Origin of the sequence: Croceitalea marina (assembly GCF_042684265.1) — a bacterium.
Classification (GTDB): domain Bacteria; phylum Bacteroidota; class Bacteroidia; order Flavobacteriales; family Flavobacteriaceae; genus Croceitalea; species Croceitalea marina.
Map to the genome: position 1 here is coordinate 1 of NZ_JBHULB010000078.1, position 57,205 is coordinate 57,205.

Below are 57,205 nucleotides of genomic sequence, written 5' to 3' on the forward strand. Positions count from 1 at the left end.
AACCTGGTGGGCGTACCCGACACCGGAAGAGCATCGCAGGCCTCCGACTCCCAACACGAAGTGGTACACTTCATCTATGATATGAATACAGACTGCTATACCTGTCCCCAAGAACATAAGCTGAAAAAAAACATTTTTTCTTAATCTTACAATATTTGCAACCATTTCAATTCTCTTTTTTTTATCCTTGTTGTATCTAGTTGCAGCCTTACCCTTGACGCATATATTTAATCAGTTCGTTGAGACCTTTTCGATTGCTTCTTACACCACTGGCAACGTCAGTGTAAATCTTTTCGCATCCACTTTTTTTCAATAAATCTATTTGGGCTTCCAGATTTTGCTCTTGTGTGGACACCCTTGCATATCCAAACATCATGTTCGATAATATTAGGTCCTATTAAGGGCTATTTATTACTGAAGATAGGTTGTTGGAAAAAAATGAGTAGTCGGTGGATGAACCTTAACCGCCTATGTTGTAGAGTATAAGTGTTAGACTTCTAAAAATTCCTTTTGTTACGATGAAAAAGAAATAAAACCACAATTTGATAGAATCAAGCCAGAAAAATGCGGAATTCAAGTTTTATCTCCAATCACTTGATCGATTTCTAGCATTCCTTATGAATTTTATTTCAGGAAAGATAACCGCTATAATCCTCTGGGAGCTCAGCATCGATATCCCTGAGATAGGCGTTGAGGGCCTTGAGCGTGGAGTGACCGGTAATCAACATTAATCTGTCCCTGGTCTCTGTCTGGGAATGTTCTTTCCGTATCTGTCGGTAGAGTTTGGTGATAAAAGTATGCCTGAAAGAATACAAGGTATAGTCGGTGCCCAACTGGAATGATTTTCCCTGAGCCTTCAAAAAATTATTGTATTTGACCTTCAGGTCCTTGTACCTTTTGGTAAAATAATCCCTTCTGCTTTCCTCCGAGGATTCCCATGGCCCTATACCGTTGGGCGTGAACAAAAAATGGTCGGAATTGGAAAAATCCAGTTCCTGTATTTCGTTGATGACGATATCCGGAACAATCTTGGTCTTGACCAATTTGTTCTTTGCCCTTACATGGAGGAGTTTTTGCTTGATGTTGATGTCGCCCAGCCTCAAACGGCAGGCTTCTATCGGGCGTAAGAAATTATAGGATATGAACTTGATAAAGAGCAAAAGGATTGGGTCGTGCTCTTCCATGAAGCTGAACATGCCGTCGACGACTTCCAGGGAATAGGTCTTGTTGCGCTTGGGGTTCGATTTCAGCACCTTGATGCTGGCCACAAAGTTCCTCGGGATAATGTCGTTGGCTTCGAGTTCCCCGAACAGGGCACTGAGGACCACGCGTGTATTGTTGCGGTTCCTTGCGCTGCTGTTCTTGAGTATCCCGTTCAGGTAAGTGTTTACAAGTTTCTTGTCCAATTCTAATATATTCCGCTGTAGATAGGCCTTTTTCCCCAAGTACCTTTTAAACTGGCCCAACCGACTTCGGTAGTCCCTTTCGGAGGAGCCACTAAGGGACTTTTTCTTGAGCCCATAGGCAAAATCCAGCGCTGCCTCCACAGTATATTTATTCTCGGCCTTAAAATTGGAGTTATATGGGGAATAGCCGTTCTTAAGGGCCTCATGGAGTGCCTCCCTGACCAGTTCGAAGTGCATCAAACGTTCCTTCTTGCTCTTGTACTTACGGTTGAACTTCATGGTGATATTGGGCTGTCGCACCATAAGGGGATTTCCGTGTTGGTCCTTTTGCTCCGGGTGCTGGTAAGAGTAATAGATGTACCACCGCTTGGAGGTGTCGAAAGACTTTCCTCCGTGGTAGAGTTTAGGCTCGGTATACTTCTTGCTGATGCCCATTTTTTGTGCGGTCGCGTGTGCGCTTTGCAATATACCAAAAAAATAATCCATTGAAATAAGATTTAAAAATCTGGTTTTCAATGGATTAAGGAAGTAGCGGGAACTGGACTCGAACCAGTGACCTTCGGGTTATGAGCCCGACGAGCTACCTACTGCTCTACCCCGCGATGTATGTTTAAAAGTGCATCGCTACACTAAATCCCATTTTAAGTTCTCAGGTTGAGTAGGTACCCTGTCCTGAGCGAAGTCGAAGAGTACTGCTCTACCCTCGATGAGATTTCTTTTCACTTGTTTTTAAAACTTCAGCTCATAACACCGACGAAAAGAACGCTACTATTTGTAACGGGCGTCAAATATACAACGCTTTTTTACTTAAATCAAAAAAGTAATGACTTTCCTTTTAAAATAGCTTCAATCTTTAACAATAGTTAAGAGTTTTCATTGAAATAAGTACCTTCGAAACCATGGAGCAACTCAATGACTTTTTAATCAAAGCGATTTCGGGAACGGAATGGCCCATGTTTATTTTGTTAATAGGCGGCGGGCTATTTCTCGTGGTTTATTCAAAATTCAAGCCTTACCGGTTTTTTAGGCATGCTATTGCCATTACTAGAGGAAAGTACGATGATGTAACTGCTAAGGGCGAAGTAAGTTCGTTACAGGCTTTGTCAGCTGCTGTTGCTGCCACTGTTGGTTTAGGAAATATTTCTGGTGTGGCAATCGCAATACATGACGGTGGACCTGGTGTAGTTTTCTGGATTTGGATGACGGCCATTATAGGTATGTGTATCAAATTTTATTCCTGCAGTTTATCCATTATGTATCGGGGAGAAGATTCTGAAGGAAAGTTACAAGGCGGCCCCATGTTCTATATTACCAAAGGGCTCGGCGAAAAATATAGACCTTTGGCCATATTCTTTTGTGTAGCCGGTATCTTCGGTTTTTTAGGAGTGTTTACCGCGAACCAGTTTACAGAGACCTTTATGAGCGTTATTCAACCAGCCGAAACACTGTTTGAAATGAGTGACTACAATTGGAAACTGGCAGTAGGTTTTGTTTTGGCAATCGCTACCTCATTTGTCATTTTTGGTGGACTTACAAAGATTGCGAAGGTTGCTACTACCATCGTGCCATTTATGGTAATGGTATACCTTATTGCCGTTATCGGAGTGATGATAATGAATGCTTCTCAGGTGTTACCATCATTAAGATTGATCATTGTTGAAGCTTGGAATTTTAAAACCGTTGTCGCCGGGGGCTTTTGGGGTCTGGTCATTATAGGTGTTCGCAGGGCCATGTTTTCCAACGAAGCTGGTTTAGGTTCGGCGCCAATGTACCATGGGCAGTCTAAAAATGATGAGCCCATACGTGAGGGTTTAGTGGCTATGTTAGGCCCATTTATAGATACGATTCTCGTTTGTACGTTTACTGCAGTAGTTATCATATTGAGTGGGGCTTATCTTGAAGAGGGTAGTGGTATTGTAATGACCCTAAATGCATTTAATACCTCATTGGGCAGCTGGGGAGGTATTCTTTTAATGATAATAGTTGCCGCGTTTGCCATGTCTACTCTGTTCACCTATTCGTATTATGGGGTCAAATGCCTTTCTTTTTTAACAAATGCAAAAATTGGAAGATTCTACAATTGGTATTTTGTGATTATGATTGTTTTTGCGGCTGTCGCTTCTTTAGAGGTAGTTAAAAATTTAATCGATTTATCGTATGCCTTAATGGTAATTCCTAATATGATAGCAGTACTTTTATTGGCGCCTAAAGTCAATAAGGCAGCTAAAGTGTATTTTGAAAAAATGAAGAATGAAAGAGCAAAAGCATAAAGCAGGTTTTGTAAATATTATTGGTAACCCCAATGTGGGCAAATCCACTTTGATGAATGCTTTTATAGGGGAGAAACTTTCTATTATAACTTCTAAGGCCCAGACCACACGTCATCGTATTTTAGGGATTGTAAATGGTGATGATTTTCAGGTAATCCTTTCCGATACGCCTGGAATTATAAAACCCGCCTATGAAATGCAAAATGCGATGATGGATTTTGTGAAATCAGCTTTTGAAGATGCCGATGTGCTTTTGTATATGGTAGAGATTGGCGAAAAGGCTTTAAAAGATGAGGCTTTCTTTAAGAAAATTGAAAATAGCCAAATTCCTGTTCTTTTATTATTGAATAAAATTGATACTACAGAACAAGAGGTTTTAGAAGAACAGATACAACATTGGCAGCAAGTATTGCCAAAAGCAGAAATACATCCCATTTCGGCCTTGGAAAATTTTAACGTCAAAGAAGTTTTTAATAGAATTTTGGAATTATTGCCAGATGCACCGCCGTATTACCCAAAAGACCAACTGACGGATAAACCAGAGCGTTTTTTTGTAAACGAAACCATTCGCGAGAAAATCTTGATGCATTATAAAAAAGAAATTCCGTATTCGGTTGAGGTAGAAACCGAAGAATTTATAGAGGATGATGATATCATAAGAATCCGTTCAGTAATTATGGTTGAACGTGATACGCAAAAAGGCATCATCATAGGGCATAAGGGGAGTGCCCTAAAAAGGGTAGGGGTAGAATCACGAAGAGATTTAGAAAAATTCTTTGATAAGCAAGTGCATATAGAACTCTATGTAAAAGTGAACAAGAATTGGCGCAGTAATTCGAATCAACTGAAACGTTTCGGGTATCAATAAAAAAGGGCCGGCAATACCGACCCTAAATAACTAACTAACTCAAAACTAACTTAAACTTATTGTGGAATAGGGTTGAACTTAAATTTTTGCCCCCCTACAGATGCGTCTGCCATTAAGCCTGCTTTTGGCAGTGCGAATACGGCGACCCCATCTTTATATTTTGCATTGAAAGCGATTCCTGATTTTACGGCTACTGCCGAGGCTTCGGCCCCGAATTGAAAATCACTTTGCTTAAAAGCATCCAAATCTGATGCTGTTTCAAAAAAGATAACCTCTATAATTGCTTGTCCACCAGCTTGCAGTCCAATATTTAATTTTTTTAAATCTGCCATTCCGATAAGATTTCCATCTTCATAAACAACACCATTACCCGAAGCCCCACCAATAATAAAGCCACCTTTGCCCACATTGGGGAAAATTACATAACCCGCAGAGTTTTCAAAGAAATTCTCTAGCCCGTTATCTTGTTTTAAAAGTGTTTTTTTGGCTTTCTTAGCGTCTGAAATAATCTTTTTTTGTTTGGCATTTTGTCCGTAAGCAATTGACCCTAAAAGAAGGCTTAGCACTAACGGAATAATTTTTATGGTTTTCATTTAGTTTATTTTTTATGAATTTACGTCTTAGAATGCTTGCTTAGTCGTTAAGGCCTTGTTATAAAAACTTAAAGTTTTGTTATAACTCAAATTTGGCAATTATAGGGTCTCTTTATTTTTAATGTTCCAGAAGTACCTTGAGCTTTTTAGATTGTACTACCTTTGCCTATTAATTTATTGATATGGGCGCAATTGTAGCCATCGTAGGAAGACCAAATGTTGGAAAATCAACCTTTTTTAATCGACTGATTCAAAGAAGGGAAGCCATCGTAGATGCGGTAAGTGGTGTTACCCGTGACCGCCACTATGGGAAAAGTGATTGGAACGGAAGAGAGTTTTCGCTTATCGATACAGGCGGTTATGTTGTTGGTAGCGATGATATTTTTGAGAAAGAAATTGATAAACAAGTAGAGCTTGCCATTGATGAGGCCGATGCCATCATATTTATGGTAGATGTAGAATCTGGCGTTACAGGAATGGACGAAGATGTGGCCAAATTACTCCGCAGAGTGGACAAGCCTGTTTTTTTGGCCATAAACAAGGTAGATAATGCCCAACGTGAGGCAGATGCTGTTGAGTTCTATTCTTTAGGATTAGGCGAATATTATACTTTGTCAAGCATTAATGGAAGCGGAACAGGGGAGCTTTTGGACGCATTGGTAAAAGTGTTGCCCGAAACCGTTGAAGACGATAGTGAATTACCTCGGTTCGCTGTTGTGGGCAGACCAAACGCAGGTAAATCTTCATTTATCAATGCCTTGATTGGCGAAGAGAGATATATCGTAACTGATATTGCAGGTACTACACGAGATAGTATAGATACGAAATACAACCGTTTCGGTTTTGAATTTAATTTGGTAGACACGGCAGGTATTCGTCGTAAAGCCAAAGTAAAGGAAGATTTAGAGTTTTATTCCGTTATGCGCTCCGTTAGGGCTATTGAACACGCCGATGTTTGTATTTTATTGTTGGATGCTACTAGAGGTTTTGATGGGCAAGTACAAAATATCTTTTGGTTGGCACAACGGAACAATAAAGGCATTGTTATTCTTGTGAATAAATGGGATTTGGTTGAGAAAGAAACCAATACGGTTCGCGATTTTGAGAAAAAAATAAGGGAAGCTATGGAACCTTTTGTTGATGTTCCTATTCTCTTTATTTCGGTGTTGAACAAGCAACGCATTTTTAAAGCCATAGAAACCGCTGTTGAGGTTTATAAAAATCGTTCTAAAAAAATAGTGACGCGTAAGTTAAACGATGTTATGCTGCCCATTATTGAAAATAGACCACCACCAGCTTATAAAGGAAAGTTTGTCAAAATTAAGTTTTGCACGCAATTGCCAACACCATATCCGCAGTTTGCATTTTTCTGTAATCTACCTCAATATGTGCGAGAACCTTACAAGCGATTTTTAGAAAATAAACTCCGTGAAAACTATGATTTCTCTGGGGTGCCGATAACAGTTTTTCTAAGGAAGAAGTAATTATTTCGAAGTTAATTGCAATTTTAAGCCCTGCTGAACCCTATTCCCATTTTCGTCAACCGCAGTTAAAAGATACTGGCCAGGTTTGGCTGTATAGATTAATTCATGAATATCAGTTGTAGAACCAATATAGGTTTCATCTAAATACCAATGAACAGCAGTTTCTGGCCTTTGATGGGCCAATTTAAAAATAACTTCTGAAGATGAATTTCCTAAATCTCGAGGTAAGATGACCACTTCGTTTTTTTTGGGATATACAAACTCCATTAAGCTATGTTCTAGAGCAGAACAACCCTTTAAATAAGGAGGTAAACTTTTGTAAGTCGTGTTAGAAGAAGTATAATAATACTCGATACCGGTTGGTAAACCGAACCAATTTTTATACACCATATTTTCTAAGGGATAGCATGACGAATTTACCCTAAAGCGCTCAGATTTATCCAATACTATTTGCTGGTGATATGGACATTGCTGCGTTTTGGTGCCATTAATTGGCTGTAGTTTTTGTTCCGTTTCATCACAAAATGAAGAAGCCAAGTAGCCACTTTTTTTACAGGTTTTTAAAGTTACCAAGTCATCAAAGGGTTTTTGAAAAGAACCACTTTTGGGCAAAGCGTCCAGCATGTCGAATAATATGGGGGCGGCAGCGGTAATTCCCGTTAGGCCGGGTCGGCCTTCGCCATCGGCATTACCGGCCCAAATACCGATAGCATATTTAGGAGTTATGCCAACTGCCCAGGCATCTTTAAATCCAAAACTTGTTCCCGTTTTCCAAGCTATTGGCTGCGATTCGTTAAAAAACTGCCAGTTTTCACCACCTTCTGGGCGATTAACTTCTTGCAAAGCTTTCGTCATGTGATAAATAGCGCCGGCATTAAAAACAGGGGCTTCAAATTGTTCTTTTCCAAAGGCTGGTTTATATCCCTTGATATAACTAGGTGCTACAAATTCATTTGAACGGTACGTACTGGAATTTTCCACAAAATGATTTAAAACCGAGGCACTTGAAGCGTAAGTTTTAGTGACGTCCCAAAGTGAACTCTCCGCGCCCCCTAATATTAAAGCAAGGCCATAATGATTGGCAGATTTGTCGATGGATGTTAAATTGGCTTTTTGTAGTTTGTTGTAGAATTTTTGAAGTCCGTAAGACCTTAGCAAACGAACTGCAGGAATATTTAGAGAGCGTGATAAAGCCCTACTTGCAGGAACAACACCCGAATATTTTTTGTTGAAATTTTTCGGGTTGTAGCCGTTAATTATTGTTGGAATGTCCTTTACCAATGCATCTGGCAATAGCTGCCCTTCATGTAATAAGGAAGCAAAAAGAAAAGGTTTCAATGTGCTTCCGGTACTCCGATTTTTGGTAATAATGTCTACGTAGTTGCCATGTGACTTCTCCGTTGGGGCGTTGCCCACATAAGTCAACACCTGCCGTGTTTCTACATCTAGAACTAAAATGGCAAGATTATGTATTTCATTGCTTTTTAGTCGATTATGATGAATAGTAGCGATGCTATTTGCTCGCAGTTGCAATGTTCTATTTATAGATGTTATAATGCGTTCTCCGGGATGTTCTTTTTTTATACGTTCTGTAAGATGCGGAGTATAATTGGGGAGTTTTAGTGGTTTAATTGGCAATGGTTCGGCAAGTGCAAGTTCATGAGTTATCGTATCAATTATCTTTTTGGCCAATAGTTTATCGAGTAGGCGATTACGCTTTTTTAATAACAGACTTTCATTACGTCCGGGAAATATAAGTGAAGGGGCATTTGGCAATACTGACAGGGTTGCGGCTTGTCCCCAGCTAAGTTCATGTGCTGGAATGCCAAAGTACCGCCAAGAAGCGGTTTCCAGACCGACTACATTACCACCATAGGGTGTATGGGTTGCATATAGCTTTAAGATTTCATCTTTAGAATATTTGAATTCAAGTCGTGTAGCCATAAAAATTTCAATGGCCTTTTCTAAATAAGTCCGATTTTTATTCTTTCTGCTTAAACGAATTACCTGTTGGGTAATGGTGCTTCCACCTCGCCTGGATTCTTGTGTTAGATTATGTTTTATGGCATTAAAGATTGAAATTGGGTTAAAACCGGGATGCTTGTAAAAGTATTCATCTTCAAATAGTAAAACACTTTGCTTAAATCGTTCTGGGACTGAATCCATTTTAGGGAAGCGGCAATGGCCGTCATTGGCAATACGAGCTCCAAGCAAAACATTATCAGAACTAGTGACTACCGTTGAGGTAGGTGCTGTAAATAGCTTTTTAGGTAGGCAAAAAAGCCAAACCAGAAATACAACAGCAAAAACCGAAAATTTTATGCGATGTTTTTTATAGATTTTAATCAATAGCATCATACAAATTAACTGTCTGGTCGAGCGGAGCCGAGACCTAATTCCTAATGTAACATAAGCTCATATTTCGTGTGTGTACATTCAAACGAACGACTTTGTTTTATCGAACCACCTTAATCCATTGTCCTTTATTTCTTGCGTAACTCGTATTATCATACATAGCCTCTACTTGGGTTCCAGGTAAATAGTAATTGCCTAAGAAGGCAGCGTTCAATTTTACAACAAATGTTTTGCTCTTTTTTGCTCCTAATCCGAAATAGAAATTGGTGCGGTCATCTCGAGTATCAATATAATCTGCCATTCCAGAGTTGTTACCCGACCCATCAACATAAGAGGTGTTTATAATTTCCCAACCGCTAGGTACAATTTGAGTCAATGCCAGATTTTCATAACTATCATTGGTAGTATTAAAAACGCTTACTTGCGCCTGAAGTTCCGTGCCTTGATGTAACTCGGTGACGTCAATCGGCTTACCGGTTGCATCTAAATAACTTACCTTGATATTAAGTTTAGCTTGTTGCGCTAATTCTTGACCAACAGGAAGTTTTCCACTTTGGGTCAAGGTGGCATAAATCACATTATTTTGATTGTTTTTTACTGATAGCTGCCCTTCTTTAGAAGAAATGACGATTGAACGTTGGGCGATTGCCCTATCGGTCTTGACCGTGTTTTCTTTTCCGTTGTTGGTAAACGTGATATCAATAGCTTTTCCACCGTTCTTGCCTACCATTTTAGCCATTGCCAGCAATGCATAAGAAGTTTCTTGGGTGCTGTACCATTTTTGAGATGAAAGGTTTTTGGCCAAAGAGATTGCTAAATCGCGCTGTTGGCTATCTCCAAGAATAACCATGGTCTCCAATGCCATGGCACGATTTCTAAATACCGACCCATAAGTTCTATAATCATAGTTGTTGGGTTTAAAATTAATGTTGGCAACCGTGGTCAATTGTTGGGCAACTTCTTTTTTGCCTACGAGAGCATAAGCGGCTGCCAAACGCCATTTAGCCTCGTTACTTAGATTTTTGGTTTCACGTAATCTATTCATAGCGGCGAGTTCGGGCTGTTTGGCCAAGGCTAAGGTATAAAGGCGATACGCTTGGGAAATATCGTCATTATAACTTGAGGTTTTGTTGCTCCATTGCTTAGAGGCATTTTTTTGATACCGTAACCAATTGCTCAAGAAAGTCAATGGCAATTGATATCCTTTTTGTTTTGCCTCCAATAAAAAATGCCCGGCATATGAACTTCCCCAATCATCTGCATAGCCATATCCTGGCCAGTAGCTAAGCCCACCGTTCGGGGCTTGAAAATCACTTAATCTTTTAATGGCACTTTTTATATTTTTCTCAATTTCTTTTTTCTTGTCAAAAGTAATATCCATGACATCTGCTAAAAACAACTGCGGGAATGCGGCCGAAGTAGTCTGTTCTACGCAACCATGCGGGTAACGAACCAAATATTCCATTCGTTTCGAAAAATCCATTGGAGGTAGGGTCGAAAATTCGATAAAAGCAGAATTGGTACCCGATGTTCCAAAAGTTGAAAAATCAATAGTTTGAGATTGATTTTCTGTTATCGTATACAACGAACTTTTTGTAGTTATCGGATTAGGGTTTTCCACATCGATTTCCGTTTCACTTGAAGCACTTTCGCCAGCACCCGAAGCGGTCACTTTTATAGTCTGAAAAGATTTTGTCGGATTTACTTTAAATTCAAAATTTACAATTTGCTCACCGACAGTATTAAAAGTGATGCTCTTTGAAGTAGCACCGATAGGCTCTAATGCTTTGCCCGCATCAATATTGACCTTTACATTTTTTACTTTTTTCTCCATAGCAAAAACCGTAACGGGGATAGTGACCGTTTCTCCTGGGGATAGTTTTCTAGGAATTGAAGTCAAGACCATTAACGGTTTACGAACTGGAGTGGTTTTATCTGTTTTACCATAAGCACTCTTTTCATTGCCCGCAATGAGCATGGTACGCACAGAGCCTACGTAATTTGGCATTTGTATTTCATGTGTTGCCTTATCGCCCGCTTTTAAGGTAAAGGGCCCCAAATAAGAAACAACAGGCTTAAAACGTTGTGCTTTTCTATTTTTAGCACCTTCGGCAATACCGCCACCACCAATGGCGTAAATATTGTCTACACTAACGGAATAGGCACCCATGACATCATCAAAAATATCAAAGGTTTTTACCCCCAAAGCTTGTCGCGCATAGAAAGAGGAATGAATATCAGGTGTTTTAAACCTGGTCAAATCCAACAGTCCATCATCAACAACAGCAATGGAATAGGTCATCGGTTTTTTATTGGCTTCAGAGACCGAAATTTTAAAGCTTTTCTCTGGTTCCAGCACATCTGGCATTTGTAGTTGAGGTTCTAAGAACGTAGCCTTGTCTTTTACTAAAATGGGTACTACACCATATAAACGAATAGGTAGGTCGTTGGCTACCTGACCGTGCGGTTGTAGCAGTGATATATTGATATAGGCATTTGGTGCCATTTCAGCGGTAATGGGAATGGTAGCCTTGGTTTCCTTTGCCGAAGTTTCTATCCATTGGGTGGATAGTACTTCCGAGCCGTTTTCAATACTTAATAAGGCTCTCCCTCCTACATCTGAAGGAAACGTTACTACCGCACTTTCTCCAAGTTCATAGTTTTCTTTATCTGAAGCGAATACTAAAATCTTTGAACTTTCGGTGTCGCCAGAAGCAGGTCTTCTCCACCAGTTTCTGTAAAAATAAGCTGTTCTACCAGTGGCATGACCAGAAACTTCATCGATTACCCGAATAAGGTAGCGCCCCCCATCATCATCGGGTACATTAATATTGAATTTCCCTTTTCCATCTGCTCCTGTCGTAACCGTCATTTCTTTAAATGGCCTGTGTACGGTTGCATTCTCATATCGTGAAAGATTATCATAACCCCTGTTCCACCACCAGCGCCATTCAATCTTAAACACTTTTACTTTTAGGTTTCTATTTGCGGCAGGTTTTCCATCAGCGTTAACCGATGCCATGTCAAAGGTGGTATTCTCATCCGTTAGAAAAGAACCGTAGCGTTTTGCTTCTGGTGAACGTAACCCTACAAAATGTGAAAAGGGAGCCAGTTTTTTAGAAAATACGTCTATCGAAAAATCGCCACCACCCTCAAACACTTTAGTAGTAAAAGTGGCCTGCAGCATACCCGGGGCATTTTTATTGGCACTGATCTTTTTATCAATTGTTACCAAGCCATTTTCATCGAGCGTCGTATTCAGAAACTGTAGTTCAGTTTCGTTAAAAGTGCGAACCGGGTCTTGAAAAATATAACCTTTATAGTTTTCGAAGCCGGTGGATGTAGGCTGCAACTTTGCATTGATATCTATTTTTAGGTTTCGAGCCGGGGCACCATGCAACCATTGTACTTCCACTTTGCCCTTATTATTTTCGTTTGCTTTTAAAATATCATCCTCAAAAGCAAAGTTCACTTTTAAACGGTTAGGTTTTACAGTGGCGATTTTTAGGCTTTTATTGAATTGAGCACCACCAACAATTATTTTGGCATTCCAATTTCCGGTAGGGGCGGTTGCTTTTGTTGGGATGGGGAAGTAGTAAAAGGCCCCTTCTTTTTTTGCATAAAGTCCTTCAGAGATTTTCAAACTTTCCTCTTTGAGCACATTACGTTGTACCAATTTTCCTCTGGCATCATTGACCTCTAAAACGACCGGATGATTTTTTGGCAATGGGTTTCCTTTATCGTTTAAAACAAAGGTCAGGTGGGCAGTATCTCCCGGGCGGTGAACCCCTCTTTCCGTATATAGAAACCCTTGAAGTCCGCTTTGCAGTTCTTGCCCTGAAACATCGAACTTGCTTAACGAAAGCGCATGGCCATCGGCTAATTTGGCATAGGCATAATTTTTATCTTTTTCGGCTACGGCGAAGGCCACATTTTTATTGCCGTCATAAATGGCAAAACCGTTCGCATCTGTACTGACTTCGGTCAGCAATTGCTGCTGATAATTATATAGTTTTATTTTAGTGTTGGCCTCTGGTTGTGTGCTCAAAAGATTTGTAGCAGCAAAATGATAAGAGCGATTTTTTCCTTTCTTGACGATCAAACCAAGGTTACTACCTAAAAGATTGGTGGTGACGACTCTATCGGGGTTATAATAGGCCTGACTGCATGGATTATCTTGTTCCTCCCAATTGTAATTATAGTTTCTCCAGTAATAAATTTCATTATCCCAATAACGCTCCTCTAAAAGTTGTTCCGTAGCATTTTGGCCTTCTTCTGTAACGACATAATCTTCATCATCATCGGAAGCCGTTTCACAGGTATAGTTAGCGTGTTCTTTTTTGAAACTAAATTCTATGCGGTATAAAGAACCTGGATTTACCTTGATCAATTTAGATAAATCCAATGCATGTGCTTTCCAATAGCTCTGGTTTTCAGAATCGTTTTCTGTTAGCGGAATAACTTTGTATGCCACTCTTCGGCCCACCGTTCTTACATCTGAATTATACTGCTGCGTGATATTGTTGTTCTGCAGGTATTGAAGCATGTTATCTTCAAAAACCTGAATTACCCGTACTTCGACAGCCTTCAGATTTACGGTTTCAAAATAAATTGGGGTAGCGGCCGCATCGGGTAGAATGGTTCCCTTTGAAATTAAACGAACATTAGGTTTTAACTGTTCAAAAGAAATCCATTCCGAAAATGTGCCTTTTAAGGTATAGCCATAGGCACTTTTAATACCTTCAAAAACGTTCACCCTAACTTGCCCTGTAATCCGATTAGAGGGATAAACTTTTAAAATATTGCCATCTGTTTCAAAACGTAGGTTTTCTGCATTTTCAATGCTTATTAAACCATTTAAATTTTGGTTTTCCTTTAGGGGTTCCGAAAAATTTAAGGTCAATGCCGCGTTGGGTGAAGTTGAGGTTTTGGCATCGACCACAACAAACTTATTTAGACCGGGAATGGTGAAGTTTTCGCTTCCTGTATTATTGGCGCCAAGCTTTTCACCGTTCCAGCTGATTTGCAATTGTGAATCGTCAACTTTTCGCTGTATGCTATCAATTTTAAAGTTAAAATAACGTGCATTTTCTTCGGTGTTTTCCCATTTTACGGCAAGGGATTTGCCTTCTTGACTTACGGATACTGTCGATATTATTTGATTGGCATCTAAAATGTCGGAAGCCTCTAAAGTGCACATTAGGTATTGTAAATCTTTGCTGTACGATTGCAGATTGCCCAGATTGATTTTAAAATTGGGCGCAATGGTCTTAAAGCTAAAGGTGTATTTTTTGAATTCACTATCTAAACCTTCAAACAGTTTGCCTAAAGCAAGGGTAGCAGTATATTCTGTATTCGGATTTAGGTATTCCGTTGGTTGAAAGGTAAGCTCCCTGCCGTTTTCGATAGCAAGCTTACCCTCAACCTCGGGCACTATCTTTAAATATTCATTGGGCAGTTCTTGGGTTAGTTCAAATTGCTCCAACTGTTTTGCCAAAACAATTTTAATTGGTGTGTCGATACTTTGTTGCCCATTGGTATGATAACTCACATAATCTTTGAATTTAAAAAGATTATCGGTACTACTGCTCTCGCTCTTTTTTTTGCAAGAGCTTAGTATAAGTAGAAAGGAGATAAGGATAACTTTTGGAAAACGACCCATGTTTACGGTGATTAAAGATTAAACGGTTTCTTCTGCCACGGCAAGATAGCCCAAAATGAGGGCAGACAGTTCACTGAAAATGGGGTTTTTGAGTTTAAAACTCTAAGTAGTTACGGACATAGCTTTACCGCTGGATGTTCTTTTAAGAATACTTTGTGATGTTTTATATACCCAATGTCTCAAGATGTACGCACATGACGATAAAAGTATTTTACACAGATAATCTACTTTTACTAGTATTGTTTTGCCATAAATATGATACTATTCTTATATTTCATATAAAATGGAAATTAACAAACGAGTTTGTTAATTCTTACGTTGTCTTACATTTGAAAAATGACAAAATCTCAAGTCAACAAATTAGGTAAATTAATGTCAATGCAGGATATGATTTATATACCTATCAAGCTGAAATATAGTAGTTCCTTATGAAGTGGCTGACTTTACCATATCCATTGTTGCAATCCACTAAATACAAGTGGTTATTTGCATTATTATCAGGCATTTTTGTTTATGTATTTTTGATTGTTTTTGAACCTTTTGGAGCAGCTCAGTCAATATCTTACAAATATATATTCTTGGCGGGTTTTGGGGTTTCAGTTTTTCTTGGTGTGGCTACTACTTATTTTATTCTTCCTAAACTATTTCGGGAGTTTTTTCACTCGGAAAAATGGACCATAGTAAAGGAAATTCTATTACAATTTTGTTGTATCTTAATCATAAGTGCTTTTAATTCCCTGCACAATTACAATTGGTGGCGTAATATTGATTTATATCAAAACTTTTTTATTTTTCTTAAAATCACTACTTCGATAGGGATTTTCCCTATCATAGGTTTAATCTTTTTTAAAGAGCGCACACTTTCAAAACGCAATATCGAGACAGCAAGATTACTTTATAATCAGTTACCACCCGCAGCGGTAGAAGAGACCATTACAGTTCAAATACAAGAAGAAAGTGTAAAAGAATCACCTATTGTAATGCAATTATCAGAATTTGTATATGCACAATCAGAAGGGAATTATGTCAAGATATATTATTTAGATGAAAATGCGCTTGTCTATAAACTAGTTAGGCTCTCTCTAAAAAAGCTTGAAATACAATTAGAAGCTATTTCTCAAATAAAACGTTGTCATCGTTCTTATCTTATTAATATGCAACATATAATAACTATTGATGGCAATGCAAGATCTCTTACTCTACAACTAGAAAAAGTTGCTACGAGTATTCCCGTATCTAGGTCCTTTTCAAAAGCTGACTTTAAATAGCTTTCCCGTTCATCACAAAAGTGTCACACCTATCCCAATTTTATGTAACGCACTGATTTCAAAGCTATTTTTGAGCTAACAATTCTAAAATAGACTTATGAAAAATCGCATTCAAATCATCTTAATCTTTACGGCAGGGATTTTATTATTAAGCAGTGCTGCAAGTAAGGAATCAGACAAAAGACATTCTGATCTAGAATTACAACTTAATGAGGTAGCATCCTATATTGCTGTAAAGGATACCATAAACCATAAAGTATCAGAAGTTGCTGTTGCGTGGCATATGGATCACATCTATTTAATGGTAAATCAAATACACAAAGCGCTCAAGTATTCTGATGAACGTGATTATAAAACGGAACCCAACACGGCACGTGACTATGTCTTTACTTCTAATAAGATGCCTAGAGGAAAAGCTACTGCACCAGAGGCGGTAACACCAAAAGAAAATATTACGAAAAATACCTTGCAAATGCATTATAATGAAGCGCTGGCAACAGTTAAAAAGTTACCTAAGCTTGCAGAAAAGAAGCACTTTAATCATCCTATTCTTGGGACTATGAATAGAGACGAAACCATTACGTTTCTTACGATTCATACTGAACATCACCTTAAGATTATACGCGATATATTAAAGAAAAAGTAGTTTTCTAGGCCATTACTCATTGAATTAGGTAATAAACCAAAAACCATCTAAAAATGAAAAAAATAAGTATTCTCTTAGCCGCAGTATCCCTAATATTAGCCTGCAAGAACAAGGAAAACACAAAGAGTGCCCTTGCGTTTGAAGTTGAAGAAAATGATAAAACCCAACAGTTAGACTCTGTTTATTCTGCTCATTACGATAGAAATGAATTTAACGGTAATGTACTGGTCGCAGAAAATGGCAAAATCATATTTCATAAAAGCTATGGAATTGCAAATGAAGAGACCAAAGAGAAATTGGATATTAATACCTCTTTTGAATTAGCATCGGTCTCAAAACAATTTACGGCGATGGGAATCGTACAACTTCAAAAAGAAGGAAAACTCTCTTACAATGATCTCATTAGCAAATACATCCCGGAGTTAACGTATTACTCAGATGTTACCATTAAAAATCTATTGATACACACGGGTGGTTTACCTGATTATATGGGTATGATGGCAGAGCACTGGGACAAATCAAAAATAGCTACTAATGACGACGTGATTGAAATTTTTGCAAAACTTAAACCTGAAAAGGAATTTGAGCCTGGAAAAAAATATAGCTACAGCAACACAGGGTATTTAATACTTGGTACTATCATAGAAAGCGTGAGTGAAAAATCATTTGGAAAATACTTAAACGAGAAAATATTTACACCGCTAAAGATGGAAAACACTTTTGTCTATCGCCGAAGGTTCCAACCAAAGAAAATCGATAATTATGCCGAAGGCTATATCTATTCAGATAGCTTAAAGAAAAATATTCTTCCCGATGATTCACCTGACGAAGATTATGTCGTTTATTTAGACGGTATTGTTGGAGATGGCATGGTAAATTCTAATACAATCGACTTGCTTAAATGGGATAGAGCACTTTACGGCAACGAACTTATAAATGCCGAAGACAAAAAACTCATTTTCTCGTCCTATCCCACAGAAAGCGGTGAAGAAACGGATTATGGATTTGGCTGGTTCGTTAGAAATGATAGTATTTATGGTAAGAGAGTACTACATTCAGGTGGCTGGGCTGGTTATATTACTTGGATAGAGAGACATATAGATGCTGATAAGACCATCATACAACTTATGAACATTGAAAACAAAATCACTACCAGTCCAGCTAAATATGCCCGAAAGATTTTATATAATCAACCCATAGAACAACCCTTCACCTTACCCGAAGAAGTACTCAAAAAATATGTAGGCACTTATAGTAGTGAGGAACAAGACTCTGAGATAACTTATGAATTTGGAAGACTCTGGGATAGCGGTGAATATGAATTAAAACCAATTTCAGAAACTAAATTTATCATTATTGGTTTTAGGCCAGAAGTTAGTTTTACCTTCAACTTAAACGACGATGGTTCTGTAAAAAGTTACAGAGTACAACAAAAAGAAAACGATATAGATAATACTTATTTTCGGAAAAAATGAGATAAATAATTATCCCTATAGTTTTACTTCAACTATCTTACTCTGTTACTTCACCATCAAAAGAGTTTAAATTGTGGTATGGTTTGTCAAAAAGCTACGTAATCCCTGCAATGACAATTGGCGGAAAATGAATACAACCTAATTACTATTTTGATAAAACAATTAAACCTTACAAGTGGATTGATAAGACAATAGAGCTATTGAATTATAAGTAGCCTGTTGCCAGCAATGTGTATAATTCATTGTTTGCTTATTTCCTACGTGAAAATCACATACAAACAGTTACCTTTATGTTTCACGGGAGCATCTAAGAGATTACCGGTTATTAACTTTGATAGGCCAAATAACCTTAGAAAATGGAAATATGAAGAAAATTATAGTAGTAACATACCTATGTCTATTTTTTACGACCCTTAAAGGACTTGCTCAAGATAAAGCACCCAATAATTCAGAACAAAGTGAACAAAATGAGTTTCTATTGGAAAGCATGATTTCTCTTGCGAAATCTAATTCTTATTATGCTTCAAAAGTTAATTGGGGTGAATTGGAAAGTAAGATGCGATCTATTTCAAAAGAGTCTGACTCCATAGAAAAACTGGGTAAACCAGCCGAGCTGATGTTTAAAGCACTCGGCGATTTTCATGGTATGTTAATGTATGATTATAAAGTTGCGTTCAATCATCGTTCAGAGAATGTTGGCCCACCTAATGATAGTATTTATAGGGCAATAGGCGCCACAAAAATAAACGCACCATATCAGGTGAATGCTGAGATACTTGAGTCTGAGAACATCGCCTACATTGAAATTTTGGCGACTGGCGTAATGCAAGGGGAAGATATTGCCATAGCGAGGGACGCCATTAGAAAATCTATTTGTGATTTAAAGAAGAAAAATCCGAAAGGATGGATTATCGATTTGCGTTGTAATATTGGCGGAAATATGAACCCGATGTTAGCCGGTCTCAGCACACTGATGCCAAATGCAGATTTAGGCGGAGATACCAAAGATGGGAAAAACTTTAAGTCGAGATGGGCTTTTAAAGATGGTAACTTTTATGAAAACGGAATGTCTAATTATAAAGCTGATTTTAGCTGTGGGAGTGAAGAGAAGAACGGCAGAATTGCAGTATTGACTAGCAAGTATACTGCAAGTTCAGGTGAAGTAGTCGTTTCGTGCTTAAAAGGGCAGTCTGGTTTAAAAGTTATAGGAGAGAAAACAAGCGGATTATCGAGTACCAATGGGTGGTTTGTGTTATCCGATAAATGGGTCTTTGCGCCGATGACCGCATATTTCATGAGTAAGGACAAAACGGTTCACAATGATGGAGTTATTCCTGACGTATTGGTATCTGAAGAATTGAACTTAGATAGTCTTAAAAGCGGAAAAGTTATAGACAGCGCTATCCAATGGATTGCCCATGGAAGGTAAGACTTGATTTATACCCGTCTTGGCGAAATCAAGTAGAGCAAACAAGTCAAAAAAACTACCTTAAGCTAACGGAATACGAGCCATTATTTAGTTCTGTTACTCTGCCATTACTAGAAAAGCTTCTGAGTTGTTCTATGCCACCACAACAACCGTCATTTTCGGAAAGTGTGATGTCTATGGATAAATCTGCCGAAGCTTGCCCCCCAAAAGTTAGGGTATAATTATTTTCGCCTAATTGCCATGGAAAATTTTCTAGAATTAAAAGTGGTGTCCCGTCTTGGCTCTCAAAAATATTCGAAGAAATTTCACTGCTATTTTCACCAGTGATAACAAGGTCTTCTAAAGTATAAGTTTCATTTGTAAAAACATTACCGCCATTTTCAAGTATTCTTAGTGCAAGTGATGGAGGACCTGCACACAAAACTGTCGAACAGTCATCGATATCTTCATCACATTGAAAACACAACAGCAATAAAAAGAGAACAGGAAAAAATCTTTTAATCATCATAATTAGTGCTTTAATTTAAAGATATAGTTTTTATGAAAAAGTTGCTTTTTACAATGAACAATAAATTTTAAAAACTTAAAACTGCTTAGCTTAAAGCTAAATCACCATCCACCAGAGGCACCTCCACCGCCGAAGCCGCCGCCACCGAAACCACCACCAAATCCGCCGCTACCAAAACCACCACCCGATGAGCCCGAACGATAGCCGCCACGGCCCATATTGCTGAGAATAATAATATCCAATAAATCACCACCAATACCTCCTCTTCCACCACGATTATTTCCTTTTCCGCCACGACCCTTTCTATTCATGAGAATAAAGAAAATGACCAAAAAGATGATAAATGGTAAAAGGGAGTCTAGAGGAAAATCTTGGTTCGTATTAAAAGTGCGGTCTTCTTTAAATGTTCCGGACAGTACTTGAAATATAGCATCGGCCCCTTTGTCTAGGCCTCGATAGTAACTTCCCGCTTTAAATTCGGGAATAATAACGGATTCTATGATGCGTTTGCTCATGGCATCGGTGAGCAGGCCTTCTACGCCATAACCTGTATTTATTGCAATTCTGCGGTCGTTCTTGGCCAATAAAATTAATATGCCATTATCCTTTTGAGCTTGACCGACTCCCCATTTTTGCCCCCATTGTGCTCCTAGAAAGTTAATGTTTTCACCCTCCGTTGAGTTGATTATGGCAACAACTATCTGCGATGAAGTGCTATCGGCATATCGAATTAACTTCTGCTCCAAGCGAGATTTTTCGGGGGTCGAAAGTAGGTTTACATAGTCGTAAACACTGGTCTGTTTTTTAGGTTTTTCAGGTATGGTGAACTGCCCCCATGCTAAGGCGGTAAAAAATAAAGCCAGTAAAATACTAACCTTTCGAAATTGCATCGCTCAGTTCATTGGTGTCATTATGATTCCATGGAAAATGTGCCTCCAGTTCTTTGCCTGCCTTTAAAACACCTTCAACGATACCTTGTTTAAAATTACCTTCTTTAAAATGTTTTGAGATTATATTTTTGGTATCGTCCCAAAAACCCCTTGGTACCGCTTTGTCGATTCCTTTATCACCGTAAATAACAAACTTTTTATCTACAACGGCGACATAAAGCAATACGCCGTTTTCGTCTTTTGTGTTATCCATTTTTAAAAAATGAAAAACTTGCTGTGCGCGGCTAAAATGGTCGATTTTGGCCGAAGCTTCAATGTGTACACGAATCTCGCCCGAAGTGTTTTTTTCGGCTTCAAGAATGGCGTTTACAATCTCTTGCTCTTCATCTAAGCTTAGAAAAGCTTCAACTTTAGACATACTTAATCAAAATTAAAATCTACATCAGGTGCATCTTCTGCCCCTGGTTTTGAACTGAATAAGGCCATGGCGTCAAATCCTGCGATATTCGCTATAATGTTAGTAGGTATTTTTTCGATTTTGATGTTGTATTCTCCGGCTAGGTCATTAAAACGGTTTCGTTCGACATTGATCCTGTTCTCGGTACCTTCTAACTGCGATTGCAATTCTAAAAAGTTTTGGTTAGACTTTAAATCTGGATACCGTTCCACAGTAACCAAGAGTCTAGACAATGCTGAAGACAAGCCTGATTGTGCTTGCTGAAATGCAGCTAATTTCTCTGGAGTCAAGTTATTGGCATCAATAGTAGTTGAAGTGGCTTTAGAGCGTGCTTCGATAACATCTTTAAGTGTGCCACGTTCAAAATCTGCTGCCCCTTGAACCGTTTTTACCAAATTGCCGATTAAATCACTTCTGCGTTGGTAAGAGCTTTCAACATTTGCCCATTGTTTAGTGGCTTGGCCTTTCATCTCTACCAAATTGTTATTGGTATTTACGTACCACATACCGGCTACCATGAGTAGACCAATAATTATGATTACAGGAATTAGTTTTTTCATTTTCGTAAGTGTTTAGTGTTTATTTAGAGTTGTTCTTTGATCTTTAGAAGCTCTGCACGTATTTTTTGAAGTTTTTCAATGACTTCAAAATTAGATAGGGTTTTGTGTTTTTCTTCTTTTAAATGGATTTTAGCACCTTCTAAAGTAAACCCACGCTCTTTTACCAAATGATAAATAAGCTGAAGGTTTTTAATGTCTTGCGGTGTAAACTTTCTGTTTCCCTTTGCGTTCTTTTTAGGCTTGATGGCATCGAACTCTTTTTCCCAAAAACGAATAAGTGAGGTATTTACTCCAAATGCTTTGGCCACTTCGCCAATACCGTAATATCTTTTTTCGGGGAGTTCTACGTGCATTAATCTAGAGATTGGTTTTCTTGATTAGCGTATTTGAGCATATTCTCGAACTCTATTGGTGATAAACTGCCGTAGTAGAAGTTAATAGGGTTTATTTTTTCTTTGTCTTTCCATACTTCGTAATGAAGATGAGGTGCCTCTGAACGGCCTGTACTGCCGACAAAACCAATTAAATCACCACGTTTAACCTTTTGGCCTTTGCTCACGTTATACTTGCTCATATGCGCATAGAGACTTAAATAGCCATGGCCGTGATCAATACGTATGTGTTTTCCGTAGCCGGATGAATTACTATCGGCCCTTGTAACAACGCCATTGCCAGATGCATAGATAGGTGTTCCACGCGGTGCGGTAAAGTCCATTCCTTTGTGCATCTTTCGGGCCTTTGTAAAAGGGTCCGTCCGCCACCCAAAACCTGATGCCATACGTTTTAAATCTTCATTTCTTACGGGTTGTATGGCAGGTATAGCTTCTAAGAATTTTTCTTTTTCCGCTGCTAGTATGGCAATCTCATCTAAAGACTTTGATTGTATCACCATTTGTTTTTGAATGATGTCCAATCTTTTGGTGGCATCTGTAATAATCTTTGAATTGTTGAACCCTTCTAGGGACTTATAACGATTTATACCACCAAAACCCGCCCTTCGTTGTTCTTCAGGTATGGGGTTGGCCTCAAAATACAATCTATAAATATTGTTGTCGCGGTCTTCAATATTAGCCAAGACCTGCTCCATATTCTCCATTTTTTTGTTCAAAATGTCAAACTGGAGTTCATAGTTTTCTACCTCTCTGGCCAGGGAAAGTTCTCTGGGTGTATTTAAAATATCGGTATTTAAAAGGACCAATAATCCTATAAAACCAAAAAGTGCAGAGCCCAAAAGAAAAAAGAATAGATTACGGTACCTTTTAGATTTTTTAGGTTCAATCTTTCTATAAGAAAGCGTATCGGGATCGTAATAGTATTTTACTTTAGACATGAGTGGATTTTATCCTATTTTTGGTCATTCATTTTTTTGATAACAAACAAATATAAAAATTGTTTTGTTGTATCTGTTAAAATTAATTAAAGCTTAGCTCTTAAGATGACATCGCAAAAGGTTAGAGAACAGTTTTTAAACTTTTTTAAATCGAAAGAACACACTATTGTTCCTTCCGCCCCAATGGTCATGAAAAATGACCCGACATTGTTGTTTACGAATGCGGGCATGAACCAGTTTAAAGAATTCTTTTTAGGGAATACGGTTTCTAAATCAAAACGTATTACCGATACCCAAAAGTGTTTACGTGTAAGTGGAAAGCACAATGACCTTGAAGAAGTTGGTAAAGACACCTACCATCATACGATGTTCGAAATGCTGGGGAACTGGAGTTTTGGCGATTATTTTAAAAAAGAAGCTATTCAATGGGCATGGGAACTTTTAACCGAAGTCTATAAAATTGATAAGGATAGTTTATACGTTTCTGTTTTTGAAGGAAGCAATGATGCCGATAATTTAAAAATGGACCAAGAAGCTTTGGACTTGTGGAGTGCAATAGTGCCCAAAGACCGCATTATCATGGGCAATAAGAAGGATAATTTTTGGGAAATGGGCGATCAAGGTCCTTGCGGTCCATGTTCAGAAATTCATGTGGATATTCGTTCGGCCGAAGAAAAAGCTAAAGTACCCGGTGCCTCTTTGGTCAATCAAGACCATCCGTTGGTTGTAGAAATTTGGAACTTGGTTTTTATGCAATACAACCGCAAGGCCAATGGTGAATTGGAAAATTTGCCGGAAAAGCATGTGGACACCGGTATGGGTTTTGAGCGTTTGTGCATGGTGTTACAAGGCGTACAATCGAACTATGATACCGATGTTTTTACCCCACTTATTAGGGAAATAGAAACGATAACCAATCATAAATACGGCAAAGACGAACAAACGGACATCGCTATACGGGTTATAGCCGACCATATTAGGGCCGTGGCTTTTTCTATTGCCGATGGGCAATTGCCAAGTAATACCGGTGCGGGTTATGTAATACGAAGAATTTTAAGAAGGGCCATCCGTTACGGATTTACGTTTTTAGATACCAAAAAGCCTTTTATGTACCGACTGGTAAAGGTGTTGGGAGAATCTATGGGCAAGGCCTTTCCAGAACTAAAAGAGCAATACCAGTTAATTGAGAATGTGGTCAAGGAGGAAGAGAATTCTTTTTTAAGCACCTTAGAACAAGGTCTGGTTTTATTGGATTCTGTGATAAAATCTTCAAAGGATAAAACAATCAATGGTCACAAGGCCTTTGAATTGTACGATACTTTTGGCTTTCCGATAGACTTGACATCTTTGATTTTAGAGGAAAAAGGATATGATTTAGATGTTGAAGGTTTTGAAAAAGCACTTCAGGCACAAAAAGACCGTTCCAGATCGGCATCAGAGACATCTAAAGAAGATTGGACGATTCTTTTAGAAGACGCTGAGCAAGAATTTATAGGCTATGATAGCCTAGAGGCTAAGGTGAAATTGGTCAAATACCGAAAGGTCAGTAGTAAAAAAGATGGAGATCAATATCAATCGGTATTCAATCTTACGCCATTTTATGCTGAAGGTGGCGGTCAAGTTGGAGATAAGGGTTATTTAGAAGCTTCCAATGGAGATGTCACCTATATCATAGATACCAAAAGAGAGAATAACGAGATTATTCATTTTTCTGAGAACCTTCCAAAAGATATTTCAGGAACTTTTAAGGCAGTCGTAGATGAAAAACAACGTCGAAGAACAGAAAGCAACCATACGGCAACGCACCTGCTTCACCAAGCATTGCGTGAGATTTTAGGCGAGCATGTTGAACAAAAAGGTTCTGCGGTGCACTCAAAATACCTAAGATTTGATTTCTCACACTTTTCCAAAGTGACAACAGAAGAGCTTCGTGAAGTGGAAAATTTTGTAAATGCTCGTATTGAGGGGCACTTGCCTTTTGAAGAAAATAGAAACGTTCCTGTGAAAGAAGCCTTGGCCCAGGGCGCCATGGCCCTATTTGGAGAAAAATATGGTGATACGGTGCGTACAGTTCGATTTGGGCAATCTATAGAACTTTGCGGAGGTACCCATGTGAAGAATACTGGAGATATCTGGCACTTTAAAATCACCTCTGAAGGCGCTGTGGCATCAGGTATTAGAAGAATTGAAGCAATTACCTCAGATGCCGTAAAAGACTTTTATTTTAAGAACAACAGAACGCTTTTTGAGGTTAAGGATTTGTTGAACAATTCACAAGACCCGGTAAAAGCGGTTACCGCTTTACAAGAAGAAAATGCCCAATTAAAGAAACAGGTCGAAGGCTTGTTAAAGGATAAGGCCAAAAACTTAAAATCGGAGTTGTTAAATGAACTTGCCGATTTAAATGAGGTAAAGTTCTTGGCAAAAAAGGTGGATTTAGATGCTGCAAGTATTAAGGACCTGTCCTTTGAAATGGGTCAGAATAAAGAAAATCTTTTTTTGTTATTGGCATCCGAAAAGGACGGCAAAGCCATTCTGTCCTGCTATATTTCTAAAGAATTGGCCTTTGAACGCAATCTTAACGCTGGCACCATTGTTCGTGAGTTAGGCAAGTATATTCAAGGTGGTGGTGGGGGTCAACCTTTCTTTGCGACCGCAGGCGGTAAGAATCCGGCGGGAATTCCGGAAGCATTGGAGAAGGTAGAAGTATATTTAAAGTAAAATTGACATGAAAAAGTTTAGGATATTATTTTTGACGCTTGTGTTCGGTATAGCCTTACTTAACTGCTCATCATCCGATGATGGTTCTGGTGATGGCGAATTTATCAGGGCTAGGGTAGAAACGCTTTCTTTTGAATCTTCTGACAGTGCAAATGGGGCCACAGCTTCGAAAATAGACGGGGGAGAATTCGTAACGTTTATTGTTCAAGGTTTTGATGCCGCAGGAAATAGTATGGTAATCGTAGTACCTGAATACGAAGGCCCTGGAACATACGGCCTAGGAAATAGCAATGGTAGTTTTTCTGGGTCGGGATTGTTTGCAGATTTGTCTTCTGCTTGGAGTTCGACGAACGAAGGGGGTACTGGTTCCATCACTATACTGACCGATAATGAGGAGACAACCGGTAGTTTTGAATTTCTTGGGGTAGATGCCAATGCGGCGAATTCTACGAGAAATGTAACTAGCGGTAGTTTTAGGGTCAGGTTTTAATAATTGCCAAAAACATGAAAAAGGTACTTGCGGGGGTAGTTATTACATTGACTGTTATTCTAGTGTATCGGTCTTGCGCTAATGATGCCAATGATGAGACCATTCTGCAAGAAAACTCCATGCTCATCGAGCAACAAATCAAAAATGTTTCGAAATTGATTGTTACCGAGGGTCATTTTGCTGAGGTCTATACCTATGCAGATTCTAAAGAACTATTCGGGCCCTTATTAACTGCCGATAAAAAAGCATTGGTCGTTGTCAATGCAGATGTTACAATAGCCTATGATTTAAGTAAGATTGATTTTGAAATAGAAAAGGAAACCAAAACGCTTAGAATTAAGAATATCCCGGAGCCTGAAACAAAAATCAGTCCAGACTTTGAGTATTATGATGTAAGCGCAGATTATTTTAACCAGTTTGAGGCATCGGATTACAACAAAATCAAAAGAAATGTCAATGCTTCATTACTAAAAAAAATTGATGCTTCTTCCTTAAAAAGTAATGCTCAAAATAGACTGCTTAGCGAACTTTCTAAGTTGTTGGTGTTGACCAATACTATGGAGTGGACCTTGGTATATAATGATATTCCCGTAGAAGATTTAAGTATTTTTAATCAAACTTTGGTCAATTAATTCCAGTCCGTCATCAATCAAATGACCCACCTTTGGGTTTTCTAATTTCACCGTTTCCAGGTGCTGTAAAATTACTGCAGCGAAATCAGTGTCATTACCAATTTTTGCCAACTCATATAATTCTACAGAAAGCAACCAATCTTTTGGGTAGTGCTCTTTCAATTCTTTGAAGACTTTATTTCTAGAAATAGTAGTGTTGGTGCCTTTTCTAAACTCCCTTATTTGCTGGTAGTATTGTTTTAATTGTAATCGCTCTGGGTCTATTTTCGATTTGTCTTTTCCACCGGGAGTCAACTCATGCGAAACCAAATCAAAGCTATTTAGGTCTGCAGGGCCGTTAAAGGCCGAAACAATCTTTTCACCGACCGTCATATGATAGAGCCCCCATTCAGGAAGAAACAAAATTGTGCCATCATGGGTCACTTTACAATCTTTAAAGGTGATTAAAATGATTTCTCCTCTCAAGTTTCTTGTACCGGTCACAATTTCTCCACTGACGATGACACCACCTTCGAATTCTAAAGAAACCCGTTCTCCTTCATAAATCTTGTAGGCTTTTAAATCGCGAGGGCCCATATCTTCTATAGGAAGATTGATACCCTTCAGTTTTCCGATAGGGCATCCAAAACCATCGGAGTGATGTTTGGTGCTATGGCCCACCAATTCCTTTTCACGGTAAGAAAGGGCGGTTTCCCCTTTTGTTCTTAGATAGATAGGTTTTCCGTCGTGCTCGAGAAATGTATCAAAAATGCCGGATATCTGTATTCCTGTGCTCAGCTCAACGGTTCCTAACGCACGTGAATGCACTAATTTCTTCAATCCTTTGAGTCCTCCGGTGCGCAGCGCCATGGTATTTGCGAAATCTTCCAGCACCTGATTTAAAAATGCAAAATCAGGGGTTACAAAAAGTTGCGGTTGCGGTTTGGTAATATCAAATTCTTTGTAGGTAGCTTCAATGGAATAAGGTAGTTTTTTCACATCATCGGTCATGCACCAAGCACTTTCTCCGATGCTGGAAAGCAATCCTGCACCATATATTTTAGGGTTTTCTACCTTTCCGATGAGTCCGTATTCAACAGTCCACCAGTGAAGATTTCGTATGAGTGCCATTTCACTGGGTGTGCCCATATTCTCTTGAAGGTATTCGATATGTTTTTCCGCCTTTTCAATTTCTTCTAGCGGAGTGCCTTCAGCTTCTTTGATTATTGATAAATGCCGAACCGCCTCATAGAGTTTGTAATCTTTTGCACTTGAAATAGCCTTACACCCAATTTCTCCAAAACGTCTTAGATACTCTGCGTATTCAGGATTTGCAATAATAGGGGCGTGACCGGCACCTTCATGAATAATGTCCGGGGCAGGAGTGTATTCAATATTCTCCAATTGTCGAATATCAGATGCAATAACCAAAACATTGTATGCCTGAAACTCCATAAAAGCGGAAGGAGGAATAAAGCCATCGACGGCAACGGCTGCCCAGCCAATTTCTTTAAGAATACGGTTCATGCCATACATATTCGGAATATGGTCTATGGAGATTCCGGTTTTCTGTAATCCTTCGACATAAGACTTATGGGCCACTCGGCTTAAGTAATCTACATTTTTGCGCATAACATAGCGCCAAACAGCCTGGTCTATGGCAGTATAATCCTCATAGTTCTGGGGTTTTATATACTGCCTTAAATGTTTGGGCAGTTTATCTAAAATGGGATTGCTTTCGTATGTGCTTTCCATGGCCTATTTGGTTAAAAAGAGGGTTAGCATAAATAATAACAAACCAATTTTTACTTCGTGTAAAAAGCGTTTATTTCTAATAAAGATAGGTTTAAAGGATTAATTATATTCATAAAGAAAATGTAAAGGTAAAAATTCCTTTTTTAGAACATATTTTTAGGAATTAGTAGTAATTTTAGAAAAATAATTAACAGAATACAGGAAAAATTGAAGTACGATGTTGGATAAAGTTGATAGAGCTATCTTAAAAATTTTGGAAAAAGACTCAAAAACAGTGGCAAAAGCCATAGCTGAGCAGCTTAACCTTACCAAAACCCCGGTGTATGAAAGAATAAAGAGATTAGAGAATGAAGGATATATCAAAAAATACACAGCGATTATCAGTAAAGAAAAGGTAGAGCAAAGTATTACCGTTTTTAGTTTTGTTTCTCTTGAAGCGCAAAAAGGAAGCCTTATGGATGATTTTCTGCAGAAAGTGTATGAATTCAGCGAAGTGACCGAATGCTTTGTGGTCGGTGGTGAATTTGATTTTTTACTAAAGGTAGTCGTTAAGGATTTGGATGCCTATTATGATTTTGCAAAAACAAAAATTGCCTCCTTAGAAAATATTGGTGCTGTAAAAAGTGCTTTTGTTCTAAACGAAGTAAAGAATACTACTTCGTTTCCTTTATTGTAGTAAAAAGGTAAATAATGAGGCGAAGTCGTTGTATTAATTTGCTTTAAAACACTCAAACTATCTAATACAACTACTTCGCTTCAACTTAACTAAGTCTTAATTCGCAGCTAGCGCTGGCGGATATGCATCAAGAATTTGAGAAACAAATTCTTTAATACGTTCTTCTTTCTTTTCAATATTTGTGGTATTGTTCAATGTGCCGATACCACGCCCTTGCCACACCAATTCTTTGTTTTTGGAATCGATGAGGTCTATGTAAAGTGAACCTTCGGTTCTTGTGCTAACATTGTTGCCGCCCCAGCCAAAACCAGGACCCCAGCCCCAGCCTCCCCAGCCGAAACCGCCCCAACCAAAGCCACCCCAACCCCAGCCACCCCAGCCGAAATTGTTGTTGTACACATCAACTTGTTCACGCTCTTTGGTAAAGATGCTCACTAAAATATCAGGATTTTGAGATTTGGTAAAACCACGAGAAGCCATCTCGGTATCAATAGCCCTTAAGATTCGTTTTTTGTCAAGATCTGAAATCTGGGCCTTGTCGATACCTGTTTTGTAAAACGCATAGGTTTTATACTCTTTAAAGTCAGTTTCACGATCATAATCTGAAGCTACACGCACCGAAACGCATGAACTTAAAAAAACTAGGACCAATAACGGTAAGGCAAGAAATTTAATTTTTTTCATATCAATTTTTTTTAAGTTAAACCAAAATCCACATCCAAATAACCACAAAGACTATGCCGAAAATGCCGGGTTTTTATCTTGAATTGGTTTTTTTGTCATACCCATAGGGGCAATGTCTGCAGCCACTCTCGCAACAATATCCGCGTTTAAGATGAAACTGTTCAGTAAATACTTTGTATCCTTCCGGAGAAAGGTAAAAGTCACCCTCTTCAATGGGTATCAGTTCTTTCATTTTTCACAGCTAAACAAAACGATAAAGTTACATTTTTTGGGCGTAATAAGCAGAATAGGCAAAGTAAGCAATAGGTTATCCACCGATATTGTTAGTAACAACAACGAATATTCTTACAATTGAACGAATTGAACTAATATATTTGAATATCCCTCGTTTCAAAGAAATAGCAAATGGTTTTAGTATTTAAACATTTTTTTCGCAGAAACTACGTAGGCCTTACCCTTTGGCCCTTCATCTTTGTAAAAGAGGATGGTCTTAAAGAAGATGTGGTTTTAATAAATCACGAAAAGATTCACTTAAAACAACAATTGGAACTTTTTATAGTGCCGTTTTACATTTGGTACGTTGGGGAATGGCTTTTTAGAACGGTATTGTACCTAAATACCTACCGCGCTTACCAAAACATCTCTTTTGAACGCGAAGCTTATGCCAATGAAAAGGATTTGGGCTATGCGCAACGCAGAAAACCCTACAGTTTTTTAAACTATATTTTTCGGCCATAACTTTTGAAGGTAGAAAATCAAAAAATTGATTTAGCACTGCTACGTGAAAAAGAAATCACACTTTTCATAAAGCGCGAAGACGCCATTCATCCAATCATTTCCGGAAATAAATACCGTAAGCTTAAGTACAATATTAAAGAGGCCAAGTTATTGGGCAACGATACCCTCTTGACTTTTGGAGGGGCCTATTCCAACCATATTGCGGCCACGGCCTGTGTTGGCAAAGAATACGGATTTAAGACTATTGGTATTATTCGAGGAGAAGAACTTTCGGGTAAATGGGAATCAAATCCAACCTTGGCCTTAGCAAAAGAACAGGGCATGCATTTTCATTTTGTTTCTAGAGAGAACTACCGTGAAAAAGAGGAACCTTATTTTCGTAATGAACTTCAGAAAAATTTTGGAAGCTTTTATACCATCCCTGAAGGTGGCACGAATGATTTGGCCGTAAAAGGATGTGAAGAAATTCTAACCGATAAAGACAAAGGGTTTAATGTAATTTGCAGCTGCGTAGGCACTGGAGGAACTTTGGCCGGCTTGAGCAATAGCGCAGCACAAAATCAGACCATTTTAGGTTTTCCTGCCTTAAAGGGTGATTTTCTAAAAAACGATATTCGTAAATTTGCCAAGAATGAGAATTGGAAATTGATTTCTGACTATCATTTCGGTGGTTATGCCAAGATTAATGCCAATTTAGTGGCCTTTATCAATAATTTTAAGAGGGAAACCAAAATTCAATTAGATCCTATTTATACGGGTAAAATGGTTTATGGACTTTTTGATTTAATTGCTAAGGATTACTTTCAAAAAGGCACGAAAATTTTGCTAATCCATAGTGGGGGCCTACAAGGCATTCATGGCATGAATATGGTATTGAAAAAGAAAAATTTACCGCTATTACAATGATAAAACGTTTAGGATATCTCTTTTTGGCTTTCACTTTGTTGGTTGGGTGCAAGGCAAAAAAGCGAACTACTTCAGGCACTAAAGTCGCCACAACAGAACAAAGCAGAGGAGTTTATAAACCGAATAATGGAATTGAGGGGACTAAATTCAATAAATCAGAATTGTATCCACTACCTGCAGACCCAGGTAAGTTTGTAAAATTTCCTATCGCTTCTACAAGAGAATATATCGAAGAATTTGCCGAGATGGCCCAATATGAGATGCGGGCTTTTGGGATACCTGCAAGTATTACACTTGCGCAAGGTATTTTAGAAAGCGGTTCTGGTAAAGGGGCACTAACCCAAAAAACAAATAACCATTTCGGAATTAAGTGCCATACCGGTTGGCAGGGTGAGTATGATTTTCATGATGATGATGCTAAAGGGGAATGCTTTAGAAAGTACAACCATCCTATGTTTTCGTTTCGAGACCACAGTATTTTTTTGGCTTCACGTTCTCGCTATCGGTTTTTATTCAATTATCGCAGAGACGACTATAAAAAATGGGCCTATGGTTTACGCAAGGCAGGCTACGCTACTGACAAACAATATCCGCAAAAGCTTATTGCACTTATAGATAGGTATGATTTAGATGCCTATGACGAAGAAGTAGTGCGCAATGGCCTTGATGCCGTAAGGCAACCTAAACAATACGAAGTGTTTACCCATGTAGTGGAAAAAGGTGATACGCTCTATGGTATTTCAAGAAAATATACCATTTCAGTAGAAGAGATAAAACAATTGAATAGTCTTACCGATAATAACATTTCAATTGGTCAGGTTATTAATTTAAGAAAGGCGAAAAAGAAATAATAGCATATCACATCATTTGAGATTGATATGTATTTTGAGAAATTAGAATCAATTTATGCGATACCAAAGGAGCAGTGCACTATTTACAGAAGCTAAAAAATATATTCCTGGTGGGGTAAATTCACCCGTTAGGGCATTTAAAGCTGTTGGAGGCGACCCTATTTTTATAAAAGAGGCAAAAGGTGCGTATTTGTTTGATGAAGATGATAACCGGTACATAGATTATATTGCTTCATGGGGTCCGCTAATTTTAGGGCATGCGCACCGACCTGTTTTAGATGCCGTTATTGAAAAAGCCAAAAAAGGAACCTCTTTTGGAATACCCACCCAGATTGAAACCGAACTTGCCAAACTAGCGGTAAGTATGGTGCCTAATATTGATAAGATTCGATTTGTGAATTCAGGTACCGAGGCTTGTATGAGCGCTGTACGCTTGGCCCGTGGTTATACCGGAAAGGATAAGATCATCAAGTTTGCAGGTTGTTATCATGGCCATTCTGATTCGTTTCTGATTCAAGCGGGCAGTGGTGCGGTAACTTTTGGTAGTCCAAATAGTCCCGGTGTAACACAGGGAACGGCAAAAGATACTTTATTGGCGAATTATAACGATTTAGAAGGCGTGAAAACCTTGGTCGGGGCCAATAAGGGGGAAATTGCTGCTATTATTATCGAGCCTGTAGCTGGTAATATGGGTTGTATTATTCCTTCGGATGAATTCATAAAAGGACTTAGAGAACTTTGCACCAGAGAAGAAATTTTATTGCTTTTTGATGAGGTGATGACTGGTTTTAGACTTGGTAGAGGCGGAGCTCAAGAAGCTTTGGGTATAGATGCCGATATCGTAATGTTCGGTAAAGTTATTGGTGGTGGTTTACCCGTTGGTGCTTTTGCAGCTAGAGCAGAAATTATGGGTCATTTAGCTCCTGAAGGTCCAGTATATCAGGCAGGCACCTTAAGTGGAAATCCTTTGGCGATGAGTGCTGGCTTAGCCATGTTGACCGAGCTGAATACCAAACCCGAAACGTTTACGAGTCTTGCAGAAAAAACAGAATATTTACATAAAGGCATTGCAGCGGTTTTAACCGAAAAAGGAATTACGCACCAAATCAACTGTTTTGGTAGTATGATTTCGGTACATTTTTGTGACGAACCGGTAGTAGATTTTACTTCTTCTGCAAAGGGAAACAATGATACCTTTAAAAAATACTTTCATGGTATGCTAGACCAAGGCATTTATTTGCCTCCATCAGCTTTTGAGAGTTATTTTTTAAATGATGCAATTAGCTATGCCGATTTGGATAAGACTATTGAGGCTGTCGGGAAGGTATTTTAGCGTTTATTCTTCCAAATTTTCCATCCAAAAACAACTCCACAGAGAATAAAGGTTCCAAGCATAATATAATGAAACCAAAAAGGTTCTGCGCCTTCAAAATCACCTTTGGCCCTGGCTAAATAGGTAATAAATATCACTAAGCTTACGTAGTAAAAATAAACTAGCTGCCAGCCTAATTTTAGTTTGTGCAATACCAAAGGAGCTAAAACTATCATCAAATAAGCCAAAGCACCACCAGTTAATTTCACTGGCACAATGGGAATATTATTTAAAATCACATTGGTCGCTAAAAATCCAAAATGGATAACATGCACAACAGCAAAGAGTAGCAGCCAATTTTTTAATTGTGTATTCTCTTTTATCGGTTTAGGATGCCCAAAAGCAAACAGATAAAAAGCGATTAGAAAAACAAAAGCGGATAATCTGCCGGAATATCGTGCGGCATGCCTAAAGGTTTCTTCTCGTGAAGGCTCTATGAGATAACAACTTATAAAAATGAAAATTTCTGCAAGTATGCCAAATAACAACAGATTTTTTAAGCTCTTTTTCATTCTAGGGTTTTTGGATTCTCATATACTTTTAAACCTCCAATATAAGTAGACAATACTTGTATATCACTTATTTTATTAGAATCAACCTCCAATAGATTGCCACTTAAAACTATAAAATCAGCCAACTTACCTACTTCAAGTGATCCTTTTGCTTTATCATCAAAAGAGGCATAAGCACCATTTATGGTATAGGCAATCAATGCGTCTTCAACGGAGATTTTTTGTTTTGGAACCCATCCATAAGGATTTTTACTATCTGTGGTTTTTCTTGTAACCGCGGCATAAATACCTTTTAAAGGCGACGCTGGAGCAACAGGCCAATCACTGCCAAAGGCTAATTTGGCATTATTGTTTAATAAAGATTGAAAGGCGTAAGAAGTTTTAATTCTTTCTGAGCCAATGACTTCTTCAGCCCATCTGCCATCATCAATTGCATGGTAGGGCTGGACGCTCGCAATTACACCAAGCTTGCCAATTTTTTTAATGTCTTCTTTAGCCAAATGTTGGGCATGCTCAACACGTAGCCGTCTATCAGCAGCTCCCTCTTCTTTTATAAGTTGTTCATAATTATTCAACAAACTTTGATTGGCTCTGTCGCCAATTGCATGAATAGTAATTTGTAAGTTTTTTTTATCGGCCTCTACTATCCAACTATACATTTCATCAGGATTAGTAATAAACAGGCCTTTATCATTTTCTTTATCAGAATAAGGTTCTAAAAAAGCTGCAGTATGTGAACCCAATGAGCCATCTACAAAACCTTTTAATAATCCGTTTTTAAGCCAATTTGTATCAATTCTTCTTTCTTTAACGACAGTTTTAAATTTATGCAATGGGTCAGCACTATAAACACGTACTTTTAAATCTCCAGCTCTCAACATTTTTTTTAGGATTGGAAAACCTCCCAGACTATCTACATCATGAATAGAGGTTACACCTTGAGATAACAAATAGTCTTGTGCTTTTTGTATTGCAAGCTTTTTTTGGTCTGAGGTAAGGTTTGGTATTTTATTCAACACCAAATTCATGGCTTCACTCTTTAAAATTCCTGTTGGCTCGCCATTTGCATGTCGGACAATCTCACCATTAGCAACTTCTGGAGTAAATTTATCGATTCCTGCAATTTTTAAGGCGGCTGAATTTGCTAAAATCATATGCCCATCCATACGGTAAATTGCTACTGGGTTGTCACTTGTGAACTCATCAATCCATTCTTTAGAAGGTAATTCTCCTCCCCAGAGCGTGTGGTCCCAATTTCCTTCTACAATCCAATCGCTTGGATTTAAAGTTGCGGTATGTTTAGCAATTCTACTTATAAATTCATCTTTACTACTAGCATCTCTTAACTCAACACTTAAAAGTGCATTGCCGCCCATAAGTAGATGTACGTGGGAATCAATAAAGCCGGGTGTAATAAACCTACCTTTTACGTCAATGATTTCTGTTGTAGCTCCTTGAAATTTTTTTACTTCAGAAAATGTACCTATAGCCAGAATAGTATCCGCACTGATAGCCATAGCCTCAACTTTTATTTCAGCCGGATTTGCTGTCCAAATAGTAGCGTTAATAACTAACGTATCAGCTTCAATTTTAGAAGTTTCACAGGAGTTTAACCCTAGGAAAATAAAAAATATAAGTACAAGTGATTTGGTCATAAATTTAGTTTTAAAGCATTACAATTTATGACTTTCTTGTTAGTGCATAAAGACTAAAAATAGGCCCAACCGCTAAGATCATAAAAAGAAATTGTGGAGGTATTAAATCTTGTAGGATAGAGATTGTTTGTAAGCTTGCAATGGTAATAGCAAAACCAATACAATTAACAATGGTCAAAGCTGTGCCTTTAAGTACTGTCGGGGCATTTTGTGCCACAAGGGTCGAAAATAAGGGCGAATCTGCAATGACCACCATACCCCAAAATAAGAGAAATACTATAAAAATCGGTGTAGGAGCATGGAGCAATAGCAAGGGAGAAATTAAACAGCAACAACCGGATAAAAACAAAGAAATGGAGGCAATGCGTTTAACGCCTTTACGCTGCGAAATATAGCCCCCAAGTACACATCCCAATCCACCAATGGCAATCACCCAAAACGACCAGAACGAAACAGGAAAGGTGTTAGTGCCCTGTAATTCGGCATGTAAGGCAAGCAACAAGGGAACAAAAGCCCAGAAGGTATAGAGCTCCCACATGTGTCCAAAGTAGCCAAAGGCCGCAGCTCGAAAATCTTTCTTTTTGAAAACGGAAAAACAGGCGCTTAAGTCAATTCGTTGCCCTTGTTTTCCATATGGGCCATTAGGAACGAACAGTATCATTAGAATACCGCCCAAAACAGCAAGAGCTGAGGTGGCATAAATTACATATTGCCATTTAAATACAGCAGCAAGCCATTTTAGAAAATGCGGAAACGCAGTTCCTAAAACCAATGCACCGACCAAATAGCCAAGGGCCTTCCCCAGTCCTTTTTCATAATAATCTGCGGCTATTTTCATACCTACGGGATAAATACCCGCCAAGAAAAAGCCGGTAAAAAAGCGGAATAAAAGTATGCTGGTCGAACTATTGCCTTCCCAAACAATGCCCAGATTAAATATCGCTCCCAAAATGGAGCTGACCAAAAATACTTTTGAAGGTGAAAAACGGTCTGTTAAAGTAAATAAGGCAAAGAGTAAGGTGCCCACGATGAAGCCAAATTGTACGGCAGCGGTAATATTACCTAGTCCATTTTCCCCAAAATCAAAATGGGCAATAAGTGAAACCATAACCCCATTCCCTGCAAACCATAAAGAAGTGCATAAAAATTGGGCGATTACAATGATGGGTAAAATGTGTTTTGGTATGTTCAAAATAACTTAACTAGGCTTAAAACACTGAATTTACAAGGAATTCAAAAAATGGATATCTAAACATGCCTAAATTTTTGTTCGGTAGTACCGTTTTAACTGGTATACAAAGCATGCAACACCATTAAAAATACGTTCTTCAACAAATGTAAAACCTAACCTTTCATAAAACCTATGGGCTTTGGTATTTGTTTTTAAAGGGTCGATTATTATTTTGGTCACCTTTGGGTCGGCAAAACATTTTTCGATGGCCAAGTTCATCATTTGCGTACCATACCCTTTGCCTAGGTTAGCTTCTTCCCCAATCCAGATATCCAAGGCGCGTAGGTTTTTAGGAACCTTGCCCCAATACTGCGTTTCTTCTTCATAAGGGTCTATGATAACGATGCAGCCAATAGGCTCGCCGTTGCGTTCTGCAATCAGCTGTTCACGCCAAGGCGGGTCAAAGTTTAATTCTTTTTCCCAGTCCCAATCGTCATCTGGGTCCGCGTCTTTAACATGTTGTTTTGTATCCCAATATTGCAGTAATTCTAAATCTTTTGGAGATGCAGTTCGCAGCGAAATCATTAGTATTTTTTATGGATTATATCCTCCAAGGCGGATTAAGTCTGTTCTCACCTGCAAAATATAAAATAAGTTGATTGCCATCTGGGTCTTTTAAACGTGCTTCGCGCCATAACCACGATTTGTCGTTGGGCAATTCGTCAAAAAGAATTCCTTTTGCTTTTAAGTCGTTAATACGATCATCTAAATCATCACACTCAAAATACACGTAGATACCATCACCTTTCGGAAGTTCTTCCACCAAATGTACGGAGAAGGTAGCCTTGCCATTGGGGCAAACAAAACGTGCATAATGGGGTAGCGCTTCCACAATGAGCTTTAAACCTAAGGTCTTATAAAAAGCAATAGCTTTAGGGATGTCAACCGATGGAACTGTAATTTGGTTCAGATTCATAATATCTCGTGTGAAACACTAAGATAAACAGAATCTACCCATCGGTTCATTTAGTTACATTCAGGAACATCGCCTTTAAGGGTCATAAGGGTATAGGCTGTTTCATAGCCAAGTTTATGCGCTCTCCATGTTTTCCATTCTCCTGAAGATTGGTCCATGGGTTCCATGCCTAAATCACACCTGCCCGTTAATAAGGTGCACATATACGCACCGGCGGCCTTATCAAGGTCTCTGCTCATGTGCCAGCTGTCACGGTAAGCAGATGTTGCAATGTTCAATTCTTTCATTTGGGCATACAATGCTCGAATTGGTATCGCCCTGCCCGTAGGCAATTCGTTTTGGCGAACCATATACAAGGCTACGCCTAAATCTGTACCGTTTTCATTTTGCGAACCTCTTTTGTCAATACCGTAGCGCATAGTTGTATTTCCTGTAGCGGAACCATCTTGCATCGGAAATCCGAATGAAAAATCAAACTTAGAAGCGTCTATTTTATAGCGTTTGTTAGCTTCAAAATTGGTATTGGCCCTTCCCATATTAAAATCTACTAAGGGTGCGCCATCTCTTTCTAATTGGGTCTGGTCATCTTTGTTGATGACCCAGTTAAGCCCAGCCATTATCCCATTTTCTGAACTTGTGCCTGTATGGTTGTATCGCAGCAGGCTTTTATCGATATCACAACTTTTAAAGGGGGAAGTGAAATTAAACTCACCTGAAAAATGACTGGCCGTTCTTGCATTTTTTGTACTGGTTAAAGCTTCATCTGCAATAACATCGTTAAAAGTATACGCTGAGGTAGAGGCGCTCTTATCATATAATTGGGCATAGATTGAAGCTGCAGTTAAGTAAGCACCATTTGGGGAAGGATGTACATTGTCTCCATCTTTAAGACTGCCTTCCAGATTTTCCCAAGCTAGACCAGCAGGTACAACTTCTAGGTCTACTTTGGCTCCCGAAGCGGTGCGATAGGTAAATTCTTCAAAACTTGAAATGGTTGTGGTCTTCGCTTCGTCTTTTGGCCATGGCAATACTAAAAGGGCTTTTGCACCACCCTCAATAACTGTTGCTGCAATCTGGTTTACCCCTAGGGAATAAAATCCGGGAGTTTTCGAAATAATATAAGGGTCCGACGCCATAATTACATAATCCCAGTCTTTTTCACCGTTGCCTTTTAGGTTCGAAATGCGTTCCGCTTGCCCTTCTGGCCAATGATAATATTGGAATAGGGAATGGGTATAATAGGTATAATCAAATTCATTGCCACCTGAACCAAGAGCAGTACTCAGGGCTTTTGTGTTATAAATATCCTCGTAGCTAACGTTTACAGCGGCAGTAATAGTGGCGTCTTGAGATAAAATGCTATTTAGTTCTTCTGCAACGTTATTTAAAGAGAAGGCCGCTACATCAGATTGTATCGACCTGCTCGATCCAATAAAAAGAATATTAAGTTCGCCGTCATTATTGATATCCGCATTAAAATTTTCATCAACAGGGTTATCGTTCCCCTGCTCATCGGTTACTTCCTCATCAGTAGCTTCTTCATCATTCGCTAACGAAGCTGGTTCAGTACTACAGGCCGCTAAAAGAATTGTAAAGGCTAGAAGTATTAGCCAGCAACTTAATTTTTGAACATCAAAAGCCTTGGTAATTTTCATCATGTGATTTGGGTTTAACATTGCGCTACAGCTAGACGAGTTACTAAACGGTACAGCAATTGATTACCCAACGAAATCCAGCTCCTTAATATTGCTGCAATCATGCAGCTTTAGATGAAATGCACCCTGAATGCTTGGTTAGCGAAAATATGGGCTATGGTAAGTACTATAATTTCTTCGGAATAAGAAGCTTCGACTGGGGTAACATCGCAAGTTTAGCAAAGTGATTGGCCTATAGTCTTAAATATTAAAACCGTAAGGCAAGACCGAGACCCTGCTTGTTCGATACCACTTGCAGCTCTGGTTGAAATTGGTATTGTGCCGTTTTGTTTACGGTGAGATTATATAAATCGACCCCTTTGTTGACATTATTAAATGATTTTAGAGATAGATGAAAACTTACCAAAAAGAATGCGCCACTAACATATGCTAGTTCCCATGTTGGTTCACGGCCTGCTGATTCTTGACCAAGCGGGATACCAATTAGACCTCCACTGATAAAAGCTCCAACATTAGATAGCGTTCTTTGTGTTCTTGCTTTTTTGATCAACAGATTGGCATTTTCTACGGCAGTGGTCGCTTCCTCGAGTTCCTTCCAATTAAGGCGTTCACCGTCTTTCATAAAGCGGTAGCCCCAAAAATTGACTTTCATTTCGATTTCTTGCTCTTGCGCTTGGTTGGTAGTGGTAATAAAAAGGACTATGAGGTTGAGGAGAACTATTCTTTTCATGTAATGGGTTTAATAAAGCATCAATCTTTGTTTTCTGCCTATGAAGATATATAAAATACTACCCACTAGCGGAATAAAAAGTACTACTAAAAACCAAATCAGTTTATCGTTTATGGTGTTTAGGTTAGATTGATGTTAGTTTATCGGATAGTAAAACCGTCGGTTCGAGTTTTTCCCGAAGGGAAAGGTATCAAGAATACGCTTTGAGCACTAAAATTTGATTGTCGGTACATTTTTTCTGATTGGAAATCAGAAAAACCACTCGAATTGACGAATTTTTCCTCAAATAACACCTGCTAAAGGTAAAGCCTTACTCTTTCTCTTTTCTAGGAAGCATAGGCGCTAGTTTTTCGCCTCCTAAAAGATGCATATGTAGGTGAAATACGGATTGCCCTGCATCTTCGTTGATGTTCATGGCCAAGCGGTAGCCCGTTTCGAAAATTCCGTTTTCTTTGGCCAGTTTTTTAGCGACCAAAAAGAGTTTTCCCAAGACCAAGGCATCTTCTTCCTCCACATCGTTTATGGTATGGATTTCTTTTTTAGGAACAATAAGAAAATGCACCGGAGCCTGTTTTCTCAAGGGCAAAAAAGCGATAACCTCTTCATCTTCATAAGCAATAGTGGCGGGCAGTTCCCTATTGATTATTTTAGTGAATACCGACCCTTCGGCTATTTTTTCGGCCTTTTGTTTTTGATAGGCTTCGCTTTGTGCATGGCTTATAAATCCACCAAGAAAAAGGATTGTAAAAAGTAGTTTTTTCATGATTTTAAGGTAATCAATGGTTTTAAGATAGCTCTGATGCTTTGATTAGGTTTGTTCTATCCATTTTGGTGGCTTTGGCCATGTTCAAGATAAAAAGGGTCAGTTTGACCTCGTCTATTTTTTGAACCTGCCCTAGATTGATGTTCAGTTCTTGTGCGCCTATGGCTTCATTTAATTTGCTCACACTTTTATAAAATCGATTCTTCTTTTTTGAAGGTTTAAAATCTTCATCGATAAGCAAACAGATAAATTTTTGACCACTGATATTGATGGGGTAGGCGTCTTTTATCAGTTCCCAATTGATAAATTCGTTGTGGGTGCTACGGTCAAAAAGGCCAATTTCATTGAAGATCAACATAGGTCTTTTATCCAATAGATTATAAATGCCCACAGGGTAGGCGAGACCAAAAAAAGCGATACTGAACCAGCCAACTAAAGGACTTTTGCCGAGGATAAAAATACCAAGCACCACAAAAGGGGTGCATAGGGCCATGACCTTGATGGCTTTTTTGTTCGATTTATAGAGTTTGATCTCGGTCATTTACCGGGTACTGATGATTGTAGCTTAAAGGTACGTTATTCTGGCTTTAGGGACTCTACACATTGTCGCTTACAAAGGTTAAAAGTGTTGTGGTTATCTTATGGCTTGTTTAAACTTGTAATTGTAGAAAGGTATTTTAAGCAAAATTCAGGATTACCTTTTGTAGCTTCTTTTTGGTCGGTCGCTGTAATCGAATAGCGCTCTTTTTCAAATGTCAAGACTCCTTCCAGTTGATATTCAATTCCGCCATTGCCGCCAACTTCTTCAAATAGGCGATAGTGGAGTTAGTGCGTCATTGTCAAAGAATAAGCTCAGGACAGGCCTGTCGAAGTGCAGTTTTGTAAAACAAAACACTCGACTGGTGTTAGATTTCACTTGTAACATAGAATGAGATGTCAGTTCGAGTGATTTGCCAAAAACAAATCGTATCGAGAACTTTTTTAGAACTCAAATGCTTCTCGATACATTTTCACCTGAACTATAGTACATCTGAAAACACTCGAAGTGACACGGGTTGGAGTTTTGAGATTTCTCACGCTCACTTCAACCGCCCTTCGACTTCGCTCAGGGTGACAGTTCGAAAATGATATTGTGTTTTAGTTAAATACAGCCGTTTTTAGCTCGGTAATAATCTCTGTACTAACCCAATAAATATCTTGCTTACTGGTGTAGAAAAGATACTTGCCATCTTGGGTCACAAAAGGGCAGAGTTCATGACCTTCGGTATTTATTTTGTCACCCATATTTACCGAGGTCGACCAAGAACCATCGGCTTTTTTAAAACTGATATAGAGGTCGCCCCTACCGAGACCTTCTCGCCGTTGTGCGCAAAAAATTAAATAGCTTTCATCCGGAGCTACAAAAACATCGGCTTCATAGGCATCGGTGTTTATGGCATCGCTTAAGCGCATTGCTTTTTGAAATTCCCCATTCACGAATTTGGAATAGTAAATGTCATGGTTCTTGTTATTTTCATCGCTATAGGCATCGGTAGCGAAATACATCGTGCCTTCATTAGTAAACGAGATATAGTATTCCTCATTACTGGTGTTGATATTAGGGCCTGCATTCACAGGTTTAGACCAGCCGTTTTCGGTTCGGTTTACATACCAGATATCGATGTCTTTTTGCTCACCTACACCATCCATCGCTTGGTTTGAAATAAAATACAGTCTGCTTTCATCAGGCGATAAAAAAGGGTCGTTGTATCCGTATTTTTCATGGGCTAGTATCACCTTTGGTGTTGTCCATGTACCTTCTTGCAACTCAGAATAGCGTATTTCGGTCTTTCCATTTACATCTACGCCATAGTAAAAAGCATCGCCAGCTTTATTAAAAACCGAACCAAATTCATATTCCTCAGTTGAAATAAAATTAGGCGCGAACACTTTGGCCTTATTTCCTGAAAGTTCTTGGCCCATATAAGGTCCTTTTAAAAGCATTTTCTGAACCAATTTTTCGTCCGCCCCGTTTTCGATAAGCCACGTAGCAATTTCATTGGCGTTTGTTTTTTGCGCAATCGCCAAGGGGGTATTTCCTCTTTTGTTCTTTGCATCGATATCGACCCCATTGGCAACCAGTTGTTGCACAAAAACAAGGTCTTTATTTAAAACCGCCTTTGCCAATAACTCCCCTCCGTGGCGCTTTGTCCATTCGCTGTTGGGTTGCAAGGCCAACATTCTATTAAAAAGGGGTGTGTTCTGAAAACGTACCGCCATGTACAAAGGGGTGGCGCCATCATTATCTTCTGTCGTAGTGGCAATACCCTTAGCTACCAAGTGTTCAACAAGCTTTTCTTTATTACAGGCTACTGCCCAATGGAGCAGCGAACGCCCGCGCTCGTCTTGTGTGTTGATTTCCGTGTCTAGCAATAGACTGTCCAAACGGGCGATATTCCCTTGGCAGGCGGTTCTATATATGTTCTGTGCATTGCTGGTAAGGCAGCAAAGTAATAACAATGCTGAAAAGGATATTAGCGATTTCATTTGTGATTTGATTTTCGTTTTTTGATTGTTATAAAGATACTTTTTCCTTTTTAAAGTTTGAAGTATGATAGCTATTGTCGATGTTTTGACAATTCGTTAATTTTAGTAGCACTATGACAAGGGACGTTATCAACATCAATGATTTTATCATTTTGGTCGAAGAGGCCAATTCTGATAAAGTCATTATAGATTCTTGCCAATTTGATGAAGAAGTGATTGCGGTGGCCTTTTATGGTTCTGGTAATGTGCACCTTTCAATGGATTATAAAGAGAAAAAAGTGCCTTATAAGAATACCAAGGGTTTGGCAATTTCTTTTTATGCGGATACCAATGTAGATTGTGTGCACACCGTTTCGCCGGATAAGCCCTTGCAATGTATTTTAATCGCAACATCACCTAAAAACCTCAAGAACCTGCCGAATGGGGAAGGGGAATTATTTACCGATTTTTTAAAGGAATTGGTGAATCCATCGGATTCTTATGTTGAAGGGCCACGTTTTTTTATGACCCCGGAAATGGAGCATATTGTCGATACTATTTTTAGTAACCGATACGAAGGCAAGGCCAAGATGATGTTTTTTCGAAGTCAGATTACCGCTTTACTATCACATTTTTTTTGGCAATTGTCAACCCTATCTACCAGCGCTATAAAAACTACTGAACGTGAAAAACTATATAAGGCCAAAGAAATTCTCTCCAGTAACTTAGATGCACCACCTTCTTTAACAGAACTTTCTCGGCAAATCGGCCTTAATACTTTTAAACTTAAAAAAGACTTTAAAGCGCTTTTTGGTGTACCGGTATTCAAATACTTACAAAATGAACGTATGACCATGGCCCACGACCTAATTCGTAGTAAAAGTGCCACAGTACAAGAAGCGGCCTGGCATGTGGGCTATGATAGTTTAAGTTCTTTTTCAAACGCTTTCACCAAAAAGTTTGGCTTTAGACCTAGTGAAATAAAGGTTTCTTAGACAATACTCCTTTTCGAACAAATCATTCTCCTTTTTAAACAAGTGCCTCGGTTGGGGCCGCTCTAGTTTTGTCTTGTAATTAAAAAACAAGCAGTTATGAAAACTTTTAGGGCCATTATAATCGGGATAATCATATGGATGATCGGAGTGACTATTTATACACTTTCTTACTATGTGCCTATTTTGAAAAATGTTGAACGCCAAGCCAATTTAGCACTCTTCGTGGCGGTAATACCATTGGTTTGGTTTGGAACAAAACAGTATTACAAGAAGGACAATACAACCCATGGCATGTGGGTCGGAATTACCTTTTTTGGGGTCGCCGCCATTTTAGACGCCCTAATTACCGTGCCTTTTCTCGTAGTACCTCAAGGAGGAAACCACTATGTCTTTTTTAGTGACCCAGGCTTTTGGCTCATTGGTGGGGTTTTTATCACCACCGCCATACTGTATGGCCATTTTAGGGGAGTACAAGGTGTGCAAAGAAAAGTTTAAGCAATAAAATTTAGTCTTATGGAAATATCGACAAGTAGTCTTAGCCTTTTTACTGTAACATTATTGGTAGGGCTAACCGCAGGGATTTGTTTTACCTGGGGGAATGCCGTGACCCCAGGAATTGGACAATTAAATGACCTGGGTTATTTACAGGCGTTTCAGAAAATGAATCGCAGCATTGAAAACCCACTTTTTTTTGCAGTATTCTTCGGGTCTTTTTTAGTAGGTATTGCCGCTATTTTTACAAATAAGGGAATATCACCGGAGCATTTTAGGCTAATCTTACTGGCTGTTAGCCTATACTTTTTAGGAGTGGTGATTGTAACCGTTTTTGGAAACGTGCCTTTGAATCAAATCTTGGATAAGGCAGATTTGGTCAACAGCTCCGAGGAAGAACTTCGAGCCCTTAGGGAACGATTTGAAAATCCGTGGAATCGATTTCACATTATCAGGATCATAGCATCAATGACATCGTTCGCTTTATTGATTATCGCAGGCATAAGTAAATCATAAATAAGTATAAACATCAAAAATTGAAAATCATGAAAAACAACATTTTAGTTTTAGGAGGAAAAGGAAAGACGGGAAGACGAATTGTAGAACGTTTAAACAAAATGGGGCACAACGTGCGTATTGGTTCACGAGGTGAAAACCCTGCCTTTGATTGGGACAAACCTGGGGGTTGGCCAGCAGTATTAGAAGGAATGGAAAGCGTTTACATTACATACCAACCAGATTTAGCTGTACCAGGTGCAAAAGAGGCAATCGAAGCATTAACCAGAATAGCGAAACATCAAGGTGTTGAAAAATTGGTGCTCTTATCGGGCAAGGGAGAAGTGGAGGCTGAAGCCTGCGAACAAATAATCATTAATTGCGGTTTAGATTATACTATTGTTCGTGCAAGCTGGTTTAGCCAAAATTTTAGCGAAAGCTTTTTCTTGGAGCCTATATTACATGGTCATGTGGCCTTGCCGCAGGCAGATGTAAAAGTACCCTATGTCGATGCCGAAGATATCGCCGATGTGGCCATTGAAGCCTTATTGGATGCTAAGCATAACGGCCAGATTTATGAGCTTACGGGTTCTCGGATGCTTACTTTTAGGGAAGTAACCGCTGAAATTGCAAGTGCGACCGGAAGAACTATTGAATTTACTTCGATTACCCTGCCAGAGTACACTGAAATGCTAGAAATACACGGAGTTCCCGACGATTATATCTGGTTGATCAATTATTTGTTTGTTGAGGTTTTAGCAAATGAAAAAAATCAAATGGTTAGCCATGATATTGAAAAGGTTTTGGGACGGAAGGCCAAAGATTTTTCAGATTATGTCACGGAAACAGCGGCAACTGGGGTCTGGAATCAGGCGGTACAGGTATAATCTAAAAACATTAGCTATAAAAAAGGCAAGCAGTTACGCTTGCCTTTTTACTTTGCTATATAAATACTTACTGCTGCACTAATTTGAGACGTGTATCGGTCCAAACCATTTCTTTGGTCTCTAAACTTTTTTCGAGCCATCGAGATATTCCGTCAAAGTTTTTACCGATTTCTTTTTTGTACCGAATTTTATTGTCCAGACCATTGGTATCCTCAGGAAAAATCAATTGTTCCTTAAAATAGTAGGCACTGCCGTCGGCCCGTTGTGAAACTCTGGCTACTTGATGTAGCGTATTCTCTTGTTGAAAAAGATAAATCCCACCTCCTTCAACACCGTGGGCGTCGGCAACATAGTCGACAAATAAAATTCCTTGAACATCTTTCAAACCTTTGTTGCCCAATTGGGTCAACTGAAAATTTGTATTGGCCAAACGGGTCTTTTTTTCTTCAAAGGAGCCGTCTTCTTGTAAGCTTCGAATCAATAGGTAATCTTCGTCACCCATTTTTGCCCTTCCAAAGAGATGGACAACGGAATTTATGGTCTTCTTTTCAAGGGCCAACAATCCGCCTAATACATAGCCTTCGGTTCCCTTATAATCCACTTTGTAAAAGTGATGGTCCATACCCTTGTAGCGCCATGAATTCTCATGTTTTTCTTGCACTACCATATGCATGCCAATGGGTAAGGTTTTCAAGACCTTCGATTCGGTACTTGGTGCTTCTCGCAATTGCACCTGATCACCAAATAGGTACACGATTTGCCCAGCTTCAAAACCGCAATTATTATCAAGACAATGCAATTTTTCTTGGGCGTTTGTAAACAAACAGATGGCTAGTAAGGTAAGGATGGATAACATCTGTTTTGCTTTCATAATATTAAATTTAAATGAACGTAGACCAATAGTGGTCTCTTTACTATCTACCTTGAAAGCAATGATTATGGCCTTCGCTACCGATGAAGAGGGTCAAAATTTCGTTGAAATACGGTATTTATAAAATCTTTAACAGGAGAGAAATCGTTTATTTTGGAGTATAGCTACAATTTTAGAATACTGTAAATAGTAACTTCATTTTGCTTTCCCTTAAGTGGTACGACACCCTTTTTCGAGTATGAATAGCCTTCTAATACAATTTGATTTTTTAAGGTTTCCGAAATTAATAGCGAAGCCTCCAATTTATTGCATTGCCCCTGTATACGGGCAGCTGTGTTAATAGTGTCGCCGTGGTAGGCGATTTCCTTTTTGTACTTTCCGACTTCGGTAACCGTGACCAGCCCAGCATGTATACCTGCTTTAAAAAAGGGTTGACAATTGTACTTTTCTTGATAGTAACTAGTGCGTTGTTCTAAGAGGTCGACGAAATTGAAATAGGCTTTGAGATAGTTCTGATTTTTTAGGCCTTTTTCTAATGGCCATGTTAATACGGCCTCATCACCAACATATTGGTATATCTCAGCCTCAAAATCATTCACAATGGCCAAGTCGTTATAGCAGTCTTGAATTAGGGTGCTGTATTTTATATGCCCCAATTTTTCTGCGAGCATTGTGGAGGCTTGTAAATCTAGAAACATAAAAATGCGTTCTTCTTCGGTTGGGGTATAAAATTTACCCAAAATAAGCTTTCTTAGGTTGCCTTCGCCAAGCATTAGATTTACTTGCCTGATTACCGTTAAGAAGAAATCAGTTACCCAAATGTAGAAATAGATAGCGCCGCTACCCTTATCCATAGCAAAAGTTCGCAAACTTATTTCTGTACCAAAATAGAATTGATAGACCCAGTAGGCCACAAAAGTCATAAAAATGATAAAAAGGAATGCATATAGGGTTCTTAATAGCAAAAGCTTGCCTAAAGTGAGTTTTCGGTACAGGTTTTTTTCTGCCCAAATAGAGGCAAGTCCAGAGATAAGCCCTAAAATGGGCCCCAAAGTAAGCCCTATAATGATACTCGATTTAAAATCAAACTTTAATTGCCCTAACTCTTCGGTGCCAACACCCCTTACGATTGCTAGAAATAGCATAGATAGCGTCCAACCAATAATATAAAACCCTAAGATGCGCAAGTTGCGTTTACTCATGGTACCCTTTTTCATGTAGCCTTTTAGATATCCACCAGTAATTACCGGCAGGGTCTACAACTCCGCTTTGGCGGTCGCCATAATCCATATCGGCAGGGATAAAAAGTTCTTCCGCACCATGTTTTAATGCATTTTTATGAATCCCATCTACATCGCTTACATAGAGGTATAATGCGGTTCGCATACCCATAAACTGACCGCGGGCCTGGCTTATCATAATACAGGTGTCACCTATTTTTAAAATGCAATTACCTATATCGCCATTCTGTGGATTTATCGAACGATTTATTTCTTGGGCATAAAAAGCTTTTTCTAAAAAGAAAATAAGCGCTTCCGGTTTTTCGGTAAACAGATAGGTGTTTACGGTTGTAAAACCTTCTGGCTGATAGGTGTCGTAACGATCATTCATAAGGTCTAGATTAAAGTAATCAGATAATTATACGCTAAACCGGCTAAAATGGCCAGCCCGAAGCTTAGCAAGGTTCCAATGAGTACATATTCCGTTAGTTTTCGGTTTTTGCCTTTGTTGAGGTCACCAAAACGGAATACAGATTTTGCGGTAATCAATAGCCCAATGGCCGACCATTGCCCTAAAAGAATAAATACAAAAACGAAAATACGCTCTAACATGCCAATATAACGCCCTGCATTTTTAAGGGATGTGCCTTCGCCTTCTTCTTCATCTTTGGCAAGTTCGGTTATATACGGAGCCAATAGCATTTTGATTATAATAGCGGACACATAGCTCACAAAGGCTATCATGGCGAAAAAGAGCAGCATCTCAGGTGACAATAAAAAACTAAAATCTATTGTAAAGGATTCTATGGCGTAAACAACCCCAACGAGTACCAGTAAGTGTGCTAGTTGATCTGCGGCGAAGAGCCAGCGAAAATTTTTCTCGTTGGTAAGAGTAAGCTTTGCCAAATCGATGAGGTAATGGCTTACGATAATGATGACAATACTACCTATATGCTTAAACTGTAGTAAAAATAAGAGCACGACTAAATGCACTCCGATATGAAAGTATAAGTATTTTGACCTTGCCTTTTTTTCAAGTTTGTCTTCTACCCAACGGGCGGGTTGAAAGACAAAGTCTCCAAGAAAGTGTGCGAGTACGAGTTTTAGGGCCAGTAACATCATAATTCGTTTATTTTGATTTGGTAATGCTGTAGTAGTTGTTTTATTTCATCAAACCCTGCTCGTATAAGTGCTTCACTAATATTGCTTTGTGATTTACCCAAGATGGATGCCAGTTCATTTTGATTTGTATTAGGGTTGTCCATCGCTGTTTTTACAATCCTTGATGTTGCAGGCAACCAGTTATCCATGGTCAACGCTGCTAATTTCAACATTAGATTTAGGGTTTTGTCAAATGTGGCTATCCCCGATTTTAATGCTAGGGTTTGTTTTTTTAAGTTTTGAAAACATTCCCCTGAATGCACAAAAGCGGAACCATTTGATTCTGTTAATTTTTCGGCATTGTAGTCTTTATCGCCAATACCAATAGCTATGCGAACATCTATATTTTTCTTTTGCTTCATTTGGGCTTTAATATAGATGGCAGCTTCTAAAGCTTTTACTGTGGTTACCTCTAATTGAAAACTGTCTCCGCGATAGATTTCCCAATTTTTGGGTTCTTTTCCATACTTGTTTAAAGCCTTCTTTAAGTTAGAAAGCCATACCTCCGGTTTCTCCTTACGGGAATTGATAACATCCCCTGTTAGAACTGCAGTTGTGATACTCATAAGACAAATATCGGTAAAATAGCCGATAATTAAAAATATCGGTAAAATAGCCGATAATAGCGCATATCGGTTAATTAGCAGATATAGTGCTTTTGGGAAGCAAAAAAGCCCCTGATGTACATCAGAGGCCCTTTAAAATCAACAAAAAATATTTATCCTCTTCTACCAGCTTTCTGCATTTTCTTTTTGCTGTGGATACCTTTTCGATTGCGCGCTTTTTTCCAAAGCTCGAACTGCTCATCGGTAAGTATTTCTTTTAATTTCTCTTGCTGTGCAATTTTTCGATCTAAAATTGCATTCTGCATTTCAAATTTTTCATCGGCGCTCAATTTTTCATGCTCACCCTTTTCTTTTCGTTCCGCCATTTTTGCTTTACGAAATTCGGCCTCCTCTAGATTGATCTTTAAAACTTCTTCTTGTTGTTTTGATGTCAATTCTAAAGCCAAAGCCATTTTTTTTGTTTTAAGCGTAGCCAATTGCTCGGCAGTCATATCATGCGCTGCTCTTTGACGTTCATGGTCACGTTTGCCTTGTTGGGCAATCGCTGTTAGGCTCAACAGCAAAGCCATTGTTAAAATTAAATTCTTCATGTTATAGATTTAAATGATTTGCCTATTTGACTAGTATAGCCGTAATAGGTTTAAAACCATTTAGAAGTTTATGAAGCTTTTAACAGGTATGGTAATTATTGTACGGGGGTTTCAAGCTCATCAGCATCTGAGTCTTCAAGTTGCTCAGTGTCGATATCGACAACTTCACTAGAAGTGATCTTATCTTGAAATTTTTGCTCTTGCTCAATATTATTATAGAAGAATGCCGCTACAGCAAATAATAGGAAATAAATAAAGCTTTTGATTTTGTAGGTCTTCATGATGTTTATGATTTGGGATTCTAAATGTAGGAATTTATATGAGGAGATATTCAGATATGTTGTGAAACAATGATTTATGTAGGTGAAAATAAAAAGGGGCAACCAAATTGCCCCTTTCATCGATAAAACTTTTTTTAAATTTTACCCATTAGGGTTTAAAATAGCATCAATACGTTCTAAAGCATCTTGTAAATGATACCTGCTCATACTGTTAGAAGTTCTTGAAAGTCCGTTTCTAATATCACGCTTTAAATTATTTAATTCAGCGCGTGCTACCGAACGGATGTCTGACTGACTTGTATTTACAGCAGTAGATTTTTGATACCCCCCAAAGTTGGGTTGCTTTCGCTGGTTCTCAGCTGTCATTAAATACCCTAATCTATCTATATGCGCTTTTTGTAAGTTTCTACGGTAGGTATCTATAGATTTACCGCTTCTGGTTTCTGACCAGATACCCTTTCTAAGGTCGCCCATAATATCAGTGAGTTTGTAGGCATCGTTTCCGTTTATAGTTTCGTTTTCGATAGCTCTGGCCAATTTGCCTAAACTCAACATGGTATTTAAAGTTCTTGTCTGTACGGCTCGCACACGCTCTACCGAACCAGAATATTGAATCTTATTAAAAATTTCCTGATCTAACATCCATTCTGGAGTTTGAAACAATTGCTCTTGAATAAAGTTCATACATTTTTTTTGATGGGCTTTATCGACATGTGTGTAAACCGCACCTTCTTGGTCAAATGTTTTATTGTACTCGTAGACACCACCAATGTTATTGGCTACATGGCCCATATACCTATTAAACTGCCCAACGACCTGGCCATACAGGGTAGCCAAATCATCATAATTTTTTCCATCTTCAGCTATCCACTCTTTTAGGTTAGGTACAATACGCTTAAGGTTGGCAATACCATAAAGACTTGCTTTAACGGCATCATCGCCTAAATCTTCGGTCTGTGAGCTAGGATCGTGAATGTCACCTATTTGTTGATGACCAAAACGATACATAGGGTCATCTGCGTGTTTTAGAATCCAACTGTCTAAAACAGGCTTTTCTTCCTTAGCTGACTTATCTAAAATTGGGCGGTATCCCCAGTTTATGGCATGCTTGTCATATATACCTATGTTGGGCATTAAAGCGACACCTTCATCGCCTGGTTGCGCTACGTAGTTAAAACGCGCGTAATCCATAATAGACGGTGCGGTACCATATTTTTTGGTAAATGTAGCGGAGCGTAAAGAGTCTACCGGATATGCGACACTGCTACCCATATTATGCGGTAGTCCTAAGGTATGGCCCACTTCATGTGCCGATACAAAACGGATCAGACGACCCATAATCTCATCTTTAAATGCTACTCCTCTAGCTTCTGGATTTATTGCGGCTGTTTGCACAAAGAACCAGTTGCGTAATAAGGTCATCACGTTATGGTACCAGTTGATATCCGACTCTAAAATTTCCCCACTTCTTGGATCGCTTACGTGTGGTCCGTTGGCATTTGGTATTGGTGATGCTAAATAACGGACTACGGAGTAGCGCACATCTTCAGGAGACCATTCTGGATCTTCTTCAACTGTTGGTGGGTCTTTGGCTATAATGGCATTTTTAAATCCTGCCGCTTCAAAGGCAACTTGCCAATCTTCTATGCCTTGTTTGATAAATGGCACCCATACTTTTGGTGTAGCTCTGTCTATATAGTATACAATCTGTTTTTTTGGTTCTACCAATTCTCCGGCCTTAAACTTGGCCATGTCCTCATCCTTGACCTCTAAACGCCATCTATCTAAATAGGTAACCCGCTTACTTTCTTGAGCATCTAAACCATAATCTACTTGACCTCGTGCAAACCAACCTACACGCTTATCAAAATAGCGTCTTTTCATTGGTTCGGCAGGTAGCAGAATCATAGAGTTATTGATTTCAATAGAAATGGACCCTAAGCTTTGATTACTAGGGGCCGATTTGGCATTATACGTTTTTACGTGTCTTGCCTCTACGTTTAAAGGGTAACTTTTAATACTTTCAATATAGCTTCGTTCACCATCTAAACGGCTTACTTTATAGCGTGTTCTGTAAAAATCGGGCATACCCAAGGCATTTACATCTTTTGTAAATAAAGGGTCAACCTCTATAACGGTAGCAGGATTGAGCGAATCTTTCTTGTTAAATGCTTTAATGTCAAATGCATAGAGTACAGGCTCAAAATTCGAATTTACTACGGCTTCGTGAATTGGAAGCGAGTCGGCAGCAAAGTTACCGTACGATACTACGCGCAGTAGTACCTTTTTGGGCTTCTTCTCCCAACGCAGCACTTGGGTATTGATTTTTCCACCCCCAAAACCTATACCGGTCGCAGTTTTAGAAATTCTACTCACCATTAACATTTCACGGTTAAAAAGGGAATCAGGAATTTCGTAAAAGTGTTTGTCTTCTACTTTATGCACGTGAAAAAGACCCTCGTCGGTTTCGGCATCTTTGGTAATGACCTTATCATAAGGTTTGATATCTCCCTTTTTTGGTTTTTCAGGTGTTTGCTGTTCTGTTTTTTTATTTTTCTTTTTGAAGAGTTGTGCTTCTGTAGTTTGAAAACTTGCTAGGGTAAAAACTACCAATAGTACTTTAAGAAGTATTTTTTTCATCATTTAGTGTTAGTTTGATTTGTTGTAACCTGCCAAAGAACCAAAAAAATGATAAAATCTTCTGTTAAATAAATACTAACTCTCAACTTTTTTATGTGAAAGGCCAACCTTCGGGAATATTGCGTTTTACTGATAGTCTCCGCTGAAACGCCCAGTATAACTACGATGCAGAGCGATGTAAAATTTGTTAAAAAAGGTAAAAAGGTGTAACAATTAGCTTTCTCTCCAGTCTTATAAGCATACAACATCAATCATCAAATCAATCAAAAAATGAACAAATTATTATTAATTTATGGTTGCGCACTCTTTAGTGGTTCGCCCATAGTAGAACAAGAAGAAAGTACGGTAGCTGTTAGCGAAAAAATCAACAAAACAGAAACTACGCGTACATTAGAGAACAACTTAACTGCACTTCGTGTTAATGCAGAAGAAAGAAACGAAACTTTAGTTTACACTTCTAGTTTAGTTGACGTTGAAACAACTTTTGATATTAAGGATATTCACTTTATAGAAGTTGAGGAAGAACTGGAACTTGGTTTCGATACCTCAAAATACTTGCCTGAGGGCTTTAACCCTTATGAGGCGAATTTTGATCTGACTTCAATTGAATTTGAAGGAGTAAGCGAGGCAATAGCATTAGGTTTTGATACTGCTGAGTATTTGCCCGAAAGTTTTGATCCTTACACAGATATCGTTGACATGAAGTCTATCAACTTTATGGAAGAAGAAACTATCGACTTGGGTTTTAACACGGCAGACTATCTTCCAGAAGGTTTTAATCCGCACGAAGTATATTTTGATATTAAAAGTGTGCAGTTCGGAGACGAAGATTTTGAATATGATTTAGGTTTCGATACCTCAAAATATCTTCCAGTAGGCTTTAATGCGTATAACAGCGAAATAGCCATAAATACGATTAGTTTTATGGAAGAAGAAGAGATCGACTTGGGTTTTGATACTTCAAAGTATCTCCCTGAAAATTTTGACCCTTATACAAGGTCAAACTAGGTAGGAAGTTTTTTATCAAATTTTTTGAATTAGTTAGTTGAAAGTCCCGGTTCCACACCGGGATTTTTCAGTTTTGAATACCACGTAAATCAGATTAAAGGTTCTTAACAAAAAGATAACAAAAAAATCGACCAAGTGTTTTTGTTAAAAATACGGGGTAAAAGCTAACATTTCCGCAATTATCTTGAAATAGAATTATTGGATTGATGGTATTTCAATCAAAATATTATAAATACTTTTCTTACACTAAAAAAGTGGATTGTTAACGAAAGTCAAAACATACTAATATCTATTTTTTGCAGTTTTACCTTTGTCTCAAATCATTAAAACAACGGACATGAAATATAAAAAATACATATCTACCGCTTTTTTAGCAATGCTACTGGTGCCCCTTTTTAGTGCAAAAACTACAGCTGCTACCGTAGAGGATTTTGATATAAATGCTATTAAATTTATTGAAGAAGAGTCGCAAATAGACTTAGGTTTTGATACTAATGAGTACTTACCCGAAGATTTTAACCCATACCAAGAAGAGGTTCCTGTTGATGGCATCAACTTTATGGAAGAAGAAAGTATTGATTTAGGTTTTGAAACTAAAAACTATCTGCCACAAAACTTTGACCCTTACAAAAAATAGTTCCATAATTTTTTGAATTAGCAATAAGAGCCCCACTCTTTTAATGGTAAAAGACTGGGGCTTTGTTTTGCAGTTCATCGAATAATTATGGAATTCATGGATGACAAACACATTTTTTATTAAATTGCTAATTGCCTATATACTTATATGCATATCGTTTAACCAAACCAAATCTTTAAAATATGCGTTTTTCTAAACTCACATTTTCGCTACTAGGATTATTTTTGCTTTGTCTTAACGTTCTTACTGCTCAGCTGGAAATCAGTGAAAGAGAAGCAATAGCACTTCTTGAATTAAGAGCTAAGACAAAAGGAAATCTGTGGACCAACCAATGGGATACCGAAGCACCAATATCTGAATGGTATGGAGTAACCATAAAAGATGGTAAAGTTGTCGGTTTAGATCTTTCTAACAACAATTTACAGGGTAGAATACCTATTACCATAGGTAATTTAAAAAACCTAGAAAGGTTAGACTTATCACAAAATAATATTACCGGAAGAATACCTGGATTATTTCGCAAATTCAAGAACTTAAAAGAAGTAAATTTTGAAGATAACCAGTTGGTAGGTACTATACCCAATACCATTAACAAACTTCAAAACTTAGAAGAGTTGAATTTGAGTAATAACAAGTTAAATGGTGCATTACCTGAAACAATTAATGAATTGGGTAAGCTTAATACCTTAGCAGTTGCAAATAATGAGTTGCATGGAGAAATGCCTGCCGGCATGGAAAATTTAAAGAAACTCAAAAGATTGTATCTCGCCAACAATGCATTTTCAAACATGAATGGGCTAAGAACACTTTCTAAACAACAGTTGGTTCTTACGGATTTTAAATTGAAAGATGGAAGCATGTTCCCCATAGACTTTTCGAAATCTCAAGAGGGATTATCGAAATTGGAATTTCAAGAGTACGAAGACTAGTTTAAGGCATATTTAAAAAGAAAGGGCACCAATAGTGGTGCCCTTTCTTTTTAGAATAGAATCGGAACCACAAACTGAAACACAATTATTAAAAGTGCTACCGCAATTAGATTTAGAATAATACCTACACGGGCCATTTGTGGTACTTTCACGTAACCACTGGCAAAGACGATAGCATTGGGTGGTGTGGCCATGGGCAGCATAAAAGCGCAGCTACTGGCCATAGTAACGGGAATCAACAAATATAATAGCGGAATTTCCAATCCTATGGCAATACCGGCAACAACTGGGGCCAAAACAGCCACGAGAGCTACATTGCTCATAAGCTCGGTCATAAATAGCATTAATAGTATTAGTAGTGAAGCGGTAAAGAGAATACTTATTTCGCTGCTCGCAATGGCATTAGAAACCAAATCTACAATACCGCTAACGGACATTCCTTTAGCCAAAGCAAGCCCACC

At 38.6% G+C, this 57,205-nt stretch carries 56 protein-coding genes, 1 tRNA gene and 1 pseudogene (1 of these 58 cut by a window edge); 22 read left to right on the top strand and 36 right to left on the bottom strand.

All coding sequences use genetic code 11. The annotated features are described in order from the left end of the window. Window positions 1–208 precede the first annotated feature (208 nt). The 3 genes from ACFSQJ_RS15540 to ACFSQJ_RS15550 all read right to left on the bottom strand — a co-directional run bounded on the left by ACFSQJ_RS15540 (window position 209) and on the right by ACFSQJ_RS15550 (window position 2,008). Window positions 209–376: a recombinase family protein gene (locus ACFSQJ_RS15540; RefSeq protein ID WP_377767879.1), complete on the bottom strand. Its 168-nt coding sequence runs from the start codon at window positions 374–376 to the stop codon at window positions 209–211. 253 nt (window positions 377–629) lie between these two features. Beyond that, window positions 630–1,841 (bottom strand): tyrosine-type recombinase/integrase, encoded by a 1,212-nt coding sequence (locus ACFSQJ_RS15545; protein WP_377767880.1) that lies wholly within the window; start codon window positions 1,839–1,841, stop codon window positions 630–632. A 94-nt stretch (window positions 1,842–1,935) separates the two neighbouring features. Then, window positions 1,936–2,008: transfer RNA gene (locus tag ACFSQJ_RS15550), tRNA-Met, on the bottom strand. Window positions 2,009–2,305: 297 nt separating this feature from the next. Here ACFSQJ_RS15550 and ACFSQJ_RS15555 point away from each other — a divergent pair. Continuing rightward, on the top strand, window positions 2,306–3,676 hold the full coding sequence (locus ACFSQJ_RS15555; RefSeq protein ID WP_377767881.1) for an alanine/glycine:cation symporter family protein: 1,371 nt from the start codon (window positions 2,306–2,308) through the stop codon (window positions 3,674–3,676). Continuing rightward, entirely contained in the window at window positions 3,657–4,544 is an 888-nt protein-coding gene (era, locus tag ACFSQJ_RS15560; RefSeq protein ID WP_377767882.1) for a GTPase Era, read from the top strand. The genes ACFSQJ_RS15555 and era overlap by 20 nt, the downstream gene beginning before the upstream one ends. Window positions 4,545–4,600: 56 nt before the next feature. Here the strand turns inward: era and ACFSQJ_RS15565 are convergent, their stop codons facing one another. Further along, a complete protein-coding gene (locus tag ACFSQJ_RS15565; RefSeq protein WP_377767883.1) occupies window positions 4,601–5,137 on the bottom strand; it encodes a lipid-binding SYLF domain-containing protein in 537 nt (178 codons plus the stop codon). A gap of 182 nt (window positions 5,138–5,319) precedes the next feature. On the opposite strand from ACFSQJ_RS15565, the gene der reads away from it, so the two are divergent. Next, window positions 5,320–6,621, top strand: a complete 1,302-nt coding sequence (der, locus tag ACFSQJ_RS15570) for a ribosome biogenesis GTPase Der (RefSeq protein WP_377767884.1) — start codon at window positions 5,320–5,322, stop codon at window positions 6,619–6,621. On the opposite strand, the gene pbpC is transcribed toward der, so the two are convergent. Both pbpC and ACFSQJ_RS15580 read right to left on the bottom strand, forming a co-directional pair. After that, window positions 6,622–8,979 carry a penicillin-binding protein 1C gene (gene pbpC / locus ACFSQJ_RS15575; protein ID WP_377767885.1) on the bottom strand — a complete coding sequence of 786 codons (2,358 nt, stop codon included), beginning with the start codon at window positions 8,977–8,979 and terminating at the stop codon, window positions 6,622–6,624. 97 nt (window positions 8,980–9,076) lie between these two features. Beyond that, window positions 9,077–14,638 carry an alpha-2-macroglobulin family protein gene (locus ACFSQJ_RS15580; RefSeq protein WP_377767886.1) on the bottom strand — a complete coding sequence of 1,854 codons (5,562 nt, stop codon included), beginning with the start codon at window positions 14,636–14,638 and terminating at the stop codon, window positions 9,077–9,079. 428 nt (window positions 14,639–15,066) lie between these two features. Between ACFSQJ_RS15580 and ACFSQJ_RS15585 the strand changes: the two genes are divergently transcribed. The 4 genes from ACFSQJ_RS15585 to ACFSQJ_RS15600 all read left to right on the top strand — a co-directional run bounded on the left by ACFSQJ_RS15585 (window position 15,067) and on the right by ACFSQJ_RS15600 (window position 19,456). Continuing rightward, window positions 15,067–15,906, top strand: coding sequence for a LytR/AlgR family response regulator transcription factor (locus tag ACFSQJ_RS15585; RefSeq protein ID WP_377767887.1), 840 nt, complete (start codon window positions 15,067–15,069; stop codon window positions 15,904–15,906). Between the two features lie 97 nt (window positions 15,907–16,003). Then, window positions 16,004–16,552, top strand: coding sequence for a DinB family protein (locus ACFSQJ_RS15590; RefSeq protein ID WP_377767888.1), 549 nt, complete (start codon window positions 16,004–16,006; stop codon window positions 16,550–16,552). Between the two features lie 53 nt (window positions 16,553–16,605). Next, window positions 16,606–18,027 carry a serine hydrolase domain-containing protein gene (locus ACFSQJ_RS15595; protein WP_377767889.1) on the top strand — a complete coding sequence of 474 codons (1,422 nt, stop codon included), beginning with the start codon at window positions 16,606–16,608 and terminating at the stop codon, window positions 18,025–18,027. A gap of 364 nt (window positions 18,028–18,391) precedes the next feature. Further along, a complete protein-coding gene (locus ACFSQJ_RS15600) occupies window positions 18,392–19,456 on the top strand; it encodes a S41 family peptidase (protein ID WP_377767890.1) in 1,065 nt (354 codons plus the stop codon). 55 nt (window positions 19,457–19,511) lie between these two features. Here ACFSQJ_RS15600 and ACFSQJ_RS15605 read toward each other — a convergent pair whose 3' ends face one another. From ACFSQJ_RS15605 to ACFSQJ_RS15630, 6 genes are all read right to left on the bottom strand, one after another. Then, window positions 19,512–19,964: a hypothetical protein gene (locus tag ACFSQJ_RS15605; protein ID WP_377767891.1), complete on the bottom strand. Its 453-nt coding sequence runs from the start codon at window positions 19,962–19,964 to the stop codon at window positions 19,512–19,514. A 101-nt stretch (window positions 19,965–20,065) separates the two neighbouring features. Then, window positions 20,066–20,854, bottom strand: coding sequence for a TPM domain-containing protein (locus ACFSQJ_RS15610; protein WP_377767892.1), 789 nt, complete (start codon window positions 20,852–20,854; stop codon window positions 20,066–20,068). Beyond that, on the bottom strand, window positions 20,835–21,272 hold the full coding sequence (locus tag ACFSQJ_RS15615) for a TPM domain-containing protein (RefSeq protein WP_377767893.1): 438 nt from the start codon (window positions 21,270–21,272) through the stop codon (window positions 20,835–20,837). Before ACFSQJ_RS15615 ends, ACFSQJ_RS15610 begins: the two co-directional genes overlap by 20 nt. A gap of 2 nt (window positions 21,273–21,274) precedes the next feature. After that, entirely contained in the window at window positions 21,275–21,871 is a 597-nt protein-coding gene (locus ACFSQJ_RS15620; RefSeq protein WP_377767894.1) for a LemA family protein, read from the bottom strand. A gap of 23 nt (window positions 21,872–21,894) precedes the next feature. Continuing rightward, on the bottom strand, window positions 21,895–22,224 hold the full coding sequence (locus ACFSQJ_RS15625; RefSeq protein ID WP_350290068.1) for a MerR family transcriptional regulator: 330 nt from the start codon (window positions 22,222–22,224) through the stop codon (window positions 21,895–21,897). Continuing rightward, complete coding sequence (locus tag ACFSQJ_RS15630) at window positions 22,224–23,201, bottom strand: M23 family metallopeptidase (RefSeq protein ID WP_377767895.1); 978 nt, start codon at window positions 23,199–23,201, stop codon at window positions 22,224–22,226. Before ACFSQJ_RS15630 ends, ACFSQJ_RS15625 begins: the two co-directional genes overlap by 1 nt. 105 nt (window positions 23,202–23,306) lie before the next feature. Here ACFSQJ_RS15630 and alaS point away from each other — a divergent pair, with 105 nt between their 5' ends. Genes alaS through ACFSQJ_RS15645 form a run of 3 tightly spaced genes read left to right on the top strand, consistent with a single transcriptional unit; the run spans window position 23,307 to window position 27,044 of the window. After that, complete coding sequence (gene alaS, locus ACFSQJ_RS15635; protein WP_377767896.1) at window positions 23,307–25,922, top strand: alanine--tRNA ligase; 2,616 nt, start codon at window positions 23,307–23,309, stop codon at window positions 25,920–25,922. A gap of 7 nt (window positions 25,923–25,929) precedes the next feature. Beyond that, entirely contained in the window at window positions 25,930–26,412 is a 483-nt protein-coding gene (locus ACFSQJ_RS15640; protein ID WP_377767897.1) for a hypothetical protein, read from the top strand. Between the two features lie 14 nt (window positions 26,413–26,426). Beyond that, a complete protein-coding gene (locus ACFSQJ_RS15645; protein WP_377767898.1) occupies window positions 26,427–27,044 on the top strand; it encodes a DUF4230 domain-containing protein in 618 nt (205 codons plus the stop codon). On the opposite strand, the gene ACFSQJ_RS15650 is transcribed toward ACFSQJ_RS15645, so the two are convergent. Continuing rightward, on the bottom strand, window positions 27,012–28,778 hold the full coding sequence (locus tag ACFSQJ_RS15650; protein ID WP_377767899.1) for an aromatic amino acid hydroxylase: 1,767 nt from the start codon (window positions 28,776–28,778) through the stop codon (window positions 27,012–27,014). The two genes, ACFSQJ_RS15645 and ACFSQJ_RS15650, sit on opposite strands and share 33 nt — an antisense overlap. A gap of 217 nt (window positions 28,779–28,995) precedes the next feature. Between ACFSQJ_RS15650 and ACFSQJ_RS15655 the strand changes: the two genes are divergently transcribed. Further along, on the top strand, window positions 28,996–29,454 hold the full coding sequence (locus ACFSQJ_RS15655; RefSeq protein ID WP_377767900.1) for an Lrp/AsnC family transcriptional regulator: 459 nt from the start codon (window positions 28,996–28,998) through the stop codon (window positions 29,452–29,454). A 96-nt stretch (window positions 29,455–29,550) separates the two neighbouring features. Here ACFSQJ_RS15655 and ACFSQJ_RS15660 read toward each other — a convergent pair whose 3' ends face one another. Then, window positions 29,551–30,138, bottom strand: coding sequence for a DUF4136 domain-containing protein (locus ACFSQJ_RS15660; protein WP_377767901.1), 588 nt, complete (start codon window positions 30,136–30,138; stop codon window positions 29,551–29,553). A 73-nt stretch (window positions 30,139–30,211) separates the two neighbouring features. Further along, on the bottom strand, window positions 30,212–30,370 hold the full coding sequence (locus tag ACFSQJ_RS15665) for a DUF5522 domain-containing protein (protein ID WP_377767902.1): 159 nt from the start codon (window positions 30,368–30,370) through the stop codon (window positions 30,212–30,214). 173 nt (window positions 30,371–30,543) lie between these two features. Here ACFSQJ_RS15665 and ACFSQJ_RS15670 point away from each other — a divergent pair, with 173 nt between their 5' ends. The 4 genes from ACFSQJ_RS15670 to hemL are packed head-to-tail and all read left to right on the top strand — an operon-like array spanning window position 30,544 to window position 33,966. Then, window positions 30,544–30,876 (top strand): hypothetical protein, encoded by a 333-nt coding sequence (locus ACFSQJ_RS15670; protein ID WP_377767903.1) that lies wholly within the window; start codon window positions 30,544–30,546, stop codon window positions 30,874–30,876. Between the two features lie 3 nt (window positions 30,877–30,879). After that, the gene (locus tag ACFSQJ_RS15675) at window positions 30,880–31,782 is read left to right on the top strand and encodes a 1-aminocyclopropane-1-carboxylate deaminase/D-cysteine desulfhydrase (protein ID WP_377767904.1); all 903 of its coding nucleotides are present in this window, start codon (window positions 30,880–30,882) and stop codon (window positions 31,780–31,782) included. Continuing rightward, the gene (locus tag ACFSQJ_RS15680) at window positions 31,779–32,633 is read left to right on the top strand and encodes a glucosaminidase domain-containing protein (RefSeq protein WP_377767905.1); all 855 of its coding nucleotides are present in this window, start codon (window positions 31,779–31,781) and stop codon (window positions 32,631–32,633) included. The genes ACFSQJ_RS15675 and ACFSQJ_RS15680 overlap by 4 nt, the downstream gene beginning before the upstream one ends. A gap of 55 nt (window positions 32,634–32,688) precedes the next feature. Next, window positions 32,689–33,966: a glutamate-1-semialdehyde 2,1-aminomutase gene (gene hemL / locus ACFSQJ_RS15685; protein WP_377767906.1), complete on the top strand. Its 1,278-nt coding sequence runs from the start codon at window positions 32,689–32,691 to the stop codon at window positions 33,964–33,966. Here the strand turns inward: hemL and ACFSQJ_RS15690 are convergent. The 12 genes and pseudogenes from ACFSQJ_RS15690 to ACFSQJ_RS15745 all read right to left on the bottom strand — a co-directional run bounded on the left by ACFSQJ_RS15690 (window position 33,963) and on the right by ACFSQJ_RS15745 (window position 43,993). Then, the gene (locus ACFSQJ_RS15690) at window positions 33,963–34,517 is read right to left on the bottom strand and encodes a hypothetical protein (RefSeq protein WP_377767907.1); all 555 of its coding nucleotides are present in this window, start codon (window positions 34,515–34,517) and stop codon (window positions 33,963–33,965) included. The genes hemL and ACFSQJ_RS15690 overlap by 4 nt on opposite strands. Next, window positions 34,514–36,172 (bottom strand): amidohydrolase, encoded by a 1,659-nt coding sequence (locus tag ACFSQJ_RS15695; protein ID WP_377767908.1) that lies wholly within the window; start codon window positions 36,170–36,172, stop codon window positions 34,514–34,516. The genes ACFSQJ_RS15690 and ACFSQJ_RS15695 overlap by 4 nt, the downstream gene beginning before the upstream one ends. 25 nt (window positions 36,173–36,197) lie before the next feature. Next, window positions 36,198–37,364, bottom strand: a complete 1,167-nt coding sequence (locus ACFSQJ_RS15700) for an MFS transporter (RefSeq protein WP_377767909.1) — start codon at window positions 37,362–37,364, stop codon at window positions 36,198–36,200. A gap of 66 nt (window positions 37,365–37,430) precedes the next feature. Next, the gene (locus ACFSQJ_RS15705; protein ID WP_377767910.1) at window positions 37,431–37,928 is read right to left on the bottom strand and encodes a GNAT family N-acetyltransferase; all 498 of its coding nucleotides are present in this window, start codon (window positions 37,926–37,928) and stop codon (window positions 37,431–37,433) included. Window positions 37,929–37,944: 16 nt separating this feature from the next. Continuing rightward, window positions 37,945–38,319: a VOC family protein gene (locus ACFSQJ_RS15710; RefSeq protein ID WP_377767911.1), complete on the bottom strand. Its 375-nt coding sequence runs from the start codon at window positions 38,317–38,319 to the stop codon at window positions 37,945–37,947. Window positions 38,320–38,369: 50 nt separating this feature from the next. Further along, entirely contained in the window at window positions 38,370–39,977 is a 1,608-nt protein-coding gene (locus tag ACFSQJ_RS15715) for a hypothetical protein (RefSeq protein WP_377767912.1), read from the bottom strand. A 244-nt stretch (window positions 39,978–40,221) separates the two neighbouring features. After that, a complete protein-coding gene (locus ACFSQJ_RS15720; RefSeq protein WP_377767913.1) occupies window positions 40,222–40,704 on the bottom strand; it encodes a hypothetical protein in 483 nt (160 codons plus the stop codon). Between the two features lie 9 nt (window positions 40,705–40,713). Then, entirely contained in the window at window positions 40,714–40,818 is a 105-nt protein-coding gene (locus ACFSQJ_RS15725; protein ID WP_377767950.1) for a PLDc N-terminal domain-containing protein, read from the bottom strand. A 196-nt stretch (window positions 40,819–41,014) separates the two neighbouring features. After that, window positions 41,015–41,467 (bottom strand): histidine triad nucleotide-binding protein, encoded by a 453-nt coding sequence (locus ACFSQJ_RS15730; protein ID WP_449257571.1) that lies wholly within the window; start codon window positions 41,465–41,467, stop codon window positions 41,015–41,017. A gap of 22 nt (window positions 41,468–41,489) precedes the next feature. Further along, window positions 41,490–42,008: an STM3941 family protein gene (locus tag ACFSQJ_RS15735; RefSeq protein WP_377767914.1), complete on the bottom strand. Its 519-nt coding sequence runs from the start codon at window positions 42,006–42,008 to the stop codon at window positions 41,490–41,492. A 98-nt stretch (window positions 42,009–42,106) separates the two neighbouring features. Further along, window positions 42,107–42,277 (bottom strand): annotated as a pseudogene (locus ACFSQJ_RS15740) (hypothetical protein); the annotation flags it as partial. 327 nt (window positions 42,278–42,604) lie between these two features. Further along, a complete protein-coding gene (locus ACFSQJ_RS15745) occupies window positions 42,605–43,993 on the bottom strand; it encodes an ankyrin repeat domain-containing protein (protein WP_377767915.1) in 1,389 nt (462 codons plus the stop codon). Window positions 43,994–44,106: 113 nt separating this feature from the next. Here ACFSQJ_RS15745 and ACFSQJ_RS15750 point away from each other — a divergent pair, with 113 nt between their 5' ends. The 4 genes from ACFSQJ_RS15750 (at window position 44,107) to ACFSQJ_RS15765 (ending at window position 46,841) form a co-directional block, all read left to right on the top strand. After that, window positions 44,107–44,967: a helix-turn-helix domain-containing protein gene (locus ACFSQJ_RS15750; protein ID WP_377767916.1), complete on the top strand. Its 861-nt coding sequence runs from the start codon at window positions 44,107–44,109 to the stop codon at window positions 44,965–44,967. A gap of 96 nt (window positions 44,968–45,063) precedes the next feature. Beyond that, window positions 45,064–45,462, top strand: a complete 399-nt coding sequence (locus ACFSQJ_RS15755) for a DUF5367 family protein (RefSeq protein WP_377767917.1) — start codon at window positions 45,064–45,066, stop codon at window positions 45,460–45,462. A gap of 18 nt (window positions 45,463–45,480) precedes the next feature. Beyond that, window positions 45,481–45,975: an anthrone oxygenase family protein gene (locus ACFSQJ_RS15760; protein WP_377767918.1), complete on the top strand. Its 495-nt coding sequence runs from the start codon at window positions 45,481–45,483 to the stop codon at window positions 45,973–45,975. A 29-nt stretch (window positions 45,976–46,004) separates the two neighbouring features. Then, the gene (locus ACFSQJ_RS15765; protein WP_377767919.1) at window positions 46,005–46,841 is read left to right on the top strand and encodes an NmrA family NAD(P)-binding protein; all 837 of its coding nucleotides are present in this window, start codon (window positions 46,005–46,007) and stop codon (window positions 46,839–46,841) included. A 67-nt stretch (window positions 46,842–46,908) separates the two neighbouring features. Here ACFSQJ_RS15765 and ACFSQJ_RS15770 read toward each other — a convergent pair whose 3' ends face one another. The 8 genes from ACFSQJ_RS15770 to ACFSQJ_RS15805 form a co-directional block, all read right to left on the bottom strand. Continuing rightward, window positions 46,909–47,712, bottom strand: a complete 804-nt coding sequence (locus ACFSQJ_RS15770; RefSeq protein ID WP_377767920.1) for an SH3 domain-containing protein — start codon at window positions 47,710–47,712, stop codon at window positions 46,909–46,911. Between the two features lie 164 nt (window positions 47,713–47,876). Continuing rightward, window positions 47,877–48,914, bottom strand: a complete 1,038-nt coding sequence (locus ACFSQJ_RS15775; protein ID WP_377767921.1) for an adenylate/guanylate cyclase domain-containing protein — start codon at window positions 48,912–48,914, stop codon at window positions 47,877–47,879. Further along, on the bottom strand, window positions 48,907–49,323 hold the full coding sequence (locus ACFSQJ_RS15780) for a VOC family protein (RefSeq protein ID WP_377767922.1): 417 nt from the start codon (window positions 49,321–49,323) through the stop codon (window positions 48,907–48,909). The genes ACFSQJ_RS15775 and ACFSQJ_RS15780 overlap by 8 nt, the downstream gene beginning before the upstream one ends. A 5-nt stretch (window positions 49,324–49,328) precedes the next feature. Next, window positions 49,329–50,054: a DUF3307 domain-containing protein gene (locus ACFSQJ_RS15785; RefSeq protein WP_377767923.1), complete on the bottom strand. Its 726-nt coding sequence runs from the start codon at window positions 50,052–50,054 to the stop codon at window positions 49,329–49,331. After that, entirely contained in the window at window positions 50,051–50,659 is a 609-nt protein-coding gene (locus tag ACFSQJ_RS15790) for a transcriptional regulator (protein WP_377767924.1), read from the bottom strand. Before ACFSQJ_RS15790 ends, ACFSQJ_RS15785 begins: the two co-directional genes overlap by 4 nt. 152 nt (window positions 50,660–50,811) lie before the next feature. Beyond that, entirely contained in the window at window positions 50,812–51,249 is a 438-nt protein-coding gene (locus ACFSQJ_RS15795) for a hypothetical protein (RefSeq protein WP_377767925.1), read from the bottom strand. A 95-nt stretch (window positions 51,250–51,344) separates the two neighbouring features. Next, the gene (locus ACFSQJ_RS15800) at window positions 51,345–51,530 is read right to left on the bottom strand and encodes a hypothetical protein (RefSeq protein WP_377767926.1); all 186 of its coding nucleotides are present in this window, start codon (window positions 51,528–51,530) and stop codon (window positions 51,345–51,347) included. A gap of 141 nt (window positions 51,531–51,671) precedes the next feature. Then, on the bottom strand, window positions 51,672–54,173 hold the full coding sequence (locus tag ACFSQJ_RS15805; protein ID WP_377767927.1) for a zinc-dependent metalloprotease: 2,502 nt from the start codon (window positions 54,171–54,173) through the stop codon (window positions 51,672–51,674). Between the two features lie 267 nt (window positions 54,174–54,440). Between ACFSQJ_RS15805 and ACFSQJ_RS15810 the strand changes: the two genes are divergently transcribed. From ACFSQJ_RS15810 to ACFSQJ_RS15820, 3 genes are all read left to right on the top strand, one after another. After that, the gene (locus ACFSQJ_RS15810) at window positions 54,441–55,178 is read left to right on the top strand and encodes a hypothetical protein (protein WP_377767928.1); all 738 of its coding nucleotides are present in this window, start codon (window positions 54,441–54,443) and stop codon (window positions 55,176–55,178) included. A 337-nt stretch (window positions 55,179–55,515) separates the two neighbouring features. Then, window positions 55,516–55,815 carry a hypothetical protein gene (locus ACFSQJ_RS15815; RefSeq protein WP_377767929.1) on the top strand — a complete coding sequence of 100 codons (300 nt, stop codon included), beginning with the start codon at window positions 55,516–55,518 and terminating at the stop codon, window positions 55,813–55,815. 182 nt (window positions 55,816–55,997) lie between these two features. Continuing rightward, window positions 55,998–56,744 carry a leucine-rich repeat domain-containing protein gene (locus tag ACFSQJ_RS15820; RefSeq protein ID WP_377767930.1) on the top strand — a complete coding sequence of 249 codons (747 nt, stop codon included), beginning with the start codon at window positions 55,998–56,000 and terminating at the stop codon, window positions 56,742–56,744. 50 nt (window positions 56,745–56,794) lie between these two features. Here the strand turns inward: ACFSQJ_RS15820 and ACFSQJ_RS15825 are convergent, their stop codons facing one another. Next, window positions 56,795–57,205 carry the 3' portion of an SLC13 family permease gene (locus tag ACFSQJ_RS15825; RefSeq protein ID WP_377767931.1) on the bottom strand. Its footprint extends 1,020 nt past the window's final position, so the window shows 411 of its 1,431 coding nt (coding positions 1,021–1,431); its start codon lies beyond the right edge, outside the window — the gene reads right to left on this strand; the stop codon is at window positions 56,795–56,797.

Bases quoted from the DNA above. Each gene is read 5' to 3' on its own strand.
- ACFSQJ_RS15695 (WP_377767908.1), bottom strand. From the start codon at position 36,172: ATGACCAAATCACTTGTACTTATATTTTTTATTTTCCTAGGGTTAAAC.
- ACFSQJ_RS15545 (WP_377767880.1), bottom strand. From the start codon at position 1,841: ATGGGCATCAGCAAGAAGTATACCGAGCCTAAACTCTACCACGGAGGA.
- ACFSQJ_RS15580 (WP_377767886.1), bottom strand. From the start codon at position 14,638: ATGGGTCGTTTTCCAAAAGTTATCCTTATCTCCTTTCTACTTATACTA.
- ACFSQJ_RS15655 (WP_377767900.1), top strand. From the start codon at position 28,996: ATGTTGGATAAAGTTGATAGAGCTATCTTAAAAATTTTGGAAAAAGAC.
- ACFSQJ_RS15710 (WP_377767911.1), bottom strand. From the start codon at position 38,319: ATGAATCTGAACCAAATTACAGTTCCATCGGTTGACATCCCTAAAGCT.
- ACFSQJ_RS15540 (WP_377767879.1), bottom strand. From the start codon at position 376: ATGATGTTTGGATATGCAAGGGTGTCCACACAAGAGCAAAATCTGGAA.
- ACFSQJ_RS15720 (WP_377767913.1), bottom strand. From the start codon at position 40,704: ATGAAAAGAATAGTTCTCCTCAACCTCATAGTCCTTTTTATTACCACT.
- pbpC (WP_377767885.1), bottom strand. From the start codon at position 8,979: ATGATGCTATTGATTAAAATCTATAAAAAACATCGCATAAAATTTTCG.
- era (WP_377767882.1), top strand. From the start codon at position 3,657: ATGAAAGAGCAAAAGCATAAAGCAGGTTTTGTAAATATTATTGGTAAC.
- ACFSQJ_RS15565 (WP_377767883.1), bottom strand. From the start codon at position 5,137: ATGAAAACCATAAAAATTATTCCGTTAGTGCTAAGCCTTCTTTTAGGG.
- ACFSQJ_RS15780 (WP_377767922.1), bottom strand. From the start codon at position 49,323: ATGAATGATCGTTACGACACCTATCAGCCAGAAGGTTTTACAACCGTA.
- ACFSQJ_RS15665 (WP_377767902.1), bottom strand. From the start codon at position 30,370: ATGAAAGAACTGATACCCATTGAAGAGGGTGACTTTTACCTTTCTCCG.
- ACFSQJ_RS15645 (WP_377767898.1), top strand. From the start codon at position 26,427: ATGAAAAAGGTACTTGCGGGGGTAGTTATTACATTGACTGTTATTCTA.
- ACFSQJ_RS15670 (WP_377767903.1), top strand. From the start codon at position 30,544: ATGGTTTTAGTATTTAAACATTTTTTTCGCAGAAACTACGTAGGCCTT.
- ACFSQJ_RS15790 (WP_377767924.1), bottom strand. From the start codon at position 50,659: ATGAGTATCACAACTGCAGTTCTAACAGGGGATGTTATCAATTCCCGT.
- ACFSQJ_RS15605 (WP_377767891.1), bottom strand. From the start codon at position 19,964: ATGATGATTAAAAGATTTTTTCCTGTTCTCTTTTTATTGCTGTTGTGT.
- ACFSQJ_RS15815 (WP_377767929.1), top strand. From the start codon at position 55,516: ATGAAATATAAAAAATACATATCTACCGCTTTTTTAGCAATGCTACTG.
- ACFSQJ_RS15600 (WP_377767890.1), top strand. From the start codon at position 18,392: ATGAAGAAAATTATAGTAGTAACATACCTATGTCTATTTTTTACGACC.
- ACFSQJ_RS15660 (WP_377767901.1), bottom strand. From the start codon at position 30,138: ATGAAAAAAATTAAATTTCTTGCCTTACCGTTATTGGTCCTAGTTTTT.
- ACFSQJ_RS15680 (WP_377767905.1), top strand. From the start codon at position 31,779: ATGATAAAACGTTTAGGATATCTCTTTTTGGCTTTCACTTTGTTGGTT.
- ACFSQJ_RS15820 (WP_377767930.1), top strand. From the start codon at position 55,998: ATGCGTTTTTCTAAACTCACATTTTCGCTACTAGGATTATTTTTGCTT.
- hemL (WP_377767906.1), top strand. From the start codon at position 32,689: ATGCGATACCAAAGGAGCAGTGCACTATTTACAGAAGCTAAAAAATAT.
- ACFSQJ_RS15715 (WP_377767912.1), bottom strand. From the start codon at position 39,977: ATGATGAAAATTACCAAGGCTTTTGATGTTCAAAAATTAAGTTGCTGG.
- alaS (WP_377767896.1), top strand. From the start codon at position 23,307: ATGACATCGCAAAAGGTTAGAGAACAGTTTTTAAACTTTTTTAAATCG.
- ACFSQJ_RS15590 (WP_377767888.1), top strand. From the start codon at position 16,004: ATGAAAAATCGCATTCAAATCATCTTAATCTTTACGGCAGGGATTTTA.
- ACFSQJ_RS15610 (WP_377767892.1), bottom strand. From the start codon at position 20,854: ATGCAATTTCGAAAGGTTAGTATTTTACTGGCTTTATTTTTTACCGCC.
- ACFSQJ_RS15800 (WP_377767926.1), bottom strand. From the start codon at position 51,530: ATGAAGACCTACAAAATCAAAAGCTTTATTTATTTCCTATTATTTGCT.
- ACFSQJ_RS15690 (WP_377767907.1), bottom strand. From the start codon at position 34,517: ATGAAAAAGAGCTTAAAAAATCTGTTGTTATTTGGCATACTTGCAGAA.
- ACFSQJ_RS15745 (WP_377767915.1), bottom strand. From the start codon at position 43,993: ATGAAATCGCTAATATCCTTTTCAGCATTGTTATTACTTTGCTGCCTT.
- ACFSQJ_RS15765 (WP_377767919.1), top strand. From the start codon at position 46,005: ATGAAAAACAACATTTTAGTTTTAGGAGGAAAAGGAAAGACGGGAAGA.
- ACFSQJ_RS15630 (WP_377767895.1), bottom strand. From the start codon at position 23,201: ATGTCTAAAGTAAAATACTATTACGATCCCGATACGCTTTCTTATAGA.
- ACFSQJ_RS15735 (WP_377767914.1), bottom strand. From the start codon at position 42,008: ATGACCGAGATCAAACTCTATAAATCGAACAAAAAAGCCATCAAGGTC.
- ACFSQJ_RS15595 (WP_377767889.1), top strand. From the start codon at position 16,606: ATGAAAAAAATAAGTATTCTCTTAGCCGCAGTATCCCTAATATTAGCC.
- ACFSQJ_RS15785 (WP_377767923.1), bottom strand. From the start codon at position 50,054: ATGATGTTACTGGCCCTAAAACTCGTACTCGCACACTTTCTTGGAGAC.
- ACFSQJ_RS15760 (WP_377767918.1), top strand. From the start codon at position 45,481: ATGGAAATATCGACAAGTAGTCTTAGCCTTTTTACTGTAACATTATTG.
- ACFSQJ_RS15755 (WP_377767917.1), top strand. From the start codon at position 45,064: ATGAAAACTTTTAGGGCCATTATAATCGGGATAATCATATGGATGATC.
- ACFSQJ_RS15615 (WP_377767893.1), bottom strand. From the start codon at position 21,272: ATGTCTAAAGTTGAAGCTTTTCTAAGCTTAGATGAAGAGCAAGAGATT.
- ACFSQJ_RS15805 (WP_377767927.1), bottom strand. From the start codon at position 54,173: ATGATGAAAAAAATACTTCTTAAAGTACTATTGGTAGTTTTTACCCTA.
- ACFSQJ_RS15810 (WP_377767928.1), top strand. From the start codon at position 54,441: ATGAACAAATTATTATTAATTTATGGTTGCGCACTCTTTAGTGGTTCG.
- ACFSQJ_RS15750 (WP_377767916.1), top strand. From the start codon at position 44,107: ATGACAAGGGACGTTATCAACATCAATGATTTTATCATTTTGGTCGAA.
- ACFSQJ_RS15705 (WP_377767910.1), bottom strand. From the start codon at position 37,928: ATGATTTCGCTGCGAACTGCATCTCCAAAAGATTTAGAATTACTGCAA.
- ACFSQJ_RS15730 (WP_449257571.1), bottom strand. From the start codon at position 41,467: ATGAAAAAACTACTTTTTACAATCCTTTTTCTTGGTGGATTTATAAGC.
- ACFSQJ_RS15795 (WP_377767925.1), bottom strand. From the start codon at position 51,249: ATGAAGAATTTAATTTTAACAATGGCTTTGCTGTTGAGCCTAACAGCG.
- ACFSQJ_RS15775 (WP_377767921.1), bottom strand. From the start codon at position 48,914: ATGAGTAAACGCAACTTGCGCATCTTAGGGTTTTATATTATTGGTTGG.
- ACFSQJ_RS15585 (WP_377767887.1), top strand. From the start codon at position 15,067: ATGAAGTGGCTGACTTTACCATATCCATTGTTGCAATCCACTAAATAC.
- ACFSQJ_RS15555 (WP_377767881.1), top strand. From the start codon at position 2,306: ATGGAGCAACTCAATGACTTTTTAATCAAAGCGATTTCGGGAACGGAA.
- ACFSQJ_RS15650 (WP_377767899.1), bottom strand. From the start codon at position 28,778: ATGGAAAGCACATACGAAAGCAATCCCATTTTAGATAAACTGCCCAAA.
- ACFSQJ_RS15620 (WP_377767894.1), bottom strand. From the start codon at position 21,871: ATGAAAAAACTAATTCCTGTAATCATAATTATTGGTCTACTCATGGTA.
- ACFSQJ_RS15625 (WP_350290068.1), bottom strand. From the start codon at position 22,224: ATGCACGTAGAACTCCCCGAAAAAAGATATTACGGTATTGGCGAAGTG.
- ACFSQJ_RS15640 (WP_377767897.1), top strand. From the start codon at position 25,930: ATGAAAAAGTTTAGGATATTATTTTTGACGCTTGTGTTCGGTATAGCC.
- der (WP_377767884.1), top strand. From the start codon at position 5,320: ATGGGCGCAATTGTAGCCATCGTAGGAAGACCAAATGTTGGAAAATCA.
- ACFSQJ_RS15770 (WP_377767920.1), bottom strand. From the start codon at position 47,712: ATGAAAGCAAAACAGATGTTATCCATCCTTACCTTACTAGCCATCTGT.